Here is a 57,671-nt window from a genome sequence, read left to right on the forward strand (position 1 = left end):
ACCAGCCTCGGCCTCCTTCAGGATGCCGATGATCTGCTCTTCCGAAAACTGCTTCCGCTTCATCTGTCCGTCCCTTTCCGGGGTCGGACTCTAGCTCCAACTGGAGGAAAAAACGGGGGTCACGTCACGATCGCCGGTTCGAAAACGGCTACGTCATCGAGCCGCACCATCTTAAGCGTGCGAAAGTCCTGTGGGCTGAGCGACGCGAGGCGTCCGGCACCGGCACGCGGATGACCAACGATCTCTTCGAAGCTTATCGTGCAAGTCCGAATCGGGACGTTTGGGAGCGGGTCCGCTTGGCGATATGGAGCGAAGACATCGACGAGAAAGGTCAGACTGAAGCAGAGGCGCAGGTGACACTTCAGCCCGCGCTCTCGAATTACGATTATTATCAGGGCTGGAAGGGGCAGCTTCAGGCGTCCGAATGGCTGATCGATCTCGATCTTTCTGGAAAGATACCCGCGCTGACCGGATACTGGTACCTTGGCGACCCGAAGATCGAGAGCGCGACTCTAACCTATGTGCGCAAACATCCTCGGATGCTGCTGCCGGCGATGCCGCCTCTTGCGCTCGCTCCGACCGATAAGAAGCGCTTGGAAACAATGGCGCGGGTTCTGCTTCAAAAATTCGGCAAGGGTGCAGCGAATACGCTGGTCCCGATTGGCGAGGTCATACAGATGCTCGACGCGGCGGCACCGCTGGGGACTCTGCCGGATCCTAAAGCATTCAACCAAGCGATGCGATCGATTTACGATCAGGCGACGACGCTCGGCTATCGCCCTATTCGTTTCCTCGAAATGCTGCAGAAGGATGGAGGGTTGGCGACAGCGCGTGAGCTACTCCGGCCTGGTCCACCATCGAAGGGACTGACAAAGTTGTTCGCGCTGGGTAGGCCTGACCTGTCAGTCGAGGCACTTGTGTTGGATCCACAGTGGCAGCCTCTGTTCACGCCTTCAGAGATCAAGGAAGCGCGCCGCAAGCTCGGCCGATAAAGCGGACCTGAGCAGTCATCTGATCGAATAATTCCCGTCAGCAAATTTTCAAACCTGCCCGCCCCGAAATGTACTTGGGATATGAACGAGCGACAGAGGTTGGGAAGCGCAAAAGAAATCGCGAGCGTCCGCTATTGAGCCATTCGCCGCATTTAAATCAATTATGGAACGGCGCATGCGGTTCGAAACCACTGGAACTAAACTGGAACAGATAGCGAATGTCGGGCTAGGCTGGTGCGGCTCCCCGCAACCAACCCACAACGATAATCGCCGCCCTCACGGGCGGCGTCGTCGTTTCTGGCCCGGGCCAGCAGCTCCGATACCTTCGCGACCACCTCCGCCGCCGGGTTCGTCGTCAGTGACGCTCCACACGATACAGGCCGCATCAAAGGCCCTTGGCCAGGAGATCGTGGCAGGCGCGACATGCGCCACAAATGCGGCAGCTTGAAACGAAACGGGTGCGGATCTTCGCTGCATACGCTTAGGCGTGGCGCGAACGGGCACTTGGCGTTTGCACGGGCCCGGCGTGGACGCCGCTGCGCGAGACATAAGGCCCCCGCAAGACCACGCTCTCGCCCGGCCTTTGCCGCCGCCTTCACCGCTCAGGCTTGAACGCTCTACGCTCCCCGCAACCCGGCTCGGCGGCGGACCTCCCCTCAATACTCGAAGCGGAGCGTGGCGATGACGCTGCGCGGCGCGGCATAGAATCCCGATGCGTATTTCAGCGTGCCGAGATACCTGGTGTTGGTGACGTTGCGGACGTTCAGGCTTGCGCGCAGCCGGTCGACGACGCGGATGCTGCCCAGCAGGTCGAGCGTCGCATAGCCGTTCTGGCGGATCGCAATATCGTCGCCCGCCGCGTCGAGGATCCCGCTCGGCGCGCTGATCCGGCTTTGGTAACGGAACTGACCGCCCAGCTTCAGGTCGCGCAGATCCTCGATCGTGTAGGTCGCCGCCAGCTTGAAGGTGTCGCGCGGGACGAACAGCCGTGCCGCCTTGCCGTCGTCGCTCTCGAGCGTCAGATGCGTGAAGCCGCTCGATACCAGCCAACGCTCCGACACGTGGCCCGCGACCTCGACCTCGAAGCCCTTCGAGATGGTGTCGCGACCGACATAGTAGCTGGTGCCGATCTGGCCCGCGGGATTGTTCGCGTCGAATTGCCCGGCAAACTCGGCAAGGCCCTTCTGCTTGGCCTGGAAGATCGACGCGGCGCCATAGAGGCGCCCGCCAAGCCATTCGCCCTTCACGCCGCCTTCGATGCTCGTGCCCTTGGCGGGATCGAGTCGACGGTTGGTGGCATCGACCTCGCTCTGCGGGTTGAAGATGTCGGTGTAGCTTGCGTACAGCGTCAGGTTCGAGGTCAGGTCGAACAACAGGCCGGCATAGGGGCTGAGCTTCTTGTTGTTCCGTGCCTGGTCGACGCCGTAAGAATAGCCCGAGCTCTTGAGCCAGATCGCGGTCCCGCCGACCACCGCCTTCAGGCGATCGGCCAGATTGACCTGCATCGATCCATAAGCGCGCGTAAGCCGGTCGCGGGTATCTGCCTGGATCTGGACGTCCGGATAGCCTGGCTCGGCCGCACGAAGGCCGGCGAGCTGGCGGATGTCACCGTAATCGACAAAGCTGGCCGACAACGCCCCATATTGCCTGCCGTTCGAGATGCCGTTGGAAAAGCCGAACGCGAGCTGGTGGCGACGGCCGAACAGGTCGACGCTGCCGGACGCATAACTATCCGCCATGTATTGCTTGTTTTGCGACGGATAGATCCCGGTCTGGCCGAGAATGCCCTGCCCGGTGGTCGGGTCGGGCGTGCCGAAGGCGTAGAGGATCTTGGCCCGTTCCTGCCAGTTGCGGTAGGTATACACGCCGCGCACCGACCAGTCGCCGCCGAGCTTCAGCGCCAGTTCGCCGAATACGGTCTGGTCGAGCACGTTCCAATAGGTCCAGTCGGCCGAGGTCGAGGCCGAACGCGCGTAATCGATCCGGCTGCCGTCGCTGTAGACCAGCGGGAGCGCGCCCCAGAGCACGCCGTCGGACCTGTTGTCCTGCCGCATATAGCCCGCGGTTGCGGTTAACGACGGCAGCACGTCCCACGAAACGAGCCCTGCATAGACGTCGCGGTTGACGCGATTATAGTCGAGATAGCTGTCACGCTCTTCATGCGCGGCGATCGCACGTACGCGCAACGTGCCGTCCTGCGTGATCGGGCCGGACACGTCGGCTTCGAGCCGGCGCTGGTCGAACGATCCGAGGAACGCCGATGCGTTCGCGTGGAATTCGGCGGTCGGGCGCTTGCGCAGATAGTTGATCGTCGCGGAGGGATTGCCGACGCCGGTCATGATCGCGTTGGCGCCGCGCACCGCCTCGACCCGCTCGAACAGCACGGTGTCGAGGTCGCCGGTCTGGATGTTGAAGAACAGCGGCAGGCCGATGCCGTCGATCTGGAAATTGGTGATGTCGAAGCCGCGCGAATTATATTCGGTACGGTCGGTCTCGGTACGTTCGACGTTGATACCCACCGTCTGCGTCAGCAAGTCGTTCGCGTTGGTGATCGCGAAGTCGTCGATCCGCTCGCGGTCGATGATGGTGATCGATTGGGGCGTCTCGCGCAGGGACAGCGCCAAGCCGGTGGGGGACGCGCTCTGCTTGTCGTCGGCCTTGCTGCTCTTAGATCCGGTGACGATGATGTCGTCGGAGCGTTGTGGATCGAGCGTGTCGCCGGGTGCGTCATCGACCAGGCCGATCGGCCTTGCCGCGTGAGCGTTGGCGACAAGCGCCGGCGAAGCGACGCCAACCATCAGTCCCGCGAACAGGTTCAGTCTCATAACTACCTCCGAGATCATCACGCCCCCCGGCGTGTCTCAGGAGCTCTAGCGATAGGGCTACTGCGAAGCAATCGCAAAAACTAGGTTTGGGTGGGCCGTTCGGTCGATACACATCGGTTCCCTCCGCCATGAAGCAACCGCGTGACCGAGCCGTGATGCGCTGCAAGGCATCGTCGAGATCGCGATCGTGCCTGTTCCCGAGCTGCGTGCGTCGTGAGTTTTCGCGTCGCTGCCATCCGCTGAAAGCGGGGAGAGCAGAGGGGGACCGTGATTACCCCGTTGGCATGGCCGAGTGAAAGACGCCCACGACCAGCAGCACGAGGACAAGGGATACGGCGCTCGACAGCGCGACAAGGATCGCCGCCGCTTTGCGGTTCGTGTCGAGGAGGGTCGCGAACAGGGTCACGTTGCTGGCGATCGGGAACAGGGCGACGAGCCCGACGATCACGCGGTCGCGTGGGCTCAATACACCGACGAAGGCGGCTTCGAGTGCGAGCGCGGCGCCGAGCAGTATCACCCCGGCGACCTGCCTGACCGCGAGGATGCGCGTCATCAGCGTCGGCCGCCAGTCGTCGCGGCCGGTTTCGGCAAGGTTGAGGCCGATCACCGCCATGCCGAGGACCGACACCAGAGTGCCGGCGATCGAGACGATAGGCGCTGCCGCTTCAGGCATCGTGACGCCGCCCCACTTTGCCAAGAGCGAGCCGATGACCACATACACGAGTGGCACCCGCAACGCCTTGGTAGCGGCCTTGCGCGTACCTTCCTTGGTACGCGCGATGAGGAAATACCCGATCGTGTTGCCGTACAGCGCACTGCCGATATACGCGCAGATCACCGTCGATACGCCGATCTCGCCGAACAAGGCCTGGCTGACGGGCACCCCGAAGAACGCAACGTTGAAGAACGAGAAGGACGCCGACAGCAGTTTGGGATCGAAGTCGTCGCCGAGACGCTTGGCCAACCGGTATGCAGGGATGCTCATCAGTGCCGAGACCACGAACATCAGCGGTGGGATCACCAACAGCTGCTGCACGTCCGCGCCGAGCACCTTGTCGATGACCAGCAACGGGATGAGGCCGAAGACGAGTGCCCTCGAACACAGCCTCGCTGCCCAGGGAACGCGGGAACCGACAGCCCATGCTAACAGGATCACGCCGTAAAGCGGCAGGAGTGCCGCCGCGATGTTGCCGATCGCGCTCATTACTGGCGCAGGATATCGTCGACCGCACGACCGGCGCACTCGACATTGAACCAGACCGCGTTGGTGTCGCGCAACTCGCCGTTCAGCAATTGGCCTAGCGCGTAGAGCCGTGGTGCATCGCGCGTGGCGGATATGATCCGACACGTCGCCCGGTGCGCGATGGCCCCACCGACCGGATGCGGCTGCAGCCAGTCCTTCGCGAGCAGATCCTTGACCAGCGTCTCCTTCATCTCGTCCAGTGCGGTGGCTTGTCCGGTGGCGTTGACGACGATCGGTACGTCGAGCTTATCGCCATTCTCGAACCGGACCGTGAAGCCCGTACCGGTCTCGCTGGCAACGGTTTCATGGATCCGACCGCGTACGCTGAGCAGTCCCCGCGTCATCGCATCGGCCAAGCGCCGCGCGTTCACCATCGGCGTGACGAAGCGCGCCGCAGCGAAATGCGGTGCCAGCCATTGCCCGAACCGTTTCTGGTCGGCGGGGCGCAACAGGTTCCATATCGCCGTCGAGTCATGACGCGTGGCGGTGAGGATGCGCTGGAACGGTTCGTCTCCGGACTCCGCCGCGGCGATATCGCGCAGCAAGGCGGCCTCGGCGTCCCCGTCGTAGCGATCCTCCGCCTGCCAATCGATCGCACGTCCCGCGGCGGTTTCGGCCTCCAGACGAAAGAGGCGGAACAGATCCACTACCGAGAATGCGCTGCCCCGCTCGCGAATGAGGCGATGGACGTTTTCCAGCGTGAGGTGCTGGCGGTCATAGCCTGTTTCGGGGGCGGGAATTTCGACGCGTGGCAGCATCCCCTCTTTCGATACGAGGTGGATGTGGCCGCGGTGCCCATCGTCGAGCAGTGTCATGACAGCGTCGATGGCACTGAGGCCGCTGCCGAGGACGACGACGGACTGATCCCGGTCGATTTCCTCGGTCATGCGGTGGGCGGGGTAGGGGGAGTCGAAATAGCCGGGCGTACCGTTCAGATTGCCGAACCGATCAGGATCGGGCGTGCCGATCGTCAGAAGGACGACGTCGGTGGCGATCGTCGACCCGTTCGCGAACCGAACCGTCGCCGCAGCGTGATCGCCCTCGATGGCGATTGCTTCCTCGCGGTGGACTTGGACATCGATGCCGGCGGTGCGCGCCTGCTGGAGCGCATTGTCGAGAACCTCCTGCATGTAGACGCGGTATTCGCGGCGTTGCGGGTATTCGACGCCACCGGGATCGAGCGGCGTGCCCGAGGCCGCGCGTCGCGCCTCCAGCCAGATTCTGAAATGACCGGGCTCGCGGTCGTAGAGCCCCATGAGACGGGATTCCGTGTTCAGAAGATGGCCGGGCTGCTCCGTGCCGAACGCCAGTCCGCGCGCAAGTTCATCGTCGCGCTCGACCAGATGGATTCTCCACCCGTCGCCTGGATCATAGCATAACCGGGTGACAGCTTCGGCGAATGCAGCGACGCCACAAGCGCCCATGCCGATAATAGTCAATGTTTTCGGCATGATATCCCGTTCGCTGAGGAACGGCGACAACGCGCGGGCGCTGCTTCGTGCCACGGCAAACGTGAAAATTATGTCATTTTGATTCTCCGTCCAGTTCGACAGCTTTGGCAGGTTGCAGAGGCGCAATCGCTGAAAACCAGGAATACGTCGATCTCGAGCGGCTCGGTCGCCTGGGCAGGCCGGGGGGGCTTGCCGACGCCGTGCTCCAGATGGGCGCAGACCTCGGCGCACAGCCCCGCCATGCGGTAGCGTGGTGGTGATGGACGCGTACTTGGTCTTCGAGCTGGCTTCTATTAGGCCGAAGCGGATGAACCTCGGCACCCTCAGCATCAGGCTCCTCGCGGGCATTTTGATCGTCGTCACCGGCCTCAGCATCGTCGAGTCGAACGCGTGGTGGATCCGTATATGGGACTTTCCGCGGGCGCAGATCCTGGTGGCGCTTTTACTGGCTGGGGCCGTCGCTTTATGGCGTGACCGACAGGCCGGCCGGTGGATCGCGCTGGCATGCGCCATCGCCGCCGCCTGGCAGCTCTATCGGATTTTCCCGTACACGCCGTTCGCCGAGCAGGAGATCGCGTTCGCTGACAAAACCCGCGTATCGCAAGGCCGGTGCTTCAGCGTGCTGTCGTTGAATGTACTCGAATCCAACCGCGATTATGCGCGGACGGCGCGTCTGATCGATCGCGTCCGGCCCGATATATTGCTGCTCATGGAGACCGACCGACGATGGGCGCAAGCGCTGGCGAAGCAGCTTGCAAGCTATCCCCACAGGCTCGAGAGGCCGATCGGCAATACCTATGGCATTATCTTTGCCACCCGCCTGCCGATGCGCGACGGACGGATCGAGACGATCGCCGAGAAGGATACGCCCTCGGTCCATGCCGAACTGACCGCTCGGGATCCCTTTCGGGTGATTGCGCTTCACCCGAGGCCGCCTTTGCCGGGGCAGGACACCGAGGCGCGTGACGCCGAGATCGCGATCGCCGCACGGCGCGCCGCAGCCGCTAGGCAGCCGGTCCTGGCGATCGGCGACTTCAACGACGTGGCCTGGTCGCACACGTCGCAATTGTTCAAGCGCGTCGGCGGCTATCTCGACGCGCGGATCGGCCGCGGCACCTTTGCGACGTTTCCGGCCCAGATGCCGCTGCTGGGCTGGCCGCTCGATCACATGTTCGTCACGCCGCAGTTCGAAGTTCGCTCTCTCGAGGTGCTCGAGGATGTCGGCTCCGACCATCTTCCGGTTCGCTCCGAACTCTGCCTGGCAGGTGCCGCATCCATGAACACGCGGCCCGAGCCCGTCTCGCGCGAAGACCGGCGCGACGTGAAAGAGACGCTGCAGGAGTATCGCGAAGAACGAGGCAAACGCTAGCGCCGTCGCTAAGCTCCTCGGCACCGTCCCCCCGACCATCGCCCCGGCAATCACACCGCCCTGCACTTCGCCACGTCGAGCGGAATAGCGGTTCGGGCGCACCCAGCCGACCCGAGCGAATACTGCCGCGACACCTCGCTTGGGAGCGAGTGCCGACGCGCTGACCCCACGGACCTTTGCGACGATCGCCTTGGCGCACCGCGCCCCAAAACCACGCTCGGCATCAATCTTGTCCGAGTATTGACATTCCCGCGAAAATTGATGACCGTCCAATGGTAACGTTACCGGTTTTAGAAAATCGGGACCAGGGAGAGGACGATGGATATGATTACGTCGAACATGCGCAGGATTGCAGGCTTCCGATCTGGGACAGCAAGCATGGCCATCATCGCGGCCTGTGCAGTGACATCGCCCGCCATCGCCCAAGTGGCACCCGCCCAAACTCAGACCCAGACTGAAACTGCGCCGGTCGCCCAGACCAGGCCCGCCGAGGCCGGGCCCGCTCAAGCCATGCCCGCGCAAACGGCACCGGCCGAAGCGCCCGTCGCCCAGCCCTCAACGGCGGATCAGACCACCGCCGCCCCGGCACCTGCACCCACCGCCAGCGAGCCCGAGGTCGCAACGGCGCAGGACATCGTCGTCACCGGGTCGCGCATCACGGCCAGCGGTTTCACCGCACCGACGCCGACCACCGTCATCGATGCAGGATCGATCGCCGCCAATGCGCAGCCGAACGTCTTCGCGACGATCGCGCAATTGCCGTCGCTGCAGGGCTCGACCGGAACCAGCACCGGCACGTTCAGCACCTCGAGCGGCCAGCAGGGGTTGAGCTCGTTCTCGTTGCGCGGCGTCGGCGCGATCCGCACGCTGACCCTGCTCGACGGCCAGCGCGTGGTAGGGGCCAACGTCACCGGCGTCCCCGACATCAGCCTGTTCCCCCAATTGCTGATCAAGCGCGTCGACGTCGTCAACGGCGGTGCCTCCGCATCCTATGGCTCCGACGCGGTCGGCGGCGTCGTCAACTTCATCACCGATACGCGGTTCAAGGGCGTGAAGGGCAATATCCAGGGCGGCATCACCACCTACGGCGACAACGAGCAGGTGCTGCTCCAGCTGGCGGCCGGCACGAACTATCTCGAGGATCGCCTGCATATCGTCGCCAGCACGGAATATTCGCATGACGCCGGCATCGGCGGCGGCGATTTCGGCACCGAGTTGGCCAATGGTCGCGACTGGTTCCGGCAGTCGACCCTGATCAACCGCAACGTGCTGAACGACGGGTCGCCGCAATATCTGTTCCTGGATAACGCGCAGCCGTATAATTATACGAAGTACGGGCTGATCACTGCGGGGCCGCTGCAGGGCACCGCGTTCGACCAGTCCGGCCAGCCGTTTCAGTTCCAATATGGCTCGAACGGCACGCCGGCCCGCGACGCGGCCGGCAACGTCAACGGCTGTTACCCCGGCTTCTGCATCGGCGGCGATCTGTCCGGCAATGTCGATGCCGGGCGCTCGCTCCAGTCGCGGATCCAGCGCGTCAACAGCTATGGCCGGATTGGGTTCGACTGGGCGCCCGATAACGAGATCTACGTCAGCGCGAACATCGGCCAGGTGAAAACCAGCAACCAGCCGGTCGGCGGGCAGAATCGCCCGAACCTGACCATCCAGTGCGCCAACCCGTTCGTCCCCACCTTGGTCCAGGCCGCCTGCGCCACGGCGGGTATCACCAATTTCCAGTACGGCACCAGCAACGCGGCGCTCGGCAATACGCAGGTCTACACTGATCGGCGCCAGTATCGCTTCGTCGCGGGCGCGAAGGGGCGCCAGCTGGTCGCGGGGTCGAACTGGACCTACGACATGTATTACGAGCACGGGACGAACTATTCGAACATCGACGTCAACAACGTCCTGCTGTCCAACCGCTTCAACCAGGCGATCAATGCGACCACGCTGAACGGGGCGATCGTCTGCGCCAACCCGGTCGCGCGCGCCAACGGGTGCCAGCCCCTCAACATCTTCGGCGGCAACCCGTCGCAGGGTGCGCTGAGCTACATCATGCCCGACAACGGCCCGCGCCAGCGGACGCGGCAGACGCAGGACGTCATCAGCGTGAACTTCTCGGGCTCGCCGTTCAGCCTGTGGGCCGGGCCGGTGTCGTTCGCCTTCGGTGGCGAATTCCGTCACGAATTCTACGAAGTGACCGCCGACGCCTATGGTGCAGGCATCGACAATACGCCGAACAACGCGGCGTATCCGTTCGATCCGACGCTGCTGACCGGCGGCAACAACTGGTACGCCGGCAACTACAAGAACGGCCGCGGCGCCTACAGCGTCAAGGAAGCGTTCGTCGAGACCAACGTGCCCATCCTGGACTCCGACGGGCTGGGCCGCGCGAACGTCAACGGTGCGGTCCGCGTCACCGATTACAGCACCTCCGGCACCGTCTGGACCTGGAAGATCGGCGGCACCTGGGATTTGCCGATCGATGGTTTCCGCCTCCGCGGCGTAACGTCGCGCGACGTCCGCGCACCGAATTTGTCCGAGCTGTTCGCCGCGCCGGTCACGACGACGCTGCCGGGGTTCTTCGACCCGTTCCGCAACGTCAACGTGCTCGCCATCCAGAACACGATCGGGAACACCAGCCTGACGCCGGAAATCGCGCGTAACTCGACCGTCGGCATCGCGTTTTCCGGATCGTCGCTGGTTCCCGGCCTCAGCCTGTCGGTCGATTATTACCAACTCAAGATCAAGGACCTGGTCTCGAGCCTCGGCGCCGCCGATATCGTCAACCTGTGCTTCCAGAACATCCTTCCGGACAGCTGCGGCGCGTTCAACCTGAACAACACCAACGGGCCGAACTTCATCAATGTCCAGGCGTTCAACCTGGCGTCGATCGACACCAACGGCTTCGATTTCGAGGCGAGCTATCGCTGGCAGCGGCCGCTCGGCCTGCCGGGCAGCTTCACGCTTCGCGGGCTCGCCACCCACATCCGAAAGTTCGTCACCGACACCGGCCTGCCGGGAACGATCCCCAACGATACGGCGGGCGTCAACATCGGCAACACGCCCGACTGGAAATGGCTGGCGGTGCAGACCTATGCCAATGACGACTTCTCGCTGCTGCTCCAGGAACGCTGGTTCAGCGACGGCGTGCTCGGCCATCAATATGTCCAGTGCGCCCCCGGCAACTGCCCGGTATCGACCAACAATCGCCCGACTATCGACAAGAACTCCATTCCCGGCGCATTCTACATGGACGTCGGCGGTACGTATAATGTGACCGATCAGGTGACCGGCTATTTCAAGGTCGACAACCTGTTCGACCGCGATCCTTCGCGGTCGCCGTTCTTCGTCAACCCGGCGCTGTACGACGTCTATGGCCGGACCTACCGCGTCGGCGTCCGGTACCAGTTCTGATGCGGCCAGCTCCGATGCACCGCTGGAGATACGATATGACCAACTTCCGAATGCCCGGTTTCCGAATGGCGATGGCCCTGCTGGTCGTCGGCGCTCCGGTCGTCGCGGCACCGGCTGAAAAGCCGGTGCCGCGGGCTGGCGCTAACCCGATCATCCGCGACAAATTCACCGCCGATCCGGCGCCGCTGGTCGTGGGCGATCGGTTGTACCTCTATGTCGGGCACGACGAGGCGCAGCGCGACGAGATGTTCAACATGCGTGAATGGCTGGTCTATTCGACCACCGACATGAAGACGTGGACCGATCACGGCCCGATCATGAAGTTCAGCGATTTCAAATGGGCCAAGAAGGATGCCTGGGCGTCGCAGGCGATCAGGAAGAACGGCAAATACTGGTTCTACGCCGCGGTCGAGCATGACGATACGCATCCCGGCAAGGCGATCGCGGTCGCCGTGTCGGATACGCCGACCGGCCCGTTCGTCGATGCGAAGGGATCGGCGCTGATCACCAACCAGATGACGCCGAAGGGAACGCACAGCTGGGAGGATATCGATCCCACCGTGCTGACCGACGAGGACGGCACGACCTGGATCGCGTGGGGCAACCGGCAATGCTATATCGCCAAGCTGAAGCCCAACATGATCGAGATCGACGGGCCGATCCGCGAGATCACCCCGCCGCATTTCGAGGAAGGGCCGTGGCTGCACAAGCGGGGCAAGCTCTATTACCTGACCTATGCCTCGCTTGACCGGCGCACGCAGCGTGACGAGCATGTGTCCTATTCCACTGCGCCGTCGCTGGCCGGGCCGTGGACCTATCGCGGCGAACTGACGGGATCGGGGAAGTACAGCTTCACGATCCATCCGGGAATCGTCGAGTTCAAGAAGAACTGGTACCTGTTCCTGCACAACGCGACGCTGGCGATCGGCGACATGAACGGAGCGATCGGTCGTCGCGCGGTTACCGTCGAGCATCTGCGCTATAACGCCGATGGTACGATGGTGCCGGTGGCGCAGACCGACGCCGGCGTCTCCGTTCCTCTCCGCTGATGGCCCCTATGCTCGTGATCTACACGCCTGGGGCCGGTCGGCGCGGGCCTGCGGTCGACTCGCGTTCGATCAGCCGGTGATCGAGAATATGCGACTGCGGTGTCCGCACACCCGAGCGCATCGCCTGTATCAGCCGTTGCAGCGCCTCGGCGGCGAGCGCGCGGACCGGCTGGTGGATCGTCGTCAGCGGCGGCCAGAGCGTGACTGCAGCGGTGCTGTCGTCGAACCCGGTCACCGTCAGGTCGCCGGGTACGTCGAGATGCCGGCGATGTGCCACCGATACGACCGCAGCGGCCATGTCGTCGTTGCTGGCGAACACCGCGGTCGGGGGTGTCGGCTGGTCGAGCAGTTCCTCACCCGCGACCAAGCCGGAGGCGTAGCTGAAATCGCCGCGCACGACCTGCGTCTCCAGCGCGCCATCCTCCTCCACCGCCATCTCGAAGCCCGCGAGCCGCTCGCGGCTTGCCGACTGATCGGGGTTGCCGAGGATGAAGCCCAGCTTCCGGTGGCCCAAGCCGATCAGGTGACGGGTCATGTCATAGGCGGCGCGGCGATTGTCGATGCTGACGCAGATCGCATCCGGCGCGACCGCCCCGACGACCGCGATCGGCAGGTTGGCCGCTGCCAATATGGTGCGGACGACATCGGATTCGCCCAGCGGCGGCGCCAGGATGATCCCGCCCACGCCGGACGCGATCAGCCCTTCGATCGCCGCCTGCGTCGGTGGCTTTCCGTTATCGCCCCTGAGCAGGATCAGCTGCGCGGCGCGCGCCGACGCTTCCTCGAATACGCCCGCCAGCAGGTCGCTCATGAAGGCGGCGCTGGGGTTGGAATAGATCACGCCGATCCGGACCTCGCGCGAGGTGACCAGGCTGCGCGCGACGAGGTTCGGCGTGTAGTTCAGCGTACGGATCGCATCGGTGACCCGCACGCGGGTGCTGTCGCGGACGCCGGGGTCGGCATTGATGACGCGCGACACGGTCATCGGCGACACGCCGGCGTATTTCGCGACATCGATGACGGTCACGCCGCGGGGGCGCCGGGTATTGGGGCTCACGTGTCTCTCTACGTTCCCGCCGGCAAGCACCCCGCGGCCTTCACCGCCCGACGTGCCTCGGCATGCAGGGGATCGTCAATGGCGGATATCGGCGGTGCGGCCGTGGTCGGCGCGGGCATGACGTCCGGAGCGGACCGTTGACGGGCGGCGGATTGGCGAAGTTTATCGCCGCGGCGACTTGCCCGACCCTACGCGGTCCGCCTACGGACACCATGATAACGTTACCGGGGGAGGGGGCAGAATGAAGCGGTTTCCCTATATTCGCTGGACGATCATCGCCCTGTTCGTCGGCGCGATGGTCATCAACTATCTGACGCGAAGCATCCTGGGCGTGGCCGCACCGGCGATCATGGCCGAACAGCATATCTCGTCGGCGCAATATTCGTGGATCACCGGTGCGTTTCAGTTCGGCATCATGTTCCAGCCGGTCGCTGGGTATCTGCTCGACGTGATCGGCCTGAAGATCGGGTTCACGCTGTTCGTCGCGGTCTGGTCGGTCATCACGCTCGGCCACGGCCTGGCGAGCGGCTGGGTCGGCTTTGCCGGCTTGCGCGGCGCGCTGGGGCTGGTCGAGGGATCGGCGCAGCCGGCCGGGATGAAGCTGGTCGCGGAGTGGTTCCCAGCGCGCGAGCGCGGGGTCGCGGGCGGTATCTATCAGATTGGGGCGTCGTTCGGTGCTGTCTTCGCGCCGCCGCTGGTCGCCTGGGCGGTGTTCAACCACAGCTGGCGGGCGGCGTTCTTCGTCGCGGGCGGGCTCGGGCTGGCATGGGTCGTCGCGTGGCTGCTCTGGTACGCCCCGCCGTCGCGGCACCGTGCGCTGTCGGACGGCGAGCGCGCGCTGATCATCGAGGGGCAGGAGGCGTCGCTGGTCAAGCAGCGTCGCCGGCCGCCGCTCGGCGAGCTGTTGCGGCGGCGCAATCTTTGGGCGATCGCGGCGGCGCGGTTCCTCGCGGACCCGGTGTGGGGCATGCTGTCGTTGTGGATGCCGCTGTACCTGGTGCAGGCGCGCCACTTCGATCTCGGCCAGATCGCGCTGTTCGCGTGGCTGCCGTTTCTTGCGGCGGATCTCGGTTGTCTGTTCGGCCCGGCGGTGGTGGCGTTCCTCCAGCGCCGCGGGATCCATCTGATCGACGCGCGTCGTTGCGCCTTCACGCTGGGCGCGGTGCTGATGATGGGGATGATGTTCGTCGGCAGCGTCACCAGCCCGGTCGCGGCGATCGCGCTGTTGTGCCTGGGCGGTTTCGCGCACCAGACGCTGTCGGTCACCGTCATCACCCTGTGCTCCGATCTGTTCCCGCAGGATCAGGTCGCGACCGCTACCGGGATATCGGGCACCGCCGCCAATCTCGGCGTGCTGATCTTCACGCTGACGCTCGGCATGCTGGTCGATCAGGTCGGCTATCAGCCATTCTTCATCCTGCTCGGCCTGCTCGACCTCGTCGGAGCCGCGCTCCTCTGGACCCTGATACGAAAGCCGGCATGACCGTTTCCAATCCTATCCTGCGCGGCTTCCATCCCGATCCCTCGATCGTGCGGGTCGGCGAGGATTATTATATCGCCACGTCGACCTTCGAATGGTTTCCCGGCGTGCGGATCCATCACAGCCGCGATCTGGTGAACTGGACGCTGGTCGCGTGCCCGCTACGCCGGCCGAGCCAGCTCGACATGCGCGGCAACCCCGATTCCTGCGGCGTATGGGCACCGGATCTCAGTTATAGCGACGGCCGGTTCCACCTGATCTTCACCGACGTGAAGCGCTATGGCCGCACGACCGTCGACGGCGCGCGCGGCGCGTCGCTGCGTGATTTCCACAATTACATCGTGTCCTGCGACAGGATCGACGGCGACTGGACCGATCCGATCCACCTGAACAGCAGCGGGTTCGATCCGGCGCTGTTCCATGACGATGACGGCCGCAGCTGGCTGCTCAACATGCTGTGGGATCACCGGCCGGACCGCCGTCGCTTCGCCGGGATCGTCGTACAGGAGATCGACCTGGCGGGTGGTCGCCTGCTCGGAGACCGTCGCATGATCTTCGAAGGAACGTCGCTCGGCTTTACCGAGGGGCCTCACCTCTACAAGCGCGATGGATGGTATCACCTGCTGGTCGCCGAGGGCGGGACCGGGCGCGAGCATGCGGTGGTGATGGCGCGCTCGCGGTCGCTGTTCGGCCCGTACGAGGCATCGCCGCATGGCCCGGTGCTGACGGCGCGGCACACGCCGTCGGCGCCGCTGCAACGGACCGGTCACGGCGACCTCGTCGATACGCCGGACGGCAAGACGTGGCTGGCGTTTCTCTGCGGCAGGCCGCTGCCCGGGAGCGACCGGTGCGTGCTGGGACGCGAAACCGCGTTGCGGCCGATGCAGTGGGGCGAAGACAATTGGCTCCATACGCTCGACGACGACGCGGCGTTTGCGGACGATGCACCCGAGGCGCCGATGGACGTGCGCGACACGTTCGACGGCGCCGTGCTGCCGGCGGCGTTGCAGTGGTTGCGGACGCCGTATCCCGAGCGGTTGTTCAGCCTGACCGACCGCGCCGGCTATCTTCGCCTGTTCGGGCGGGAAACGATCGGCAGTCTGTTCGAACAGGCCCTGGTCGCGCGTCGCCAGCAGGCGTTTCGATACCGCGCCGAGACGTCGCTCGATTTCGAACCGCGCCATTTCCAGCAGGCGGCCGGCCTCGTCTGCTATTACAACAGCACCAAGTTCCATTACTTGCATGTCACCGCGGGCGATCAGGGCGAGCGCCAGATCCAGGTCTTGTCGATGCTGCCCGAGGGGGAAGGGCGCAGCATCGTGACGCGCCCCATCGATATCGCGCCTGGGCCGATCGAGCTGTGCGCCGATGTCGATCACGAGCGCCTGCGCTTCGGGTATCGATCGGTCGGTTCGGCCGACTGGTGCTGGCTGGAGGACATTTTCGATGCCAGCGTCCTCTCGGACGAAGCGACGCTGTCCGGATTGCCGAATTTCACCGGCGGGTTCGTCGGAATGGCGTGCCAGGACATGGCCGGATCCGGTCATCCCGCCGATTTCGGGTATTTCCGCTATACCGAGCACGCCGACTGACGCTCTTGCCTGGACAAGCGACGGGACGCGATCCGTCAGCGCGTGGACGTCATATCGAGACGTTCGTTGAACCGTCCTGCCTTGTCCCACGCAATGTCGAAGCTTGCGGTAGAGGTGCCTCTGGTCAGCGCCGCCAGTATCGGACGTAATCGACGGCCATGCGCTGGGGGAACGCCGCGTCGTCGATCCCCTTCTGCCCACCCCAGTCGCCGCCCACCGCTAGGTTGAGGATCAGGTCGTAGGGGCGCGTGAAGGGCCACGCCGCCTTGCCGCCGGGCTGGTCGTTGGCGACGCGCATGATCGCGCGGCCATCGACACCGATCGTGATCGCATCTGCGCGCCAGTCGAGCTGATAGCGGTGATATGCCGTGCAGGCGGTGGCGATCCGGGTCTGCGCGCCGCGTTGCGTGCCCTTGGTGTGATTGAATGCCGCCGTGTGGAGCGTGGCATGGACGACGTTTGCATCCCAGCCGACCATCTCCATGATGTCGATCTCGCCTTCATCTGGCCATTTTCCGCCCGACGGCAGCAGCCAGATCGCCGGCCAGCTGCCACGCCCGCACGGCAGTTTCGCGCGGACCTCGTAAAAGCCATACCCGCGCGGGGTGCGCGAGACGAGCTTGGCCGAGGTATATGCCTGACCGCCCCAATCGGCGAAGCGCGCCTTCGACAGCGTCTCGCGCCGCGCCTCGATCACCAGCGCGCCCTTTTCGATCCGCGCATTCTCGGCACGGTCCTTGGCGTAATATTGGCGTTCGTTATTGTACCAGCCCTCAGCATTGCGCGACACGTCGAAGCGCCATTTCGTCTGGTCGATCGCCTTGCCGTCGAACTCGTCGGCAAAGCTCGGGCGGCCTTTGGGCACGGGCATCGGTGCACTGACGCTGTAATTGGTCGCGCCCAGCGTGGCGGCTTGCGCGGCAAGTATCAGCAGGATCATCGGATCGCCCTCGCCATCATGATGCGCCCGATCGACCCGTCCGGCACAAACCGGTGCGTTGGTTGCTGGTCCATGCGGCACCTCTCCCAATTCGCCCCGGAGCCGTCACCGCATGATGCAGATGCGTTCGGGTAGCGCGCCAGACTTAGGTCAATCGGCACGCGAGCTCAACTCCGGCCCTACCAAGGCGCGGTGTACCTGGCCGAGCGTCGGTGGTATCGGCGGCGGTCGGCAGGCGTGATCACTGCGGCCGGCCGGGAAACGTCGGCAGGCCTTCGTCGCGTGCGAGAAAATGCGAGAAGTGTGTGGCGGACAAGATCGTAAAGACCTGGGACGGGGCGGTGGCCCGCAAATGGCTGGAAAGCCGGGTCGTTGCGGCACGCGCGGATCAGGTCGTCGCGGAGCGCGGCGGGCGGGAGCTTCAGGACGATTGCGACAAGGCAAGCGCCGAGGAGATGGTCTGCTCGCTTATACTGAAGGCCAAGGTATCGTTGGATACGCAGGAGGCGGTATCCAACATCCTCCGCACGCTGCTGGAGCGGGACGACTATATCTGGCGCGGCGTCTATAACGACACGCGCTTCGACCGCCATGTCCGCAGCTATGTGAAGAAGGTGATGCGGATGGTGAAGGTCAATGACGGCTTCGAGAAGGTCACGCACTACCAGTGAACCGGATCGGTCAACCGGGCGTCGTTCGTTCGCTGGCCCGCTGCCCTAACGACGACGTGTCCTGCACGGTCGCTTCACGGACGCGAGCGTGCCATACCGCGGAGCGATCACCATATCGGCGATCCAGACCGGCGATGACCGCCGGACGGTCGTGAAGAAAGATGCCGCTGCCCCTATGATGCCGACCGACGAGACATTGGAAGATCTTGGCTGGGATGACCATTTCAGCGCCCAGCTGTCGGACGAGGACCTACGCGACCGTCATCCCGTCCGGGTGATGTCGGTCCATCGTGGTCAGATCGCCGTTGCGGGAGCCGGCGGCCGGCAGCTCGTGACGCCCTATATCGCGGGGGCGCAGCCGACCGACGATCATCCGACAGTCGGCGACTGGGTGCTGATCGAGACGTCGACCGGGTTGCCGATCCGCGTGCTTCACCGCAAGAACCTGTTCAAGCGTCGCGCGCCGGGCGATCCGCGTCGCGAGCAGATGATTGCCGCGAACGTCGATACGGTATTCCTCGTCGCCTCGTGCAACGAAGACTTCAGCGTCGCGCGGCTCGAGCGCTATCTAGTGCTGGCGCACGACGTGGGGGTTACCCCGGTGGTCGTGCTGACCAAGGCGGACCTGACCGACACACCGGACGTTTACGTCGCGGCGGCGCGAGCGATCGAGCCCGGCCTGCGGGTCGAGATCGTCAATGGGCGTGATCCACACGCCGTCACCGGCCTCGCGGACTGGTGCGGCCCCGGCCAGACCGTCGCGTTCCTCGGCTCGTCCGGGGTCGGCAAGTCGACGCTGGTCAACTCACTACGCGGCTCGGACAGCATCGCGACCCAGGCCATTCGTGCGAACGACTCCACCGGTCGCCACACCACGACGGTGCGCGAGATGCACCGGCTGGCGCAGGGAGGGTGGCTGCTCGATACGCCGGGCATGCGCGAATTGCAGTTGGCCGACGCGGCCACCGGGATCGCGGAGATCTTCGACGATTTTGTCGCGGCTGCGGAGGAGTGTCGTTTTTCCAACTGTTCGCATAGCGTCGAACCCGGGTGCGCGGTTCAGGCCGGGATCGCAGCGGGACATCTCACGCGTGCCCGATTCGATCGTTGGCAGCGGCTGGGCGCCGAAGAGCGCGCGAACACCGCCAAGCAGACCAAGCGAAGGTCTCCTAAAGGGGCGTAACAGCCACCGGCGCGCGCCCCAAAACTGGCCCCAAAGCTGATTGTGTCCGCGTCTGTCTTTCCATCCTCCTGCTATCGGCCTGACAATGTTGAAATCCCGTATCAAGCGACGCATGATCGAGCATGACCGGGCGGTCCTGTGCCTGGCGGAAATCGAGGCGTCGATCACCGCCTTGAACGACGAGGACCTGCTCGATCTGGCGGATATCTTCGCTCGAGCAACGCGCGCGCCGCTGACCGCGATGGCCGCAGCCGAAATGACGAAACGGAATTTGAGCCTGTGATGACGACGACACGGTGCCTGGGCGCATGAAGCCGCGCCCGTCCCGACTCCGTCGTCTCGACGATGCGCTGGCTGACCTGCCGCTCGAAGAGCCGATGCTGCTGACCGAGCTCGACGGGTTTCTCACCGGGCTGCTGGTCGGACCCGAGCGTATCGAGCAAGGCGAATGGCTACAGAGCATATGGGGGCTCGATGAGGACGGCATCGCGCCGTTCGAGGATCCGCTCGACGTGCAATGGTTCGTCGATGCCGTCATGGCACGATACACCGAGATCGCCCGCGACCTGGAGCGGGGAAAGCTGCGTCCGATCTTCGACGTGGACGAGCGGACCGGCGACATCCTTTGGGAATTGTGGATCGACGGGTTCGCCGAAGCGATGGCCTTGCGGCCCGAAAGCTGGGACGCGGTGGCGGCTGGCGACGACGCCGAGGCGGTCGACGGTCTCGCGCGTCTGTCGGTGTTGATCGCGATCGCGCGCAACGAAAGCGCGCTGGACAGCGTGGAGATCAACGAACGCGAGGACCAGGCACCGGCCGATCTCGCGACGAGTGTCCTCCAGCTCCATGCGTCCCGATTGCGGGCAGCTGCCGCCGCTCCGTTGCCAACGGCCGGCGCAGCGCCGGTCAAGGCAGGACGGAACGATCCCTGTCCATGCGGATCGGGGAAGAAGTCCAAACGCTGCTGCGGGTGACGGGCGTCATTTGCGTGCCGCGCGGACCCTTCGCCACGCCAGCGATTGCCGATTGAGTACGGCCAGATCCAGTTCGCCCGCCAAGCTCGCTTCGGCGAGCGCGATAGCGCGATCGAGCACCACGCGGTCGGCGCGCGCATAGGCGGGGCGATCGGGTATGAAGTCGTACCAGACGCCGCCGCAGGCGTTGTCGAGGAAGATACGCTGGAAGCAATGATCGGCGCGGACCGGCCAGCCACGCGTCGGCGCCGCTGTCGGCAGGATGTCGCGGGTCAGCGTCAGCCAGCGAGCCTCGGCTGAAGACCGGTCATTCGGGGCCATCGGATCGCACCGGTACCGCGCCGTCGGCCTCAATTGCCGGCGCGGCGGCAATCAGGGTCGGCGCGTCGCTGACGAAGGCGTCGAGCACGCCGTCCGCGATTTTGATCGGACCATCGAACCGGGTCGCGCCGGGGATCGTCGTGATCGCAGCCGCCTCGCGCGCCAGTGTTCGCGCCTCGGCGAAATAGCGTGCGGCGGCAGTGCTGCCGCTATCGGCGGCGCCGAGCCCGGCGGCCGTCAATTGGAGCGCGCGGCCCCAGCGCTGCATCGCGTCGAGCCAAGGCCGCGCCTGCGCCGCGAAGCCGGGGTCGATCGTCCCGGAGCGGATGATGTCGGGCGCGTTGGCGATTGCGTCGGCACGCGCGGTCAGGTCCGCGATCGCCCGCTGCCGCGCTGCCGCATCGCCATCCGCTAGTGCTTCCCGCACCGCATCGAGCGTCGCCTTGAGCCGCGGTGCCTGCTCCTGCCAGGGCTGGCTGCCAAAGGTCGGCGCCATGTGTTGCGTATCGAAGAAGGTGAGCAAAGCCGCGGTCGCGCGTTCATCGCCGCCCGCCAGTTCCCGCGCGGAGAAATGCCAGGTCCGCTCGGCATCATAGGCCGTGTCGTTCCAGCCGAACGCGGCGACGCCGGTCACCGCCGGGCGGCTCGGGGCCTCCTGATTCATCGGGTTCGACAGGATGCCGGTCAGCTCGCCCGACAGCCCGGCCTCGCGCCGCGCATAGGGCGCCATCAGCAGCCGGCCGGTGGTCTGTGCGTAATCGTTGACCGGATAATTGTCCCATAACAGCGTCTTGCGGCCGAACGCCTTGGTCGCCGCCTTGGCGTCGGGGATCGAGATGGCGGGGGGGACGACGTCGGTGCCGGTCCACTGGACGACAATCCGCGGATCGAGATGCTTGCGCAGCGCCGCCTTGTACGGGGTTTCCTTCGCGTCGTAATATTCGGTCGGCACCATGATCAGCGCGCGCGCGCCCGGATCCTTGGCGCTCAGGCTGGCCTGCACCGCGTTGAGCAATTGCGCCTGTGCGACGCCGGCGGCTTCTGCGCCCGACGGGCCGAAGGTCGTCTTGTCGAGCTCGCAATTCCATTTGGTGTATTCGATGTCGTCGAGCGCGACGTAGAAGCTGCCGACGCCGATCGCCCGCAACGCGTCGAACTTGCGTTCCAGCGCCTGCACGTCGGCGGGGTCGGAGAAGCAGACCGACGGCCCGGGCGAGACCGCGTAGACGAAGTCGACATGGTTGCGCCGCGCGGTCTTGGCCAGCGTGCCGAGCGCCGACAGCGTCGCGGCGGGATAGGCCTCGCGCCACCGATCGCGCGCGTACGGATCGTCCTTCGGGCTGTAGACATACGTGTTCGCCTTCACCGTGGCGAGGAAGTCGAGATGCTTGGTGCGATCCGCCATCGACCAGGGCGCGCCGTAAAAGCCCTCGATCGTGCCGCGGATCGGCATTGCGGGGTAATCCTGGATCACCAGCGCGGGCAGGGTGGGGCGCCGGGCGAGCTGGCGGAACGTCTGGACCGCGTGGAACAGGCCGTCGGCGTCGTGCCCCGCGAGCGTGACGATACCCGCGCCGGTCGCGCCGGCTGCTACCGTGGCGATGGTGTAGCCCTCGGCATGTGTGTCGAGCGTGGTTTTGCTGCGGTCGAGCGCGTGGCGGACGATGTCGTCGCTACCAAGGCCCAGAACGATGTGAACGCGGTCGGGGACAGCGGGCAGGCGCCGTGCGGATGCGATCGTCTCCACCCCCGCCGATTTCAGGATGGTGCGAACGAGCGCAACGGTATCGGGGTCGGCGCCCGGTGCAGTGACGAGTACGACCGACGTGCCCAAGGCTATCGTGCCCGTCGTCAGCGTCATCGTGGCGGGCGTCGGGAAGATCGCAGGGCGTATCGCAGGATAGCTGGCGGCTTGGCTCGGTTGCGCCGTCGCCAGCGCTGCGAGTAGTGCCACCAGCGACACGGCGGCGCCGATTTCTCCGGTACGTCGCGCCATCTCTTGCTCCCGGTATCAGATTGGTCTTGTCATCGGGTCGTAGGACGATCGGACGGTCCCGGCAAGCGAGCAGGCGTGTGCCGATAGGATTTGAAAAGGTGGTGCCGAAAAGGTGGTGCCGGTTGCAGGAATCGAACCCGCGACATCCAGTTTACAAAACTGGCGCTCTACCAACTGAGCTAAACCGGCCCGGTGCGTGTCAGGCGTAACCGCCCAATGCTTCAAGACACGCCGAAGGTCCAGCCCTCGGTTTGCGCTATATGCGGTGTCATCGCGGCTGGTGTCCAGAGGTCCGGGCGATGCGCTGCCGTACGGAGCCAAGCGGCGGTCAGGATCGCGTCGGTGGCGTGATCGTCATAGCGGGCCAGAGGATCATGGGGCGCGCTGCCGAGCACCTCCAGCGCGGTATCGAGCGCGCCCGCATCGCGCATCTTGCTGAGGCCCTTGCGGATACCCGCGGCGCGCGCGGCGATCGTAGTATAGATTTCGACGATCGCTGGTCCTTCCGAGGGCCGCGGATCGAACGGCCAGACGGGGACGCGGCCGGCGAGGCGGTGCAACACGCGCATGCCGGTGAGGCTAGACTTGCCGACCTGCGCCGCACCGACGAGGTTGAAGCAGCTTGTCGGCGAGAAACCCATCGCGCGCTGGCCGTGCTCGCAGACGCGCATCCGGCCTGCGCCGCCGGGGAACAGGTCTCCGCAATCGCGGTGCTGGCGGAAGTGGCGGCGGAGTTCGGGATCGGTGAGCAGGCTCGAGACGGCGAGGTGCGGGTCGGCGGCGGAGGCTTCGTCGACCATCGCCCAGAGCGCGCGGGCGTCTGGGGGGCTTTCGGGGGCGCCGGGGAAGTAGCCGTCCAGATCGACGAACGGGAAGGCGGGGGAAAGGTCGAGGCCGATCAGCATCGGCGTGGCTTGGTCGAGCAACCAGTCGAGGACATCGTCGCGCGACCAAGCCGACGCTCCCGGTGGCGCGACCAGTTTCGGCGCGGCGTCGCCGTTTTCGCAGATCGCGACGGCGATGCCCTTGTGGCGATGCCCCTGCGCGCCGGACCAGTCGATCGCTGCAAACCGCGTGAAGCGCGTCTCAGCCATTCTTCTCTGCGCGCAGGCCGTCCCAATACGCAAGCCGCTCCGACAGCCGCTTCTCGAAGCCGCGTTCGGTCGGCGTGTAGAAGCTCTGTGGGCTCATCTCGTCGGGCCAGTAATCCGAGCCGGAGAACGCATCCTCGGTATCGTGATCGTACGCGTAGCCTTTGCCGTAACCGATATCGCGCATGAGCTTGGTCGGCGCGTTGCGGATCGACGCGGGCGGCATCAGCGATCCGGTCTCGCGCGCCGATTTCCAGGCCGCCTTCTGCGCCTTGTAGACCGCGTTCGATTTGGGCGCGGTGGCGAGATAGACGCAGGCCTGCGCGATCGCGAGTTCGCCTTCGGGGCTGCCGAGGAAATCATAGGTGTCCTTGGCGGCGATGCACTGGACCAGCGCCTGCGGGTCGGCGAGGCCGATATCCTCGACCGCGGCACGCGTCAGGCGGCGGAGCAGGAACAGCGGTTCCTCGCCCGCGGTCAGCATCCGCGCCAAGTAATAGAGCGCGGCCTGCGGATCCGACCCTCGGATCGATTTGTGGAGCGCGGAGATGAGGTTGTAATGCCCCTCGCGATCCTTGTCGTACACCGCGACGCGACGTTGCAGGAAGTTCGACAGCCCCGCCGGATCGAGCGGCTCAGGCAGGTTGACCGAGAACAAAGTCTCCGCCTGGTTGAGCAGGAAGCGGCCGTCGCCATCGGCGCTGGCGATCAGCGCATCCTTGGCGGGCGGGGTGAGGGGGAGGGGGCGCTCCATCTCCGTCTCCGCGCGGTCGAGCAGCTGTTCGAGCGCGCCGCGGCCGAGGCGTTCGAGGATCAGCACCTGCGCGCGGCTGAGCAACGCGGCGTTGAGTTCGAACGAGGGGTTCTCGGTGGTCGCGCCGACGAGCGTGACGGTGCCGTCCTCGACATAGGGGAGGAAGCCGTCCTGTTGCGCGCGGTTGAAGCGGTGAATCTCGTCCACGAACAACAAGGTGCGCTTGCCGATCTTGGCGTGCTCGCGTGCTTCGGCGAAGGATTTCTTGAGGTCGGCGACGCCGGAGAACACCGCCGAGATCGCGACGAACCGCAGGTCGACGGCGTCGGCTAGCAACCGTGCGATGGTGGTCTTGCCGGTGCCTGGGGGCCCCCAGAGGATGATCGATGACAGCCGTCCGGCCGACACCATCCTACCGATCGCGCCTTCGGGGCCGGTGATGTGATCCTGCCCGACCACCTCGCTGAGCGTACGCGGACGCAGGCGGTCGGCGAGCGGTGCGTTTTCGGGATGCGTTTCGGTAGGAGCGGCGGGTTCGAAGCCCGCGAAGAGATCAGCCATGCGCGGAAGATAGGGGCGGGGGCCGGGTTTGCCCATCCGTTGCCACCCACACTCCGTCATGCCGGGCTCGTTCCGGCATCCATCTCCCGCACGATCATCGATGGCGAGTTTGCTGGACGGTGGACCTCGGAACTGGTCCGGGGTGACGAATCTTTGACGGGCATCTTGAACCAGAAACAGTCTGCGATATATCGTCGATCATTGATGAAGATATATCGGAGAACACTCAAATGCGTTTTGGTATGGGATATGGAGCTTGGACTGGCAGCCCTCGTGGTGACGGTGAAGGCCGTGGTCGGCCTGGGCACGAAGGTCACGGGCGCCACGGCCATCGCGGCGGCCCGGGTGGTCGGCGACGGCTGTTCGACGGCGGCGAGCTGAAGCTCGTCATGCTGAAGCTGATCGCGGACGCACCGCGTCACGGCTACGACCTGATCCGCGAGATCGAGGGGCTGACCGGGGGTGGCTATGCGCCGAGCCCAGGCGTCGTCTACCCGACGCTCAGCATGCTCGACGAAATGGGGCTGATCGAGGAGCAGCAGTCGGAAGGCGCGAAGAAGCGCTTTGCGGCGAGCGACGAGGGCCGCGCGCATCTGGCCGAGAATGCGGCCGTGGTCGACGGCTTGTTCGCGCGGCTGGCCGCGGTCGGGGCGGAGTCCGAGCGGACCGATGGCGCGCCGATCCGGCGGGCGATGGGCAATCTTCGGCAGGTGCTCCAGCATCGGCTGATGCGCGAAGACGTCAACGAGGACACGCTGCACGACGTCGCGGCGCTGCTCGACGAGGCCGCCCAGAAGATCGAGCGCCTCAAGTGAGCGTCTCGGTCGCACGCGTGCCGACGCATTCGGCGAGCAAGTATCTCCAGCAACTGGCCAAGCATTGGAGCCACAAGATGGAGGTCACCTTCTCGGAAGAAGAGGGCCGCATCGCCTTCCCGAACGGCGCGGTGCTGGAGATGCGCGCGGACATCGAGACGCTCGACGTTGCGCTGACCGTGCCGGAGAGCGAGGACGTCGAGCGGATGCGCGGCGTGGTGTCTAGCCACCTCGACCGCTTCGCGTTCCGCGAGGCGCCGCTGACGTTTGATTGGGTGACTGTTTAGGGCCTCTTTTCTAACCCGCGCTCCCGCCCCCCCCCGACGTCATCCCAGCGAAAGCTGGGTTCTCCCCATTCGGGTCGCGGCGCCCGCCAACAGGGATACCCCAGCTTTCGCTGGGGTGACGGGGAGGGGGCGGGGGGAAGGTGAATTCGAAAGGTACACGTGGCAGACAACTTAGCCGCCCCGCCGCGCCATCACCTCGAGATACGTATCGAGCACCGTCTGGTTGATCGTATCCCACAGATACCCGGCCGCCTTGTCATGCCCGGCCCAGCCCATCCTCTCCCGCAGCCCCGGCTCGGAAACGATCCGCCCGATCGCGTCGGCGTACCCGCCGATGTCGGTCGGCAGCACGAGGAACCCGGTCACCCCATCGTCGACCAAACCGACCGCCCCCGACGCGCGTGCGGCGACCACCGGCACACCCGCCGCCATCGCCTCCAGCGTCACGTTGCCGAACGTCTCGGTCACGCTCGGGTTGAAGAACACGTCCATCGACGCGACCGCGCGACCGAGATCGTCGCCCGACTGGAACCCCGCGAACACCGCGCCCGGCACGCGGGCGGCAAACCAGTCGCGCGCGGGTCCCTCGCCGATCACCAGCACCTTGTGCGGCACGCCGCGCTGCTCCAGCGTCCGGATCACGTCGGCGAAGACGTCGAGCCCCTTCTCCTTCACTAGCCGCCCGAGAAACCCGACCGCTACCTCGCCGTCCGCAATCCCGCGCGCGCGCCGCCAGTCGAGATCGCGGCGCGTCGGCGTGAAGCGGTCGTGGTTTACGCCGCGCGACCAGATTGCGGTCGGCGTCGTCACGCCCCAGCTGCGGACGATTTCGGCCATGCCGCGCCCCGGCACCAGCACTTCGTCGACGCGGTTGTAGAATCGCGTCAGGATCTTCACCATGATCGGCTCGAAGAACGCCATCCGGTAATAGCGGAAATACGTCTCGAACCGCGTGTGCAGCGACGCCACCGTGGCGATGCCGTTGCGGCGCCCATAGCTGATCGCGCGATGCCCCAGGAAATCGGGCGCTGACACGTGGACGATGTTCGGCGCAAACGCATCGAGGTCGCGACGGATCGCGGCGGGCAACCCGCGCGCCATCTTGTATTCGCCGCGCCCCGCCGGCAACGGCAGCGATGGCACCGCGACCAGATCGCCGGTCGGCGGGAAGGCAGGCTTGGCGTTGGTCGGCGAATAGACACGCACCGTCGCGCCCTTCGACAACAGATGGCCGACGAGCAAGTTCAGCGCCTGGTTTGCGCCATCGCGAACGTAATTATAGTTGCCGCTGAACAGGGCGATGCGCAGGTCGGTGGCGTGCATCGTCGCGCGGATAACGCGGTGCGCCGTCAAGCGCCACTAAATCCGCAACATAGGTCGTATGCCGGCCATTGATGTTCCCGTATCGTTCTCGTACACCGGCGACATGGCGAAACCCCAGAAGCGTTATGTGTGTCAGTCCTGCGGATCGGTGTCGCACCGCTGGGCGGGGCAATGCGCCGACTGCAACGAGTGGAATACGCTGGTCGAGGAGGCGAACACCGCCGCCACGCCGTTCCATTCGAAGCATAATCTCCAGACCGGCGGCCGCGCGATCCAGCTGGTCGGGCTCGATGCGGAGATCAAGCTGCCCGACCGGATGGCGACCGGGATCGCCGAACTCGACCGTGCGCTGGGGGGCGGCTTCGTCGAGGGTTCGGCGACGCTGATCGGCGGCGATCCCGGGATCGGCAAGTCGACGCTGTTGTTGCAGGCGGCGGCGAAGATGGCGCTGGCGGGGCAGTCGGTCGCGTACGTCTCGGGCGAGGAGGCCGCGGATCAGGTCCGGTTGCGTGCGCGAAGGCTGGGCCTTGGCAACGCGCCGGTGCAGTTGGCGGCGGCAACGTCGACGCGCGACATCCTGACGACGTTGCAGACCAAGCCACCCGCGATGCTGGTGATCGATTCGATCCAGACGATGCACTCCGACCTGATCGAGGGCGCTCCGGGGACGGTCAGCCAGGTGCGGGCGTCGGCGCAGGAGCTGATCCGGTTCGCCAAGGAGCGCGGCACCGCGGTGGTGCTGGTCGGGCACGTGACGAAGGACGGCTCGATCGCGGGACCGCGCGTGCTGGAGCACATGGTCGACACGGTGCTCTCGTTCGAGGGCGAACGCAGCCACCAATACCGCATCCTCCGCGCGATCAAGAACCGCTTCGGCGGCACCGACGAGATCGGCGTGTTCTCGATGCAGACCGAGGGACTGGCGGAGGTCGGCAACCCGTCGTCGCTGTTCCTGACGCACCGCGACGATGCGATGACCGGTGCGACGGTGTTCCCAGCGCTCGAAGGCACGCGGCCGGTGTTGGTCGAGATTCAGGCGCTTACCGTTCGGCTGGCGTCCGGTGCGACACCGAGGCGCGCAGTGGTCGGCTGGGATTCTGGTAGGCTCGCGATGATCCTCGCGGTGCTGGAAGCGCGGTGCGGGCTGAGCTTCTCCAATGCCGAAGTGTATCTCAACATCGCGGGCGGCTACCGCGTCCAGGACCCTGCGGCGGACCTCGCGGTGGCGGCGGCGCTGATCTCGGCGATGTCGGAGCGGCCGGTGCCGGTCGATGCGGTGGCATTCGGCGAGGTCGCGCTGTCGGGCGAGATCCGGCCGGTCGCGCATGGTCCGCTGCGGTTGAAGGAGGCGAGCAAGCTCGGCTTCGAACGTGCACTCGTGCCCGCGTCGATGACGGGAGAGAAGAGCGGGATGAAACTCTCGGGGTTCAAGACGCTGGCGTCGTTCGTCGATCACATGATGGGGCGGGGATAACGAACACTAGAAGGTAGCTTGTTTCCCCGCGAAGGCGGGGATCCAGACTGGGCTCCCGCCTTCGCGGGAGAACAAGGCAACGGTGGTGATTGTGCTGGACCGTGCGGGTAGGTCCGATCGGGGGGGCTGCGTTCCCATCAGCGTACCGCGTCATCGTGGACAAGTTTGGCACTGATACCCACTAGATGAAGCCCCACCCCGGCGGAGGCCGGGGCCCAGTTGGGGGACGTTGCTGGCGACCGCTGCGCTTAATACCACGACCTTTCCAACTGGGCCCCGGCCTTCGCCGGGGTGGGGTGGTGATGGCCGTTGTCGGTCATCAGTCGATCGAACCGCACACAGCAACATCATCGTCGCGGCAGGTACGGTCACGCGGCGAGCGCATGGCCTCTCGCGACAGCTATGCTATGGCCACCCTTATGGCGAACACGCGAAGCAACACCGGTACCGTCGAGGTCGACGGCACCCGATACGACTGGCACCTCCAGCGCGAGCCGCAGCACACGGATGCCGAGGGCTGGAAGGGCATGACGATCTCGCTGTTGCAGGACGATGCCAAACGCGAAGCCCTGCTCGAGTTCCCCGCGCCGAAACGCCTGTTGAAGGGCTTGCCGCGCGGGCGGCTCCAGATCGACGACGCGACGATCGCTCGCGGCGTGCGGGCGGCGTTGGCCGCGGGGTGGGAGCCGATGTCGCGCGGCAAGCCGATGGTCTTCACGGTGGATTCCGAAGGGAATTGAACCGTGGATCGGCGTGACACCCCGACCCCGACGGACCCGCGCGCGCAGATGCAGCCCCAAGCCGATCTGGAAACCACGCTGCTGGGGCCGATCCTGCCCGATCGGAGCTGCGGCGATTGCACCGCGTGCTGCACCGAACTGACCGTCGATACGCCCGAGTTCGCTAAACCCGCTGGCACGCCGTGTATCCACCTCTGCGAACAGGGCTGCGGCATCCATGCCGTCCGCCCGCGCATCTGCCGAACCTGGTTCTGCGCCTGGCGACGGGTCGCGAGCTTGCCCGACGAAGCACGGCCCGACCGGTCCGGGCTTCTCGTCTCGCTCAATTTCGTCAACAAACCGCAGAATTGCCTGGAAGGCGTATCGATCAACGTCCGCGTGCTCGCCGGCAGCGACGCGATCGCGAACGGCATGGCGGCGACCGTGCTCGACAGCGTGTGCGACCAGCTGGTCCCGGTCTGGTTCAGCGACGGGTCGAAGAAAATGCTGATGCATCCCGACACCGACGTCGCCCGCTTCGTCCTCTCCGGAGAGGCTGCACCTCCGCATTTGCAGGACGAAGTCGCTGCATGGCGCGAACGCTACGGCGTGTTCGGCTTGAACCGCTAGGACGCGTCGGTCGCAGCATGCACTAGCGGTTCGGCCCCTGCGTCCCTATTCCAGAGCGCATGAACCTCACTGCCCTAGACATCGTCGTCCTGATCGCCGTCGCCGGGTCCGCGGTGCTGGGGCTGGTCCGCGGGTTCGTGACCGAAGTGCTGTCGATGTTCGCCTGGGTGGCGATGGTGGCGATGTTGAAGCTGTTCCACATCCCGCTCGCCGCCGCGCTATCGCCGGTTGTCGGCACGGTCGGCGGTGCTGCGGTGCTCGCGTTCGCGATCATCACCGGCGTCACCTATATCGGTGGGCGGCTGGTCGCCAACGCGATCGGCGCGCGGACGCGGACCTCGATCCTCGGCCCGGTCGACCGTGCGCTTGGCTTCGGGTTCGGCGCGCTGAAGGGCCTGATTCTCGCCAGCCTCGTCTTCCTGCTCGCGACGCTGGTCATCGACACGATGGGCGGCGGAGCCTCGCGCCGGCCCGGCTGGATGACGACGTCGCGCACCTATCCGCTGCTCAACGCGACCAGCGCGAGCATCGCCGATTTCGTCGACCGCCGCCGTCGTGGCAAACCCGTCTTCGGCGCAACCACCCCGCCTTCCAGATCCGATAACGCAAGCGAGCCGAAGTCATGAGCGCTCCCCTCTACAATGCCGAGATCCTGCGCCTCGCAGCCACGATCCCGCATCACGAACGCCTTCCCGAGCCGATGGCGACCGCCGAGAAACGCTCGCCGATCTGCGGGAGCCGGGTGACGATCGACGTCGCGGTGGACGATGCTGGGCGGGTCAGCGAGGTCGGCCTGCTGGTCCGCGCCTGCGCGCTCGGCCAGGCATCGTCGTCGTTGCTCGCGGCGAATATCCTCGGCCGCACCCCCGCCGAACTCGCCGCGACCCGCGATGCGTTGACCGCATGGCTTGCGCGCGAGGGCGATGCGCCCGATTGGCCGGGAATGGATATATTCACCCCCGCGCTCGACTACACCGCGCGTCACCCCTCGATCCGGCTCGCATTCGAAGCCGCGGCCGAGGCCGCCGATACCGCTGCAAAGGCGAAAGTCTGATGGCCGAGGCGTCGCCGTCGCTGTTGCGGGACGGTGTCGTACTGCTCGGGTTCGGCCTCATGTTCGTGCTGCTGTTCCGGCGGCTCGGGCTGGGTGCCACGCTGGGCTATCTCGTCGCGGGCGCGGTCGTCGGGCCGCATGTCCTCGGGCTGGTCGGCGATGCGGAGTCGAAGCTCGGGTTCGCCGAACTCGGCATCACGCTGCTGTTGTTCATCGTCGGGCTCGAACTCAATCCGTCGCGGCTGTGGCGGATGAAAGAGGAAATCTTCGGGCTGGGGCTGTTGCAGGTCGTGGTCTGCGGGCTGGCGATCACCGCGATCGTGTGGATCGGCGCGAAGTTCTCGCTGCCCGCCGCACTCGCGCTCGGCCTCCCGCTCGCCTTGTCGTCGACCGCGCAGGTGCTGCCGATGCTGCGCTCGTCGGGCCGGATGCGGACGCCGTTCGGTGAACGCGCCTTCTCGATCCTGCTGTTCCAAGACCTCTCGATCGTGCCCTTGATCACGATCGTCGCAGCGATGAGCCGCAATCCGGCCGACGCCAACGCGCCGCCGGGGTGGCTGCTGGCGATCTACACGGTGCTCGCGGTCGGTGGCTTGATCATCGCCGGGCGCTTCCTGCTCCGCCCGTTCTTCCGCCTGATCGGCAATCTCGGCGAGCGCGAGATGTTCGTCTTCGCCGGGCTGTTCACCGTCATCGCCAGCGCCGCCATCATGGAATGGCTCGGGCTTTCGACCGCGCTCGGCGCGTTCATCGCCGGCGTAATGCTCGCGGACAGCCCGTATCGGCACGAACTGGAGGCTGATGTCGAGCCGTTCCGTTCGATCCTGCTCGGGCTGTTCTTCCTCGCGGTCGGCATGGTGCTCGACCTGAACGCGATCGCCGAGCGCCCGGTCTTCGTGATGGCGATGGCCGCGGCGCTGATCCTGACCAAGACGAGCGTGATCATGCTGATCGGCATGGCGTTCAAGATGACCTGGCGGCAGGCGTTCGCGCTTGGCCTGCTGCTGAGCCAGGGCGGCGAGTTCGGCTTCGTGCTGTTCGCGCAGGCGCAGGCGGGGCTGCTGATCGAACCACAGGCGGCGAGCCTGTTCGGCGCGATCATCACGCTATCGATGGCGACCACGCCGTTCCTGATGGGGATCACCAAGCGCTTCCGGACCGAGCCGCTCGCCAAGGACCAGGAGCGCGACGGGCCCAAGACCGACGGCTCGAACGCGATCATCGTCGGCTATGGCCGGTTCGGGCAGACCGTCGGCCAGATGCTATTGACGCAGGATATTCCGGTGACGCTGATCGATACGGATATCGAGATGATCGACATCGCCGGCGAGTTCGGCGCCAAGGTCTATTACGGCGACGGCACGCGGCTCGACCTGTTGCGACAGGCGGGCGCGGCGGAGGCCGAGCTGATCTGTTTCTGCATGGACGGTGATCAACTCGAGCCCGACACGATCGAGGGCGTGCACGAGGCGTTCCCGAATGCCGCGATCTATGTCCGTGCGTTCGACCGCCGCGCACTGGTCAAGCTGAAGAACACGTCGGCCTCGTATGTCGTCCGCGAAGTGCTGGAATCGGCGGTGAAGATGGCGCGGCTGGCGATGGACGGGTTGGGCGTCGCCAGCGCGGACATCGATCGTGCCGAGGACATGTACCGCGCGCGAGACAAGGAGCGGTTGCAGCTCCAGATCGATTCTGGCGACATGCGCGCGGCGCGGGCCGAGACCGCCGAACGCTTTCCATGGGGGAACGACGCGACATGATCCCGTCATGATTATCGCTATACTTGCCGCCTTGTCGGGCGCGATCGCGGTCGCGGCGGGGGCGTTCGGAGCACACGGCGCGAGCGGGCCGGCGGCTGATTGGCTGAAAACCGGTGCGCAATACCAGCTGGTGCACGTCGTCGCGGCGCTGGTCGCGATCCGGATGGAGGCGCGCGGACCAGCGTGGCTGTTCGTCGTCGGCGGGGCGCTGTTCGCGGGATCGCTCTACGGCTTGGCGATGGGCGGCGGGCGCTGGCTCGGCCCGATCACGCCGATCGGTGGCGCGCTGCTGATCGGCGGATGGTTGTGGCTCGCATGGAGCGCGAGGACCTAGCGGTAGCCGGCCTTCAGCGTAGTTCCTGCTGCCACAACCGGATCTGCTCGATCGGGTCCGTTTCCGCAATCGCGGTTGCGATCGCCGACCGATAGCCACCGGGACGCAGCCCGTATCGGGCCAGAAACGCACGGCTGGCATGGCTTTCCGTGACGAAACCCGCATCGAGCGCGATCTCCGCGAATGACCGTCGTTCGGCGGGCTTCGAGAGCGCACGTCGAACCTGTTCCAGCCGACGTGCGAGAATGAAGGCTGCAATCCCCTGTTGTGGTCGCAGCAATCGGTAGAGCGTTGCGCGCGAGACGCCGCTTTCCGCAATCGCCGTCTCGGCATCGAAACCAGGATCGCCCAGCCGCCCATCGATCAACATGCGAAGCTGGCCGAGCCGCCGCCCGTCGCGGCCCGCTTCGACGACCGCGTCGTGCAGGCCATGCGCTTCGAGAGCGACCTTCAACAGCGTGCACAGGGCGGACGTCGCCGCCGGTAACGACGAGGTCTTCATCATCGGCAGGTTCGACAACAGCGACCGGACGAAATCGGCGTAAAGGCGGCAGTGGTCGGCTGCGAGCACCAGGCCATGAAGACCGCCGATCGGCCCTACGGTTTCCTCGATCCGGTCCTCGGCGATCGCAAGCGTCGCGATCCGCGCATCGCGCATCATGTTGCGCGTCGCTCGGCTGACATCGATCAGGACGATCTCGCCGGCGTTGATATTGCGGACGCCATCGCCGAGGTCGATCTGCAACAGACCTTCGAACACCAGAGTGACCGTCCAGTGCGTGAACCCATCGCGGCCCACGCGCTGTTCGCCCCGACTATGGCTGATATCGTTGAGCCGTCGGTTGTAGAGCAGTGCTCGATCCAGCCGCCATGCCTCGAATGCCGCACGCGGATTCGGGCCGACCTGCGTAACATCGGCGCCGATTGCATACAGCGCGCGGTAGCGATCCATTCGCTGGTCCTGCGGCAACGCTTCGCTGTCGAACGCGACCCGTTCGGGCGTTTCGTGACTCGTCATGCCGCGTACTGCTGGCGATAGCGGTGCCGCACCGCCACCGCCGCGAGGCCGCAGACGCCGCTGGCGATGACGCCGGTCGCGAACAATGCGGTTCCGAGCGCCCCGCCGGTGGCACCGGTAGCGATACTGGTACCGGCCGTGCCAGTGCCGGCGATCGTGGCCAATACGCCTGTCAGCAGCGGTCCGACCCCGACACCGAAGAGCGTGACGAGGGCAAGGAAAATGCCGTTGACGGTAACGCGCGTCGCGGCCGGACTTAGCAACTGGACGCCGAACAGTCCGCAGAACGACGCGATCCCCAAGATGAGGTTTGTCAGCGCGACGCCGATAACCGCGCCAGTCAGCCCGGGAGCCCAGATCAGCCCCGCCAGCGGCAACAACGCCGTGGCTAGCCCGGCCAGGATGATCGCCGGGATGTGACCATGCCACGACGCATAACGGGTCATGAGCCAGCCGGCCGCAAGCTGACCCGCGGGTGCAGCAAACAATGTGATCGCGCCCAGAAGGATTGCCGCCTGAGCGGGCTGCAGGCCGCGATCGCGCACAAACAGGGTCGGCAGCCAGGCGCCCATCGCCTGGATCAAAAGAATGGGCATGATCGCCGCTGCCAAAAACAGCGCAAATGTCCACCAATGGACCTCGGTAGACACTGAAGCGTCCCGCGGACCGCGCGGCGGATCTGGATCAGGGCGATCGGCGGCACGGGCGGCCAGCGCGTCGCGTGTCGGCGTTCGAATACTGACGAGCAGTGGAAGCATGATGATATTAGGCAGAGCCGTGATCACGAAGAGCCATCGCCACTGTGCGACATCGCCAAGCAGGCTTCCGGGGGCGTCGCGCGCCATGACCGCCAATGCCGACAGCAAGGCGCCGACCGTCAACAATGCCGTGCTTCGCCCGATCGTCGATCCGCTGGTAAAGAGGGAAAGTGCACGCGCTCGATCGTTAGTGCCGGCTGTGTCGACGAGCCAGGCGATCGCGACTGGCACGAACATGGCCTGACCGATCCCGAGCCCGGCGCGCGCCACCGTCAGTGTGGCGCTCGACTGTGCAGTGCCGGTCACGAGCGTCGCTGTGGTCCAGACGACCACGCCGCCTATCAACCAGCCGATCGATGCCTGTCGCCCACGGAGGACTGCCGCCAGCGTGAGCGCGGTAATTCCATACGGTATCGCGAATGCGGTCCCGACTATCCAACCCGCCTGGGCGTCGCTCATCGCAACATCCAGACGCATCAACGGCAGCGCTCCCGCGATCATGGTGCGATCGATGAAGGCCAGACAGTGAAGTGTCGCAAATACGGTGACGATACGCTTGATGAGTCGCGCCCCCGAGGCGTTCAATTTTTCCAATATTGTGAAGGATCTGGCCCCGGTAGCGCCAGCGGTCAAGCCGTTCGGTGGTGGCGCAAAGCGACCATCGGCGGATCACGTGCGCTCATAATAATGCGCCCCAAGTGATGGCAAAATCCTCGCAGCCACCTGTTCAATGGCAGGATGCCCGACCGGGTCTTCATCAAGACATCGAAACGTCCAATTTGAACCAAACTCGCTCATGCCAATATCCGATCGGGACTGTCGCTCCACTGGATTATAGCCGGCGCCGGATTTCCTATCTTACGAGGCCGCCACATCGAGTCCTTATGGTTAATTCATGGCGTGCCCTGTCTGCAGGGTTGACCGATACTGACGGAACGCACGAAGAGGATGCGGGAAGGTGGAGGGCCGGATGACCGACGGAATGACGCGACGGACGATGCTAGGCACGATGGGGCTCGGTGCGATGGGCACGACCCTCGCCTTGCCGATCGCAGCGGGAGCGGCGGCGGCAAAAGCCGGGACCGCAGGCCGCATGCCGGCGTTGCTGGCGGGCACCTATGCGCGCGAAGGTGGCAAGGGGCTGTATCCGATCACCGGTGCGGCCGATCGGTGGCAGATCGGTACGCCGGTCGGCGACATCGTCGACGCGTCGTTCGGGATCGGCGGTGGTCCCGGCGGCAGCTGGTATCTGGTCCGCGAACAGGCGCAGGGCGAACTGTCGGTCTATGCGGCCGGCTGGGCTCGCCGCGCGACGGTGTCGACCGGCGGCGCCGACCCGTGCCATCTCGCGCTCGATCAAGGATCCGCCTGTCTCGCGGTGGCGAATTATTCGAGCGGCAGCGTCGCGTTCTACCAGCTCGACCGCCGCACGGGCCTGCCCACACCCGCCGGGGTGTTCCGCCATGCCGATGTCGAGATCGGCGCGCAAACCGACAGCGGTCGCGGCCGGAATCATGACCGGCAGGAGGCACCGCACGCGCATTGGGTCGGGTTCAGTCCCGACCGGCGCTGGCTGCACGCAGTCGATCTAGGTGCCGACGCGATCTTCGCCTATCGGTTCGATCCACGGGCGCGGACCGTGGCGGCACCGCTGGTCGCATGGCAGGCGCCGGCGGGGGCAGGACCGCGACACATGGCGCGGCATCCACGACTGGCGCTGGCCTATGTCGTCTGCGAACTGTCGAACGCGCTGTATACGCTCGACGCGCGCACGGACGGGCGTTTCGTGACGCGGTACAGCATCTCGACCTTGCCCAAGGGCCATGCCGGCGCGTCGCAGGCCGCGCACATCGCGATCGATCGCGCGGGTCGGCGGATGTACGTCTCGAACCGCGGACACGACAGCATCGCGGTGTTCGCGCTCGATGCCGCGGGCACCCCGACCTTGCTCCAGCATAGTCCCAGCGGTGGGCACTGGCCGCGCGTCTTCGTGCTGCTCGACGACGAGCGGCGGCTGGTCGTGGGCAACGAGCGGTCTGGGACGCTGGCGGTATTCCGGGTGGCCGGCGATGGCCGTCTGACGCCGACCGGCGAGACCCGGTCCGTGCCGGGCATCGTGTTCCTGGGTCGGCCGGCCTAGACGCGCGGGGCATATCAGGATCGGCCGCGTCGCAAATGTCGTACGCCTTTGCGAATACGGCGGAATATCCTATGTGAATCCGGTCTTGGCGCCCGATACTGGCGCGCCGGGCGATAGGAAGGAGTGCCAATTGGCACAAGACGACGACCTGCCGACATTGGCACGGACAGGGATCGAAGGGCTCGACGATATTCTCAACGGGGGGCTTACCCCGGACCGGATGTATCTGGTGGAGGGCACGCCCGGCACCGGCAAGACCACGCTGGGACTGGGTTTCCTGCTTGCCGGATTGGCGGGCGGCGAGATCGGCCTGTACATCACGCTCGCCGAAACCGAGGTGGAACTGCGCGCGGTAGCCAAGACGCATGGCTGGTCGCTCGATCCGCTGGTCCTGTTCGAGATGGTCCCCGCTGACGGCTTCAGCGAAGATCACGAACAGACGTTACTGCACCCGAGCGAGGTCGAACTCGGCGAGACGATCCGCGCCGTGATGGCGAAGGTCGACGAGATCCGGCCATCCCGCGTCGTCATCGACAGCCTGTCCGAACTTCGCCTGCTCGCGCAGAGCCCGATCCGCTATCGTCGCCAGATCCTAGCGCTGAAGCACTTTTTCTCGACACGCGATTGCACCGTGCTGTTTCTCGACGACAAGAGCGGCAGCGGCAGCGATCTCCAGTTGCACAGCATCGCCCACGGCGTGGTGTCGCTCGAGCAGACGCTGTCCGGGTTCGGTGCGCAACGGCGTCGGCTGCACGTCGTCAAGATGCGCGGCGTGCGGTACCGCGGCGGCTATCACGACTTCGAGATCGAGCGTGGCGGGCTGTGCGTCTATCCCCGGCTGGTCGCGTCGGAGCATGGCGATCCCTATTCCGACGAGGCGATGTCGACCGGGTCGAACGAACTCGACGCTTTGCTCGGCGGCGGGCTCATTCCCGGCACGGCCACGCTGCTGACCGGCCCGGCGGGCGTCGGCAAGACCACCGCATCAGTGCAGAGCATGATCGCAGCGCTGAAGCGCGGCGAGCGCGCGGCCTATTTCCTGTTCGACGAGCGGCTGCCGACGTTGCTCAAGCGAAGTGCCGCGCTGGGCATGGACATGGCGCCGTTCGTCGACAGCGGGCAATTGCTGTTGCGCGCGATCGACCCTGCCGAAATGTCGCCGGGGGAATTCTCGAACGCGGTGCGCGCGGCGGTCGAGGTGCACGGTGCCAAGGTCGTCGTGATCGACAGCCTGAACGCATACCTGCAAGCGATGCCGAACGAGCAGTTCCTGATCCTGCAGATGCACGAGATGCTGACCTATCTCGGCCAGAAGGGCATCGTCAGCCTGCTGATCCTCGGGCTGCACGGGATCACCGGGGACGTCCGGTCCGATGTCGACCTGAGCTATCTGTCCGATACGATCGTCCAGCTGCGCTATTTCGAAGCACATGGCGAAGTGCGGCAGGCGATTTCGGTGATCAAGACGCGTACCGCACGGCACGAAAGGACGATCCGGGAGTTTCAGATCGGTGGTAGCGGGCTGCACGTTGGTGAACCGCTGCGGCATTTCCAGGGCGTCCTGACCGGCGTGCCGACATTCTCCGGTGAAGGAACGACACTCATGGCCAGCCGGAACGGGACCGAGAGCACCACTCTCTGACATGGAGGACCGCGTCCTCATTCTCGCGCCACGCGGGCGCGATGCGGCGATCGCGGCGGACCTGCTCGACAGGAATTCGATCGTTTCGAAGATCTGCGAGGATCAGGCGGTGCTGCTCCGGGAGCTGAAGGTTGCGGCCGGCGCGGTGCTGCTCACCGAGGAGGCGCTGACGGCCGAGGATTCGACCGCGCTGACCGAGTGGATCGCCGCGCAACCGAGCTGGGCGGACATCCCGTTCGTCGTGCTGACGAACGGCACCAAGACACCGCGGACGTTGCACGCGACGCAACGGCTCAGCGATCTCGGCAACGTCGTGCTGCTCGAACGGCCCCTGCATGCGGAGGCGATGCTCGGTGCGATCCGGTCGGCGTTGACGGCGCGAGGCCGGCAATACGAACTACGCGATGTCGCGGTGACGCTGGAGCGCGCGGTCGAGGATCGCACCGCCGAATTGCGGTCGGCGCGCGAGAGCCTGGAGATCGCGCTCGAGGCGGCCGGGATGGGCAGCTGGGACTTCGACCTGAAGACCGGCGAGACGCGCCGGACGCAGCGTCATGACGACATCTTCGGCTATCCGAACGGGGTGGCGGTGTGGAACCTCGAAGCGTTTCTGAACCAGGTCGATCCGAAGCAGCGCGCAGCGGTGAAACGTACGCTGGAAGAGTCGTGGCAGACCGGGACGCTCGATCTCGAATGCAGCATCGCCGCGGCGGATGGCGTCAAGCGCTGGATCGTCCTCAAGGGGCGCGTGCTCCACGATGCGGAGGGCGCAGCCGTGCGGATGTCCGGCGTGGTTTCCGACGTGACCGATCGCAAGGAAGCCGATGCGCAACTCGCCCAGGCGCAGAAGATGGATGCGATCGGCCAGCTGACCGGCGGCGTCGCGCACGACTTCAACAATCTGCTGACCCCGATCGTCGGCAGCCTCGACCTGATGCGGCGGCGACACAAGGACGACGAGCGGACGCAGCGGATGATCGGGGGCGCGTTGCAGGCCGCCGAGCGTGCCGCGACGCTGACGCAGCGCTTGCTGGCGTTCGCGCGGCGGCAGGCATTGCAGCCGCGTGCGGTCGATATCGGCGCGCTGATCGACGGGTTGGTCGACCTGATCCGGCGCTCGCTGGGGCCATCGATCACCGTCGTGCTCGAAGTGCCACGCCATCTGTCGTCGGCGCGGGTCGATCCGAACCAGCTCGAACTCGCGTTGCTCAACCTGGCGATCAACGCGCGCGACGCGATGCCGGGCGGCGGGCGCCTGACGCTGTCGGTCAGCCAGTCGGTGGTCGACGATCGCAACCTGATCGGTCTGGCCGCGGGAAGCTATATCCGTCTGACCGCGGCGGACACCGGGACCGGGATGGATCGTGCGACGCTGGCGCGTGCGACCGAACCGTTCTTCTCGACCAAGGGTGTCGGCAAGGGCACCGGACTTGGGCTGTCGATGGTCCATGGCCTGGCCGCGCAATCGGGCGGCACGCTTCGCCTGACGAGCGAGCCGGGCGCGGGAACCGCCGTGGAGTTATGGCTTCCCGCGACCGAGGAGGCGCCGGTCGACACGATCGAGAGTTCACCGGAACCGGTCCAGGCCCGGCGCGGCGCAAAAGTGCTGCTGGTCGACGACGAGGATCTCGTTCGTGCGGCAACTGCCGACATGCTGCGTGACATCGGCTATGTCGTCGTCGAGATGGCATCGGCCAGCCAGGCGCTATCGGCGATCCGATCGGGCGTCGACGCCGACATTCTGGTCAGCGATTACCTGATGCCGGGAATGACCGGCGGCCAGTTGATCGGCGAGCTGCGATCGTCGGGTATCCGCATGCCGGCTCTGCTCGTGACCGGGTATGCGGCGGCGGGAGAAGACGTGCCCGACGACATCCCCCGGCTCGCCAAGCCGTTTCGCCAGGTCGATCTGGCCGCGCGGGTCGACGAATTGTTGCGGCAGTCGCCGGCGGGGCGGCCGAAACTGCGCGCGGTCGACTAGGCCTTCAGCGGATCATGCGGGCGATCGTCTTGGCCGCCGCCGCGCCGTACGGGGGTTTGAGCCCGGCGAGCTTGGCGACATCGAGCTTCGATTGCTTGAAGACGGCACGCGCGTGGCTGAACGTGCGGAAGCCGTCGATGCCGTGATACGCGCCCATGCCGGACGGTCCGCTCCCGCCGAAGGGGAGGTCCTCCATCGAGACGTGGAAGATCACGTCGTCGAGCGTCACGCCGCCCGAGATCGTGCGGTCGAGCACGCGGCGGCGCTCGGCCTCGTCACTGCCGAAATAATAGAGTCCGAGCGGGCGGTCGCGGCGATTCACCTGCGCGATCGCGTCGTCGATGCCGTCGTAGCGGCGGATCGGCAGGACCGGGCCGAAGATCTCTTCCTGCATGACGATCATGTCGTCGGTCGCGTCGCGGACGATGTGCAGCGGCATTTTCCGCGAATTGGCGGCGCCGAAATCCTCGTCGGCGGGGTTCACGACCTCGACCGTGGCGCCCTTCGCGCGGGCGTCGGCGATCCAGTCGGTGAGGCGCTGGTGGTGGCGATCGTTGACCACCGAGGTGTAGTCGGCGTTGGCGAGCAGGGTGGGGTACATCGCGCTGGCCGCGGCCTTGATGCCATCGACCACCTTGGCTTCGTCCGCCGAGGGCACGAGCATATAGTCGGGCGCGAGACAGATCTGCCCCGCGTTCATCATCTTGCCCAGCGTGACGCGTTCGGTCGCGCGCGCGATATCCGCCGACGCGCCAAGGATGACCGGCGACTTGCCGCCGAGTTCGAGCGTGACCGGCGTCAGGTTGTCGGCGGCGGCGTGGAGGATGTGGCGGCCGATCGCAGTCGCGCCGGTGAAGATGAGGTGATCAAACGGGAGCGCGGAGAACGCCTTGCCGACCTCCGCATCGCCGGAGACGATCGCGAGTTCGTCCTGCGCGAAATAGCGGGCGGCGAGTTCCTCGAACAGCGCGGCGGTGGCGGGGGTGTATTCGCTCGTCTTCGCCATCGCGCGGTTGCCCGCGGCGAACACCCCCGCAAGCGGCGCGATCAGCAGGTTCACGGGGAAATTCCACGGCGCGATGATGCCGATCACGCCCTTGGGCTGATACTCGACCCACGCCTTCGCGCCGAGCAGGCCGAGCGGAAACTGGACCGGGCGGCGGTCGCGCTTCATCCAGCGGTCGAGATGTTTTGCGGCATGGGCGATCGGCGCGAGCGACGCACCGATATCGGTCATCATCGTCTGCTCACGGCTGCGGTGCCCGAAATCCTCCGACACGGCGTCGCAGAACCGCGCCGCGTTATCCCGCACCATCGCCGCGGTACGCTTGAGGCGGTCTAGGCGGACGGCCTTGGTAACCGGCATCTCCGCCATGAACGCTTCGCGTTGGGCGGTTAGGATCGTTTGCAGACTGCTCATCGGGCATCCTTGTGAGTCGTTAGGATTGGATTGGCCATTCCGGCCGCTTGAGTTCCTTCCCTGTGATGATCGCCTCGACCATTTTAAGCTGATCATAAACCAACGTTCTGATGATCTCCTGGTCTTCAACAGTTCCATCTCGATCAAGTAGATCAGTGGCTATGGGCTCGATTGCCAGATTCACTAATTTGAGTAATCCACCTACCGCTACCAGATGCCGAGCTATCGACCTTGGCCCCTGGTCGGTCAGTTCAAAAATTGGAAAGCGGTCTATCTCACTGGCGACGCTTGTCATGGTCAGGCCTGCCGCGCGTATTGATATCGTTGTGGGCAAGAAATTGGCGGATGTTCGGTGATAGCTTTCAAGAACCTCGTATCCATTTTGCAAAAGCCGGCCAGCCGAATTTTTGAGCTGCCGTCGCCTTTGCCAATGCGGCGCGAACGCTGTGAAATAGGTTATCACGAGCGCCAGTGTAGCGCCGGCGAATTGTGCCCACCCTGATAAGCCCTGGTGAGTTTCCAACCATGCCAAGATATTAGCCATCTCGCCTCCACCCCAGCTGAAACGGGCTTACAAAGCCATAATTTACGTGCTTCACAGGCTACACGTTTGAATATCTGTCTGCTTCAGGATGTCGGCAGCAATTATCACGCCCCAACCGGCAGATCCCGGAACGCCTGATCCTTGTCCACCCGGATTTCGCCGGGGAGGCCGAGGACGCGTTCGGCGATGATGTTCTTGAGGATTTCGTCGGTGCCGCCGGCGATGCGCAGGCCGGGGGCCCACATCGTCGCGGCGTGGAAGGCGCCCTTCAGCGGGGTCAGCGCGGGGTCGGCGATGATGCCGTATTGATCGCCTGCCTCGACCGCGGTGTTGCCGATCGCCTGCAACTGGTTGGCGGCGACGATCTTGCCGATCGAGCTTTCGGGGCCGGGCACTTGACCTTTCGACAGTGCGGTGATCGTCCGCATCCGGGTGTTGCGCAGGCCCTCAGATTGCACCCACCAGTCGGCGAGCGTCTGGCGAAACGCGGCGTCTTTCAGCAGCGGGCCGTCTGCGCCGTTGGCCTGGGCGGCGAAGGCGAGGATATCCTCGGGGCCGACGCCGCCGCTCGTGCCGATCGCGAGACGCTCGTTCATCAGCGTGAACAGCGCGACTTTCCAGCCGCCGTCGACCGGCCCGAGGCGTTGCGCGTCGGAGATGCGGACGTCCTCGAACCACACTTCGTTGAAACTCGAACCGCCGGACATCTGGTGGATCGGGCGGATCTCGATCCCGGGCGCCTTCAGGTCGAGCCAGAACATCGTCAGGCCCTGATGCTTGGGGACGTCGGGGTTGGTGCGGACGAGGACGATGCCATAGTCGCTGTAATGCGCGCCCGAGGTCCAGACCTTCTGGCCGTTGATCACCCAGTCGTCGCCGTCTCGCACCGCGCGCGTGCGGATCGCGGCGACGTCGGAGCCGCCGGCGGGTTCGGAGAAGAGCTGCGACCAGATCTCGTCGCCGCGCACCGCGGGGCTGACGAAGCGGTGCTTGGTCGCGTCGTCGGCATAGGCCATCACGGTCGGCACGCACATCCCGAGCCCGATCGTGAAATAGCTGCCATCGACCGCGTGTTTCGCCTCTTCCTGGCCGAAGATCACGCTTTCGATCGGCGTGCCACCGCCGCCGCCCCATTCCTGCGGCCAGGTGATGCAGGCGTATCCGCCCGCCGCCTTACGCGCCTGCCAAGCCTTCGCCTTGGCCATGTCGTCGGGGTAGTGGCCGGCGTCGTGCTCGGCGATGTTCGCGTCGAGCCACGCGCGCGCGGCGGCGCGATAGGTGGCTTCGGCGTCGCTGTCCTTGAAGTCCATGATCGTCCTTTCAGGCGGCCCAGCTAGGCGGCGTTGCGCATTTCGAGTTGGCCGACGAGGCGTTCGCGCCACGCGGCGGGGCTGCCGGCGACGAGCGCGAGCTGGCGCGAGCGGCGGTAATGGAGGTGGCAGTCGGACTCCCAGGTGAAGCCCATTCCGCCATGCGTCTGGATGTTCTCCTTCGACGCGAACCAATAGGCGTCGGACGCGGCAACGCGCGCGGTGGCGGCGGCGAGCGGCAGTTCGGCGGCGCCTGCATTGAGCGCCCACGCGCCGTAATAGGCGTTCGAGCGCGCGAGTTCGTTCTTGACGTACATGTCGGCGAGCTTGTGCTTGATCGCCTGGTACCCGCCGATCTGGCGGCCGAACGCGTAGCGATCGAGCGCATAGCCCTTTGCCATATCGAGACAGCAATCCGCGCCGCCCAGTTGTTCGAATGCGAGGAGGACGGCCGCGCGATCGAACACCGCCTGCATCGCGGCGATGCCGTCGTCGGTGCCGAGCCTTTCGCAAGGCGCGTCGGTGAAGGTGAGGCGAGCGGCGCTGCGGGTCGGGTCGAGGGTTTCGAGGACTTCTGTGGTAACGCCCGCGCCCTGCTCGACTAGGTAGAGGCCGTCGCGCGCGAGGACGACGATCAGGTCGGCGACGTCGCCGTCGGTGACGGGGATCTTCTCGCCGGTAAGTGTGCCGCCGGAGACGGTGGTGCGGACCGAGCGTGCGGTGACCGGGCCGGCACCTTCCGACGTCGCGAACGCGCCAATGACGTCGCCCGCCGCGATCCTCGGCAACCATCGGACTTTCTGGGTGTCGCTGCCGTAGAGCATCAGCGCTTCGGCGACGAAATAGACGGTCGAGGCGAACGGGATCGGCGCGCAGGCTCGCCCCAGTTCCTCGGCAATCGCGCAAAGTTCGATATGGCCGAGGCCTAGCCCGCCGAACTCCTCGGGGATCGCCGCGCCGAGCCAGCCTTGCGCGGCCACCGCTTTCCAGAGCGTCGCGTCATAGGCTTTGGCGGGATCGTCGAGAACTGCGCGGACGCGGTCGCTGCCGCAATGCGCGCCGAGGAACTTGCGTGCTTCGTCCTTGAGGAATTTCTGGTCGTCGGAATAATCGAAGTTCATGCGGACTCCTTCGAATGCGCCCAATATTCGTCGCGGAGCAGGCGCTTGTAGAGTTTCCCCGTCTCGTGCCGCGGCAGCGTCTCGCGGAAGTCGATCCGGCGCGGCGCTTTCACATGGCTGAGGTTCGCGCGGGCGAAAGCGCTGAGCTCGGCCGCCAGTTGCGTGCGGTCTTCGGTTGGGTCGGCGGGGCAGATTATCGCCACCACCTGCTCACCCATCTCGTCGTCCGGCGCGCCGATCACCGCGACGTCGGCGACCTTCGGGTGCGTGACGAGCAAATTCTCGATCTCGGCGGGATAGATGTTCACGCCGCCCGAGATGATCATGAAGCTCTTGCGGTCGGTGAGGTAGAGATAGCCCTCCTCGTCGAGCCACCCGACGTCGCCGAGCGTCGTCCAGCCATGTGCGTTGGCGGCTTCCGCGGTCTTGGCGGGATCGTTGTGATATTCGAACCCGCCGCCGCCCGCGAAATAGACGTCGCCTTCCGCACGCGGTGGCAACGCGTTGCCATCCTCGTCGCAGATCATCGTCTGCGCGGTCAGGTTGCGGCCGACCGAGCCCTTGTGCGTCAGCCACTCCGTGCTGGAGATTGCGCAGAACCCGTTGCCTTCGGTGCCGGCGTAATATTCGCCGATGATCGGGCCCCACCAGTCGATCATCGCCTGCTTGACCGGGAGCGGGCAGGGGGCTGCGGCGTGCCACACCGCTTTCAGCGACGATACGTCGTAGCGGGCGCGGACTTCGGTCGGCAGTTTGAGCAGGCGGATGAAGTGCGTCGGCACCCATTGCGCATGCGTGACGTGGAACCGTTCGATGGCGGCGAGCGCGGCTTCGGGGTCGAAATGCTCCATCACGACGACGGTGCCGCCGACCTGGTGCACCGCCATCGACCAGCGCAACGGCGCGGCGTGATAGAGCGGCGCGGGCGAGAGATAGACCATCTCGGGCGTGAACCCGTACAGTCCCTTGCCGAGCATCACGAGCGGCGAGACGTTGGTCCCGAACGGCTCTTCCGACAGTGCGTGCTTGACGCCCTTGGGCTTGCCGGTGGTGCCCGACGAATAGAGCAGGATGCCGCCGGGTGAAGGGTCGGCAATCGGCGTGGCCGGCTTCGCGTCGCGCGCGGCTTCGTAAGACGCGTACCCGTCGATCGCGCCGTCGACGACGTACCGCCGGACGTCGTCGAGCATCGGTACCAGCGCCGCTGCGACCTCCGCGCATCCCTTGCTCACGATCAGCACACGGCAATCGCCGTCGCGGATGATGTACGCCGCCTCGCTCGCGGTCAGTTTCGAGGAGAGGCAGGTGCAATAGACGCCGGTCCGCTCGGCCGCCCACATCACCTCCAGATAGCGCGGCGAATTGTCCATCAGCACCGCAATGCCGTCGCCGCGCTTCAGGCCGAGCGAGCGGAGCAGATGCGCGCCCTCGTTCGCGCGGACGTCGAGTTCGCGATACGTCACCGTCTCACCCGTCGCCGCCATGATGTAGGCGGGTTTGTCGGGCGTCGTCAGCGCGTGCGCGACGGGGTGCATCAGACGCGCTCGATGATGATCGCCGGCGCCATCCCGCCGCCCGCGCACATCGTCACGAGCCCGCGCTTCAGGTCGCGGCGTTCGAGCTCGTCCAGGATCGTGCCGATCAGGATCGCGCCGGTCGCGCCGATCGGATGGCCCAGCGCGATCGAGCCGCCATTGACGTTCACCTTGTCGCGGTCGAGCTTCAGGTCGCGGATGAACTTCTCGGCGACCACGGCGAACGCCTCGTTGATCTCCCACAGGTCGATGTCGTCGACCGTCAGCCCGGCCTTCGCCAGCACCTTCCGCGCCGCGGGGACGGGGGCGTTGAGCATCAGCGTCGGATCGTCGCCCATGTTCGCCATCGCGACGATCCGCGCACGGGGTTTCAGCCCGTGCTTGGCGGCGTACTCAGCGCTGGCGAGCAGGATCGCGGCGGCGCCATCGACTACACCGGAGGAATTGCCGGCGTGATGGACGTGCTTGATATCGACGTCGGGATAGCGGCGGTTGATCTGCTTCCGATACGTGGTGCCCTTGTCGTCGAGCGGCACGTCGGCGATCCCGGCGAACGAGGGGCGCAGTGCGGCGAGGCCCTCGGCGGTGGTGTCGGGGCGCGGATATTCGTCTTTCTCCAGCACCAATGCGCCGGTGGCATCGGTGACGGGGACGAGGCTGCGATCGAACCGCCCTTCGGCGATCGCCACCGCGGCGCGGCGCTGGCTTTCGAGCCCGAGCGCTTCGAGCGTTTCGCGGTCGATCCCCTCGATGCTGGCGATCGCATCGGCGCAGATGCCCTGGTTCGACTGCGGATGCGCGGCGTCGAGCCTGGCGTTGCCCGAGCCGATCCCGAGCGGCCGCTTGCCCGCCGCCATGTCGTCCTGCATCATCGTCGTGGTGAGCGACATCATCTCGGTCCCGCCGGCGATGACGAGGTCTTCCATCCCGCTCATGATCTGCGCCGCCGCGAAGTTCACCGCGGTGATCCCGCCGCCGCAGAACCGGTCGAGCGTCGTCCCGCTCGCCTTGACGTCATAGCCCGCATCGAGCGCGGCCATCCGCCCGAGATCGCCGCTTTGCTCGCCACGCTGCGTCGAGGTCGACCAGATGATGTCGTCGACATCGGCGGTATCGAGCTTGTTTCGCTCGGCAATTGCCTTGAGAACGGTCGCGGCGAGATGTTGCGGGTGCATGTGCGCGAGCGCGCCCTTGCCCGTCTTGCCGATCCCGCGCGGGGTACGGACGGCGTCGATGATCAATGCCTCGGCCACACTCTCTCTCCTGTTACACCCGCCGCTTTGGTGCGGTCGTGGTGCCTGATGCCGGATTGCGTCCGGCTTCGTTCCGACGTAACATTCGTTATGGAGAGTGGCTTGTCAAGCACGGTATCGATTGAACACGCCGTTGCACCCCGCGCGGATCTGGCGCCGCGCGACTGGCTGGAGATCGGGCAGGCGTTGCTAAAGAGCGGTGGTCTTCGCGCGCTGAAACTCCGCAGCCTCGCGCAGGCGGCGGGGGCGTCGACCGGCAGTTTCTATCACCATTTCAAGGATTTCGACGGCTATCACGCGGCGCTCGCATCGTATTTTGCGGAGGCGCAGATCGATCCGTTGCTGGCGTCGCTGACCGCATCGGACCTCGCGCCGGTCGAGCGGATCCGCGCGTTCGCCGAGCATGTCCGCGATCACGACATGTCGCAGCTCGCGCTGGCGATGCGCGCCTGGGCGAAGAGCGATGCGCGCGCGGCGGCGGCGATCCGCGAGCATGACGACAAAGTGATGGCGTTCCTGGTCGAGCAACTAACCGCGCACGGATTCGATTCCGTCGAGGCGGGGATCCGCGGCTATGCGCTGCTGGCAGTGGGCTTGAGCGAGGTGCATCCGGTCGAAGGGCTCGATCGCGGCGTGCTGCGGAACGGGTTGCTTACGCTGCTGTGCGAGCGCTAGCGTATCGAGATAAGGCGACTCCGTAAAAAAGCGGAGCGTTATGAGGAGGATGCGGGCATGCAGACGTATGACTACGTAATTATCGGCGCGGGCTCGGCCGGCTGCGTGCTCGCCGCGCGCCTGACCGAGGATCCGGACGTGTCGGTGCTGCTGCTCGAGGCGGGTGGACGCAACGACGGCGTGCTGGTGCGGATGCCCGCGGGGGTCGGCGAACTCATCAAGAGCAAGAATGCGAGCAACTGGGGCTTTTCGACCGAGCCCGAGCCGCATCTCGACAACCGTCGCCTGTGGTGGCCGCGCGGCAAGGGGCTGGGCGGGAGCTCGTCGATCAACGGCATGATCTACACGCGGGGTCATCCGCAGGATTACGACGAGTGGCGGCAGATGGGGCTGCCGGGCTGGTCGTTCGATGACGTGCTGCCGTATTTCAAGCGGCTCGAAGGGCATCATCGCGGCGAGTGCCCCTTGCACGGTGGCGCGGGCCCGCTGACGATCTCGGGCGGGGAGTCGGACAGCCCGTTCTACGACGCGCTGGTCGAGGCGGGGCGGCAGGCGGGCTATCCGGTCACCGAGGATTTCAACGGCGCGAGTCAGGAGGGCTTTGGCCGGTACGACCTGACGGTGGCCGATGGGAAGCGCTGGAGCACTGCGGCAGCGTATCTTCGGCCGGTGTTGTCGCGGCGTAACCTGACCTGCGTGACGGGCGCGCGGACGACGCGGATTCGGATCGACAAGGGGCGGGCGGTTGGTGTCGACTATGTGCTCGACAAGGGCGCGCGGGTGGAATCGGTGACGGCGACGCGCGAGGTGCTGTTGTGCGCGGGAGCGGTGCAATCGCCGCACATCCTCCAGTTGTCGGGGATCGGCGATCCGGATCGACTGACCGCGGCCGGTGTGGGCGTGGTGCATGCGCTGCCCGGCGTCGGCGAGAATTTACAGGATCATCTCGACGTCGTGATGAACTGGAAATCGCGCGGGCTGCGCACCGGATACGCGATGACCAAGGGCGTCGGCATGATCGGCGTCGGGCTGAATTACCTGTTGCGCGGCAAGGGCGCGGGGCGGCAGCAGTTCCTCGAGGCGGGCGCGTTCGTGTCATCGCGCGAAGGTCTGTCGCGACCGGACGTGCAGATCCACGCGGTGCTGGCGATCATGCAGGATCACGGCAAGGTGAAGGCGACCGAGGACGGCTTCACGCTGCACCTCTGCCAGTTGCGGCCGGAAAGCCGGGGGCGGATCGGACTACGCTCAGCCGATCCGTTCGCCGATCCGGTGATCGTCGCGAACTACCTCGCGACCGCGGAGGATCGCCGCGTCATGCGCGCATGCGTCGGCATAGGCCGCCACGTCGCGCGGCAGGCGGCGCTCGATCCGTACCGCGCCGGGGAATTGTCGCCGGGTGAGGATGTGCGGACTGACGACGAGATCGACGCCTGGGTCCGACGGACCGCGGAGACGATCTACCACCCGGTCGGCACCTGCAAGATGGGCACGGCTGACGACACCATGGCGGTGGTCGACGCGACGCTCGCGGTGCGCGGGTTGGAGGGCCTGCGGGTGGTGGACGCCTCGGTGATGCCGACGCTGATCGGCTCGAACACCAACGCGCCGACGATCATGATCGCGGAGAAGGCGGCGGACATGATCAAGGGGCGGCAATTGGCGCGCGCGGCCTAGCACGGTCGGTATTTGTATCCTCCCCCGCCAGGGGGAGGTGGCACCGCAGGTGACGGAGGGGGAGGACACGGAACAGGCGTTTCCTTTTCCTCCCCCTCCGTCTGGCAAGGGCCAGCCACCTCCCCCTGGCGGGGGAGGACAAGAACTTGACCGCCTAGCCGGCCCCATCCTCACTCATCGCCGTGGGAAAGGTGAGGGCGGATTAGATCACCGAGGCGCCATCCGGATCGCGCCATCGAGCCGCACGTCCTCGCCGTTGAAATACCCGCATTCGATCATCGTCAGCGCGAGTGCCGCAAACTCCTCCGGCCGCCCCAAGCGCTTGGGAAACGGCACCGACGCCGCCAGCGCATCGCGGACCTGCTGCGGCGCGGCGGCGAGCAGCGGCGTGTCGAAGATACCCGGCAGGATCGTGTTCACCCGTATCCCCTCGCTCATCAAATCCCGCGCGATCGGCAGGGTCATCCCGACTACCCCCGCCTTCGACGCAGAATACGCGGCTTGCCCCATCTGGCCATCCTCGGCCGCAGCACTCGCCGTGTTGACGATCGCGCCGCGCTCGCCGTCCTCGCCGGGTTCCAGCGTCAGCATCCCCGCCGCCGACTTGGCGAGACAGCGGAACGTGCCGACCAGGTTGATCTGGATGATCCGGTCGAACGCATCGAGCGGGAAGTGCTTGATCGAACCGTCCTGCTTCGATCGCCCTGCCGTCTTCGCCGCATTGCCGGTCCCTGCGCAATTGACCAGGATCCGCTCTTGCCCATGCGCCGCGCGTGCCGCCGCGAACCCCGCATCGACGCTGTCGTCGGATGTCACATCGACCTTGCAGAACACCCCGCCGATCTCCGCCGCCAGCGCTTCGCCCTTGTCCGCCTGAAGGTCGAAGATCGCCACCTTCACCCCCTTGGCGGCCAGCGCGCGCGCGGTCGCCGCGCCCAATCCCGACGCGCCGCCGGTCACCACGGCAGCACTGTTTGCGAGGTCCATGCATCTCTCCTGTCAAAGCCCCGGGATCCGCGCCCCGGTTGCAGAACATTAGTTATGCTCGTATTCGCAGCTTGCCAAGCCGGCATGTCGCACGGGGATCCGACGATGACTGAAGCGCTGTTGCAGAACGCCAGCCCGCATTGGTTGCCACGCCAGCCCAAGGGCGCGCTCGATCATATTCCCGGCGACGACGGCCTTCCGCTGTTCGGCAACACCTTCAAGATGCTCGCCGATCCGATCGGGTTTTCGCGCGGCATGGTGGCGCGGTTCGGGCCGGTCTATCGCAACACCGCGCTCGGCGGGACCGGCCTGATGCTGCTCGGCCCCGACGCGAACGAGCTGATCCTGTTCGACCGCGATAAGATCTTTTCGTCCGAACAGGGCTGGGGACCGATCCTCAATTTGCTGTTCCCGCGCGGCCTGATGCTGATGGATTTCGACAAGCATCGCGCCGACCGCAAAGCCTTGTCGGTGGCGTTCAAGCCCGAGCCGATGCGGCATTATGCGGCGGAACTCGATGCAGGGATAGTGGCGGCTGTCGGGGCCTGGGGTAGCCAGACGCTACGATTCTACGACGCGGTCAAGAAACTCACGCTCGATCTCGCCGCGACCAGCTTCCTCGGCGTGCCGCTGGGTGCGGAGGCGGACCGGATCAACCAGGCGTTCGTCGACGAGGTGCAGGCTAGCGTCGCGCCGATCCGCCGTCCGCTGCCCGGCACGCAGATGCGTAAGGGCGTCAAGGCACGCGCCTATCTGATCGACTTCTTCGAGCGCGAGATCCCCGCGCGACGCACCGGCAACGGCCAGGATTTCTTCTCGCAATTCTGCCGCGCGACCGATGACGACGGCGCGCCGCTGACCGCGCTGGCGATCGCCGACCATATGAATTTCCTCATGATGGCGGCGCACGATACGATCACCTCGTCAGCGACCAGCTTGGTCATGCTGCTCGCGCGCAACCCGGACTGGCAGGAGCGGTTGCGCGAAGAAGTTGCCGCGCTCGACCCCGCCGTGCCGCTGACCGAGCAACTCGATCGCCTGATCCTCACCGAATATGCGTTCAAGGAATCGCTGCGGATGATGCCACCCGTCCCGTCAATCCCGCGTCGAGCACTGAAGGCTTTCAGTTTCGGCGGGTATGACATTCCGGCGGGGACCAGCGTCGGCGTCGGCATCACCTTTACGCATCACATGGCCGAATATTGGCCCGATCCCGAGCGGTTCGATCCGCTCCGTTTCACGCCCGAAGCATCGAAGGGCCGCCACCGGTTCGCGTGGGTGCCGTTCGGCGGCGGCGCGCACATGTGCATCGGGCTGCATTTCGCGACGATGCAGATGCGGCTGCTGATAGCGCACCTGCTCACGCGCTACCGGATCGAGGCGGCGGCGGGCAGCGGCGATGCGTGGCAGGTCTTCCCGATCCCGCGCCCGAAGGACGGTTTGCCGGTGACGTTCGTACCGCTTGCCTCCACGTAATAATGTGTCATCGTAACGCGGTTCATTCGAAGGAGCCGCCCGTTGCGCTTGACCCTAGCTATACTCCTGCTCGCGGCGACGCCGGCCTCTGCCCAGCAACAGCCGGCCGCGCCGACACCCGCGCCGATGACCGATGGCCCGACGCGCAGCTTCACCGGGAGCGACCTGTTCGGCCTGACGATCGCCGCCGATCCGCAGATCAGCCCGGACGGCAAGACGATCGTCTATGTCCGCCGCACCGGCGACGTGATGACCGACAGGATGCAATCGTCGCTCTGGCTGATCGACGTCGCGAGTGGTCGCCAGACCCCGTTCGCGACCGACGGCAGCAGCCCGCGCTGGTCGCCGGACGGGGCAAGGATCGCCTATGCCGCGCGCGACGGCGAAGGATCGCAGCTGTTCGTCCGCTGGATCGGCGGTGCGCAGAGCGCGCGCGTGACGAGCTTCCCCGGCGATCCGCAGGCGCTCGCCTGGTCGCCGGACGGGACGAAGCTCGCCTATATCGCGACGGTAGCGGGCGAGGGGACCAAGCTCGGCACGCAGCCGCCCAAGCCCGAGGGCGCGAAATGGGCCGAGCCGCTGACGATCATCGACCGGGTCAACTACCGCAACGACGGGCCGGGCTATGTGAAGCCGGGCTACGACCATCTGTTCGTAGTGGGCGCGGACGGCGGCGCGGCTCGGCAGCTTACCTACGGCAAGTTCGACGATGGCGGCCCGCTTTCATGGACGCCCGACGGCCGCAGCATCGTGTTCGCGGCGATCCGTGGGCCCGCCGCCGATCGGCAGGTGATGAACTCCGACGTGATCGCGGTCGATGCCACCAGCGGCACGCTGCGGACGCTGACGACGCGTGACGGTCCCGATGCGCAGCCGCGCGTGTCGCCAGATGGCTCGAAGATCGCGTGGCTCGGCTTCGACGACAAGCGCCGCAGCTATGAGAACACGCAACTCTATGTCGGCGACCGCGATGCCGCCTCGCCCCGCTCGCTGACCGCCACACTCGACCGCGGAATCGAGGACGCGGTGTGGTCCGCCGATGGCCGTAGCCTGTATGCGAGCTATGACGACCACGGCCAGCGCCGCGTCGCGCGCATTGGCGTCGACGGTCGCGTCACGCCGCTGATCGACAATGTCGCGGGCGGCGGGCTCGACCGGCCCTATACCGGCGGCGAGTTCTCCGTCTCGAAGGGCGGGACGATCGCCTATACCGGCGGCGATGCGAGCGCGCCTGCCGACGTCTGGGTGCTGGCCGGCGGTAAGCCGCGGCGGCTGACGACGCTCAACGCCGTGCTGACCGGATCGAAGGCGCTCGCGCAGGTCCGGAAGATCGCGGTGACCGCGCCCGATGGTCGCCCGATCGACGCATGGCTCGCCACCCCGCCGGGCCGTGTCGCAGGGCAGCGCGTGCCGCTGATCCTCGAGATCCACGGCGGTCCGAACGCCGCTTACGGCCCCGGTTTCGCGACCGACATGCAGCTCTACGCCGCGGCTGGCTATGCGGTGCTGTGGACCAACCCGCGCGGTTCGACCTCCTACGGGGCCGAGTTCGCGAACCTGATCGACAAGACCTATCCGGCGGCCGATTACGACGACCTGATCGCCTCGGTCGACGCGGCGATCGCGGAGGGCACGGCCGATCCCGACAATCTGTTCGTGACCGGCGGATCGGGCGGCGGGCTGTTGACCGCGTGGATCGTCGGCAAGACCGACCGGTTCAAGGCCGCCGCGACGCAGAAGCCGGTGATCAACTGGATCAGCGAGGCGCTGACGATGGACAACACGCTGTTCACCTCGCGCTACTGGTTCACCAAGCTGCCGTGGGAGGATCCGATGAGCTATTGGAACCGCTCGCCCCTGAGCATCGTCGGCAACGTCAAGACACCGACATTGGTCGTGGTCGGGGGCGACGACTACCGAACGCCGGTCAGCGAATCCGAGCAATATTATGCGGCGCTCCAGATCCGCGGCGTCCCTACAGCGCTGGTGAAGGTGCCGGGCGCGAGCCACGGTGGCCTCGCCGCCCGCCCGTCACAATCCGCGGCCAAGGCATCGGCGATCATTGCCTGGTTCGATCGATATCGGAAGCCGGCAGCAGCAACGGCGCAGGGAGCAGCACAATGACGATACGGTACATGATGCTTGCCGGCGTGGCGCTGGTCTCGACCGCGGCGGTCGCGCAGGTCCAGCCTCCGCGCGTTGCGAAGAAGCCGTTCCAGGTGACGTCGCCCAACGGCGCGCGTGAGGACGATTATTACTGGCTGCGCGACGACACGCGGAAGAACCCCGAGATGCTCGCCTATCTCGCCGCGGAGAACGCCTATGCCGATGCGCAACTCGCGTCGCTGAAGCCGCTTCAGGCCAAGCTGTATGAAGAGACCGTTTCGCATATCAAGCAGGACGACAGTTCGGTGCCGTATGCGAAGAACGGCTATTATTACGGTTCGCGGTTCCAGACCGGCGCGGATTACCCGATCCTCGAGCGCCGCAAGGGAAGCCGCACCACGCCCGCCGAAACGCTGTTCGACGAGCCGGCGATGGCGAAGGGCCACAGCTTCTTCGCGCTGAGCGACTGGGCGGTAAGCCCCGACAACGCCCGCGTCGCCTGGGCCGAGGACACCGTCGGGCGACGGCAATATGTGCTCAAGGTGAAGGACCTTACGACCGGCGCGACGATCGCCGACACGCTCTCGAACATCGAGCCGAACGTCGTCTGGGCGGACGACAACAAGACGTTGCTGTACGTCGAGAAGGACCCGGTCACGCTCCGCGGCTACCGCGTGAAGGCACACGTCCTCGGCACGCCCGTCGCCAGCGACCGGTTGCTGTACGAAGAAAAGGACGACACCTATTCGATGGAGGTCTCGCGCACGTCCGACGACAAGTTCGTCTGCATTGGCGTCGGCAGCACGGTCAGCGACGAGCAACGCTGCGCACCGGCCGCTGCACCGACGAATTTCACGATCGTCGCACCGCGGGCACGCGAGTTTCGCTATAGCGCGGATCATATCGGTAATCGCTGGATCGTCCGCACCAACAAGGACGCGAAGAACTACAAGCTCGTCACCGTTGCCGACGCCGATCTGGCCAAGGGCACGGCGGCTTGGCGCGACCTCACGCCCGCCAGTGACACCGTCTTCATCGAGGGGTTCAAGCCGTTCGACGGGTTCGTCGCGATCGACCAGCGCGAGGGCGGCAACCGGATGATCCGGGTGCTGAGCGATGCGGGCAAGTCGACAGCGGTGACCGCCGACGAACCTGCCTATCGGATGTCGCTGGACGTCAATGAGGAGACGGCGACGCCTTGGGTTCGCTACACCTATGGATCGCTCGTCACGCCGACGACGACCTACGAGGTCAACGCGAAGACCGGCGAGCGGCGCGTGCTGAAGGTCGCGCCGGTGCCGGGCTACGACCCCGCAAAATACGTCACCGAACGCGTCTGGGCACCCGCGCGAGACGGCACGCGGATTCCCGTGTCGCTGGTCTACGCCAAGGGCACCAAGCGCGACGGCACCGCGCCGCTCTTCCAATACGCCTATGGCAGCTATGGGATATCGAGCGACCCCGCCGTCGACCCGGGCCGGATCGGCCTGCTCGACCGCGGCGTCGTCTACGCGATCGCGCATATCCGCGGCGGGCAGGAGATGGGCCGCGGCTGGTATGACGACGGGCATCTGCTCAACAAGAAGAACAGCTTCACCGACTTCATCGACGTCACCCGCTATCTCGTCGCGCAGAAATACGCCGCCAAGGACCGCGTCGCGGCGATGGGCGGCAGCGCGGGCGGGCTGCTGATGGGCGGCGTCGCGAACATGGCGCCGACGGATTACAAGCTGATCATCGCGCAGGTGCCGTTCGTCGATGTCGTCACGACGATGCTCGACGCGTCCATCCCGCTGACGACGTTCGAATATGACGAATGGGGCAACCCCGCGCAGAAGGCGTCGTACGATTACATGCTGAGCTATTCGCCGTACGACAACGTCAAGGCGAAGGCGTATCCGGCGCTGTATGTCGGCACCGGGCTATGGGACAGCCAGGTCCAATATTACGAGCCGACCAAATGGGTCGCCAAGCTCCGCGAACTGAAGACCGACACGAACCCGCTGCTGTTCCGGGTGAACATGGAGGCGGGGCATGGCGGCAAGTCCGGCCGGTTCGAGCGCTATCGCCAGAATTCCGAGTGGCAGGCGTTCATGCTGCAACAACTTGGGCTGGCTAAATAACGAACCGGCACTCCGAGCGGTGCCGGATCTAAACGAGAAGGTACGCGGATGCTGGTTCGGATTTTCATGGGCGCGAGCTGGGCTGCGGCAGATCGGCAGGAGGATTACGCGTTCGATGCGCTGCCGGCGGTCGGTCACAAGATCGCAATCGCGTATGACGATGGTTGGGAGGTGGCGACGGTGCGCGATGTCGTCCACCGGCTGACCGATCCGGAGACGGCGGCGGATATCGCGATATTGGTGTCGGTGCCGGTCGCGAGCGGGAATGTGGCGGATGCGTTGCCGCTGGCCGGGCTGGATGGCGTTTCCGCGAAGACGCCGGGTGTGTCGGTGCCGAAGACGGCGAGCCCTTGGGGGTCGTAATAGGATCCGCCGCCCGGTCCTAATCCTCCCCCGCAAGGGGGAGGTGGCACCGAAGGTGACGGAGGGGGAGGATACGGGCCAGACGTTTCGCCTGCCTCCCCCTCCGTCTGGCAAGTGCCAGCCACCTCCCCCTTGCGGGGGAGGATCGTGGGGTCAGGCGCCGGCTTCGGTGAGGGCGTC

The 57,671-nt window shown here is 65.8% G+C and carries 49 protein-coding genes and 1 tRNA gene (1 of these 50 running past the window's edge); 29 read left to right on the top strand and 21 right to left on the bottom strand.

Annotated elements, in window-relative coordinates:
• Nucleotides 1-230 precede the first annotated feature (230 nt).
• Nucleotides 231-992 (top strand): hypothetical protein, encoded by a 762-nt coding sequence (locus SPHN_RS09875; protein ID WP_248522989.1) that lies wholly within the window; start codon nucleotides 231-233, stop codon nucleotides 990-992.
• A gap of 656 nt (nucleotides 993-1,648) precedes the next feature.
• On the opposite strand, the gene SPHN_RS09880 is transcribed toward SPHN_RS09875, so the two are convergent.
• The 3 genes from SPHN_RS09880 to SPHN_RS09890 form a co-directional block, all read right to left on the bottom strand.
• Nucleotides 1,649-3,817: a TonB-dependent siderophore receptor gene (locus SPHN_RS09880; protein WP_248522990.1), complete on the bottom strand. Its 2,169-nt coding sequence runs from the start codon at nucleotides 3,815-3,817 to the stop codon at nucleotides 1,649-1,651.
• A gap of 271 nt (nucleotides 3,818-4,088) precedes the next feature.
• Complete coding sequence (locus tag SPHN_RS09885) at nucleotides 4,089-5,021, bottom strand: AEC family transporter (protein WP_248522991.1); 933 nt, start codon at nucleotides 5,019-5,021, stop codon at nucleotides 4,089-4,091.
• Nucleotides 5,021-6,511, bottom strand: coding sequence for an FAD/NAD(P)-binding protein (locus SPHN_RS09890; protein ID WP_248522992.1), 1,491 nt, complete (start codon nucleotides 6,509-6,511; stop codon nucleotides 5,021-5,023). The genes SPHN_RS09885 and SPHN_RS09890 overlap by 1 nt, the downstream gene beginning before the upstream one ends.
• 307 nt (nucleotides 6,512-6,818) lie before the next feature.
• Here SPHN_RS09890 and SPHN_RS09895 point away from each other — a divergent pair, with 307 nt between their 5' ends.
• The 3 genes from SPHN_RS09895 to SPHN_RS09905 all read left to right on the top strand — a co-directional run bounded on the left by SPHN_RS09895 (nucleotide 6,819) and on the right by SPHN_RS09905 (nucleotide 12,346).
• Nucleotides 6,819-7,880, top strand: coding sequence for an endonuclease/exonuclease/phosphatase family protein (locus tag SPHN_RS09895; protein ID WP_248522993.1), 1,062 nt, complete (start codon nucleotides 6,819-6,821; stop codon nucleotides 7,878-7,880).
• A gap of 510 nt (nucleotides 7,881-8,390) precedes the next feature.
• Entirely contained in the window at nucleotides 8,391-11,297 is a 2,907-nt protein-coding gene (locus SPHN_RS09900; protein WP_248523288.1) for a TonB-dependent receptor domain-containing protein, read from the top strand.
• A 35-nt stretch (nucleotides 11,298-11,332) separates the two neighbouring features.
• A complete protein-coding gene (locus SPHN_RS09905; RefSeq protein WP_248522994.1) occupies nucleotides 11,333-12,346 on the top strand; it encodes a glycoside hydrolase family 43 protein in 1,014 nt (337 codons plus the stop codon).
• Between the two features lie 19 nt (nucleotides 12,347-12,365).
• Here SPHN_RS09905 and SPHN_RS09910 read toward each other — a convergent pair whose 3' ends face one another.
• On the bottom strand, nucleotides 12,366-13,403 hold the full coding sequence (locus SPHN_RS09910; RefSeq protein WP_248522995.1) for a LacI family DNA-binding transcriptional regulator: 1,038 nt from the start codon (nucleotides 13,401-13,403) through the stop codon (nucleotides 12,366-12,368).
• Between the two features lie 241 nt (nucleotides 13,404-13,644).
• On the opposite strand from SPHN_RS09910, the gene SPHN_RS09915 reads away from it, so the two are divergent.
• Nucleotides 13,645-14,886 carry an MFS transporter gene (locus SPHN_RS09915; RefSeq protein ID WP_248522996.1) on the top strand — a complete coding sequence of 414 codons (1,242 nt, stop codon included), beginning with the start codon at nucleotides 13,645-13,647 and terminating at the stop codon, nucleotides 14,884-14,886.
• A complete protein-coding gene (locus tag SPHN_RS09920) occupies nucleotides 14,883-16,475 on the top strand; it encodes a glycoside hydrolase family 43 protein (protein ID WP_248522997.1) in 1,593 nt (530 codons plus the stop codon). The genes SPHN_RS09915 and SPHN_RS09920 overlap by 4 nt, the downstream gene beginning before the upstream one ends.
• Nucleotides 16,476-16,599: 124 nt before the next feature.
• Here SPHN_RS09920 and SPHN_RS09925 read toward each other — a convergent pair whose 3' ends face one another.
• Nucleotides 16,600-17,415 (bottom strand): glycoside hydrolase family 16 protein, encoded by an 816-nt coding sequence (locus SPHN_RS09925; protein ID WP_248522998.1) that lies wholly within the window; start codon nucleotides 17,413-17,415, stop codon nucleotides 16,600-16,602.
• A 305-nt stretch (nucleotides 17,416-17,720) separates the two neighbouring features.
• Between SPHN_RS09925 and SPHN_RS09930 the strand changes: the two genes are divergently transcribed.
• From SPHN_RS09930 to SPHN_RS09945, 4 genes are all read left to right on the top strand, one after another.
• Nucleotides 17,721-18,086, top strand: coding sequence for a hypothetical protein (locus SPHN_RS09930; RefSeq protein ID WP_248522999.1), 366 nt, complete (start codon nucleotides 17,721-17,723; stop codon nucleotides 18,084-18,086).
• 88 nt (nucleotides 18,087-18,174) lie between these two features.
• A complete protein-coding gene (gene rsgA / locus SPHN_RS09935; protein ID WP_248523000.1) occupies nucleotides 18,175-19,269 on the top strand; it encodes a ribosome small subunit-dependent GTPase A in 1,095 nt (364 codons plus the stop codon).
• Nucleotides 19,270-19,381: 112 nt separating this feature from the next.
• Nucleotides 19,382-19,552 (top strand): hypothetical protein, encoded by a 171-nt coding sequence (locus SPHN_RS09940; protein WP_248523001.1) that lies wholly within the window; start codon nucleotides 19,382-19,384, stop codon nucleotides 19,550-19,552.
• A 25-nt stretch (nucleotides 19,553-19,577) separates the two neighbouring features.
• Nucleotides 19,578-20,243 carry a UPF0149 family protein gene (locus tag SPHN_RS09945; protein ID WP_248523002.1) on the top strand — a complete coding sequence of 222 codons (666 nt, stop codon included), beginning with the start codon at nucleotides 19,578-19,580 and terminating at the stop codon, nucleotides 20,241-20,243.
• Between the two features lie 6 nt (nucleotides 20,244-20,249).
• Here SPHN_RS09945 and SPHN_RS09950 read toward each other — a convergent pair whose 3' ends face one another.
• From SPHN_RS09950 to SPHN_RS09970, 5 genes are all read right to left on the bottom strand, one after another.
• Complete coding sequence (locus SPHN_RS09950; protein WP_248523003.1) at nucleotides 20,250-20,564, bottom strand: GCN5-related N-acetyltransferase; 315 nt, start codon at nucleotides 20,562-20,564, stop codon at nucleotides 20,250-20,252.
• The gene (locus tag SPHN_RS09955) at nucleotides 20,551-22,560 is read right to left on the bottom strand and encodes a beta-N-acetylhexosaminidase family protein (RefSeq protein WP_248523004.1); all 2,010 of its coding nucleotides are present in this window, start codon (nucleotides 22,558-22,560) and stop codon (nucleotides 20,551-20,553) included. The genes SPHN_RS09950 and SPHN_RS09955 overlap by 14 nt, the downstream gene beginning before the upstream one ends.
• Before the next feature lie 113 nt (nucleotides 22,561-22,673).
• Nucleotides 22,674-22,749, bottom strand: a tRNA-Thr gene (locus SPHN_RS09960).
• A gap of 32 nt (nucleotides 22,750-22,781) precedes the next feature.
• The gene (locus SPHN_RS09965; protein WP_248523005.1) at nucleotides 22,782-23,654 is read right to left on the bottom strand and encodes a hypothetical protein; all 873 of its coding nucleotides are present in this window, start codon (nucleotides 23,652-23,654) and stop codon (nucleotides 22,782-22,784) included.
• A complete protein-coding gene (locus SPHN_RS09970) occupies nucleotides 23,647-24,966 on the bottom strand; it encodes a replication-associated recombination protein A (RefSeq protein WP_248523006.1) in 1,320 nt (439 codons plus the stop codon). Before SPHN_RS09970 ends, SPHN_RS09965 begins: the two co-directional genes overlap by 8 nt.
• 249 nt (nucleotides 24,967-25,215) lie before the next feature.
• On the opposite strand from SPHN_RS09970, the gene SPHN_RS18595 reads away from it, so the two are divergent.
• Genes SPHN_RS18595 through SPHN_RS09980 form a run of 3 tightly spaced genes read left to right on the top strand, consistent with a single transcriptional unit; the run spans nucleotide 25,216 to nucleotide 26,068 of the window.
• On the top strand, nucleotides 25,216-25,347 hold the full coding sequence (locus SPHN_RS18595; protein ID WP_432715075.1) for a hypothetical protein: 132 nt from the start codon (nucleotides 25,216-25,218) through the stop codon (nucleotides 25,345-25,347).
• 8 nt (nucleotides 25,348-25,355) lie between these two features.
• The gene (locus SPHN_RS09975) at nucleotides 25,356-25,781 is read left to right on the top strand and encodes a PadR family transcriptional regulator (RefSeq protein ID WP_368077266.1); all 426 of its coding nucleotides are present in this window, start codon (nucleotides 25,356-25,358) and stop codon (nucleotides 25,779-25,781) included.
• The gene (locus SPHN_RS09980) at nucleotides 25,778-26,068 is read left to right on the top strand and encodes a DUF2218 domain-containing protein (protein ID WP_248523008.1); all 291 of its coding nucleotides are present in this window, start codon (nucleotides 25,778-25,780) and stop codon (nucleotides 26,066-26,068) included. Before SPHN_RS09975 ends, SPHN_RS09980 begins: the two co-directional genes overlap by 4 nt.
• Before the next feature lie 171 nt (nucleotides 26,069-26,239).
• Here the strand turns inward: SPHN_RS09980 and SPHN_RS09985 are convergent, their stop codons facing one another.
• The gene (locus SPHN_RS09985) at nucleotides 26,240-27,391 is read right to left on the bottom strand and encodes a glycosyltransferase family 4 protein (protein WP_248523289.1); all 1,152 of its coding nucleotides are present in this window, start codon (nucleotides 27,389-27,391) and stop codon (nucleotides 26,240-26,242) included.
• Nucleotides 27,392-27,494: 103 nt separating this feature from the next.
• Between SPHN_RS09985 and radA the strand changes: the two genes are divergently transcribed.
• From radA to SPHN_RS10020, 7 genes are all read left to right on the top strand, one after another.
• The gene (gene radA, locus SPHN_RS09990) at nucleotides 27,495-28,865 is read left to right on the top strand and encodes a DNA repair protein RadA (RefSeq protein WP_132897587.1); all 1,371 of its coding nucleotides are present in this window, start codon (nucleotides 27,495-27,497) and stop codon (nucleotides 28,863-28,865) included.
• 407 nt (nucleotides 28,866-29,272) lie between these two features.
• The gene (locus SPHN_RS09995; protein WP_432715076.1) at nucleotides 29,273-29,605 is read left to right on the top strand and encodes a hypothetical protein; all 333 of its coding nucleotides are present in this window, start codon (nucleotides 29,273-29,275) and stop codon (nucleotides 29,603-29,605) included.
• Nucleotides 29,606-29,653: 48 nt separating this feature from the next.
• Nucleotides 29,654-30,214, top strand: a complete 561-nt coding sequence (locus tag SPHN_RS10000) for a YkgJ family cysteine cluster protein (protein ID WP_248523291.1) — start codon at nucleotides 29,654-29,656, stop codon at nucleotides 30,212-30,214.
• Nucleotides 30,215-30,273: 59 nt separating this feature from the next.
• Nucleotides 30,274-30,840 carry a CvpA family protein gene (locus SPHN_RS10005; protein ID WP_248523010.1) on the top strand — a complete coding sequence of 189 codons (567 nt, stop codon included), beginning with the start codon at nucleotides 30,274-30,276 and terminating at the stop codon, nucleotides 30,838-30,840.
• Entirely contained in the window at nucleotides 30,837-31,268 is a 432-nt protein-coding gene (locus SPHN_RS10010) for an iron-sulfur cluster assembly scaffold protein (protein WP_248523011.1), read from the top strand. The genes SPHN_RS10005 and SPHN_RS10010 overlap by 4 nt, the downstream gene beginning before the upstream one ends.
• Nucleotides 31,268-33,028, top strand: a complete 1,761-nt coding sequence (locus tag SPHN_RS10015) for a cation:proton antiporter (protein ID WP_248523012.1) — start codon at nucleotides 31,268-31,270, stop codon at nucleotides 33,026-33,028. Before SPHN_RS10010 ends, SPHN_RS10015 begins: the two co-directional genes overlap by 1 nt.
• A 7-nt stretch (nucleotides 33,029-33,035) precedes the next feature.
• The gene (locus SPHN_RS10020; RefSeq protein WP_248523013.1) at nucleotides 33,036-33,362 is read left to right on the top strand and encodes a DUF423 domain-containing protein; all 327 of its coding nucleotides are present in this window, start codon (nucleotides 33,036-33,038) and stop codon (nucleotides 33,360-33,362) included.
• A 13-nt stretch (nucleotides 33,363-33,375) separates the two neighbouring features.
• Here the strand turns inward: SPHN_RS10020 and SPHN_RS10025 are convergent, their stop codons facing one another.
• Nucleotides 33,376-34,380 (bottom strand): helix-turn-helix domain-containing protein, encoded by a 1,005-nt coding sequence (locus SPHN_RS10025; RefSeq protein WP_248523014.1) that lies wholly within the window; start codon nucleotides 34,378-34,380, stop codon nucleotides 33,376-33,378.
• Entirely contained in the window at nucleotides 34,377-35,771 is a 1,395-nt protein-coding gene (locus SPHN_RS10030; RefSeq protein ID WP_248523015.1) for an MFS transporter, read from the bottom strand. Before SPHN_RS10030 ends, SPHN_RS10025 begins: the two co-directional genes overlap by 4 nt.
• A 337-nt stretch (nucleotides 35,772-36,108) precedes the next feature.
• Between SPHN_RS10030 and SPHN_RS10035 the strand changes: the two genes are divergently transcribed.
• The 3 genes from SPHN_RS10035 (at nucleotide 36,109) to SPHN_RS10045 (ending at nucleotide 40,901) form a co-directional block, all read left to right on the top strand.
• Entirely contained in the window at nucleotides 36,109-37,278 is a 1,170-nt protein-coding gene (locus SPHN_RS10035) for a lactonase family protein (protein WP_248523016.1), read from the top strand.
• A gap of 130 nt (nucleotides 37,279-37,408) precedes the next feature.
• Nucleotides 37,409-38,920, top strand: a complete 1,512-nt coding sequence (locus SPHN_RS10040) for an ATPase domain-containing protein (RefSeq protein ID WP_282580527.1) — start codon at nucleotides 37,409-37,411, stop codon at nucleotides 38,918-38,920.
• Between the two features lies 1 nt (nucleotide 38,921).
• Nucleotides 38,922-40,901: an ATP-binding protein gene (locus SPHN_RS10045; RefSeq protein WP_248523017.1), complete on the top strand. Its 1,980-nt coding sequence runs from the start codon at nucleotides 38,922-38,924 to the stop codon at nucleotides 40,899-40,901.
• 4 nt (nucleotides 40,902-40,905) lie between these two features.
• Here SPHN_RS10045 and SPHN_RS10050 read toward each other — a convergent pair whose 3' ends face one another.
• From SPHN_RS10050 to SPHN_RS10075, 6 genes are all read right to left on the bottom strand, one after another.
• A complete protein-coding gene (locus tag SPHN_RS10050) occupies nucleotides 40,906-42,321 on the bottom strand; it encodes a coniferyl aldehyde dehydrogenase (RefSeq protein ID WP_248523018.1) in 1,416 nt (471 codons plus the stop codon).
• Nucleotides 42,322-42,340: 19 nt separating this feature from the next.
• Entirely contained in the window at nucleotides 42,341-42,865 is a 525-nt protein-coding gene (locus tag SPHN_RS10055) for a hypothetical protein (protein WP_248523019.1), read from the bottom strand.
• Nucleotides 42,866-42,969: 104 nt separating this feature from the next.
• Nucleotides 42,970-44,175: an acyl-CoA dehydrogenase family protein gene (locus SPHN_RS10060; protein ID WP_248523020.1), complete on the bottom strand. Its 1,206-nt coding sequence runs from the start codon at nucleotides 44,173-44,175 to the stop codon at nucleotides 42,970-42,972.
• Between the two features lie 23 nt (nucleotides 44,176-44,198).
• Nucleotides 44,199-45,296, bottom strand: a complete 1,098-nt coding sequence (locus SPHN_RS10065; protein ID WP_248523021.1) for an acyl-CoA dehydrogenase family protein — start codon at nucleotides 45,294-45,296, stop codon at nucleotides 44,199-44,201.
• Complete coding sequence (locus tag SPHN_RS10070; RefSeq protein ID WP_248523022.1) at nucleotides 45,293-46,831, bottom strand: acyl-CoA synthetase; 1,539 nt, start codon at nucleotides 46,829-46,831, stop codon at nucleotides 45,293-45,295. The genes SPHN_RS10065 and SPHN_RS10070 overlap by 4 nt, the downstream gene beginning before the upstream one ends.
• Entirely contained in the window at nucleotides 46,831-48,084 is a 1,254-nt protein-coding gene (locus SPHN_RS10075) for an acetyl-CoA C-acetyltransferase (protein WP_248523023.1), read from the bottom strand. Before SPHN_RS10075 ends, SPHN_RS10070 begins: the two co-directional genes overlap by 1 nt.
• Before the next feature lie 102 nt (nucleotides 48,085-48,186).
• Between SPHN_RS10075 and SPHN_RS10080 the strand changes: the two genes are divergently transcribed.
• Nucleotides 48,187-48,759: a TetR/AcrR family transcriptional regulator gene (locus SPHN_RS10080; protein ID WP_248523024.1), complete on the top strand. Its 573-nt coding sequence runs from the start codon at nucleotides 48,187-48,189 to the stop codon at nucleotides 48,757-48,759.
• Between the two features lie 57 nt (nucleotides 48,760-48,816).
• Entirely contained in the window at nucleotides 48,817-50,436 is a 1,620-nt protein-coding gene (locus SPHN_RS10085; RefSeq protein ID WP_248523025.1) for a choline dehydrogenase, read from the top strand.
• A gap of 207 nt (nucleotides 50,437-50,643) precedes the next feature.
• On the opposite strand, the gene SPHN_RS10090 is transcribed toward SPHN_RS10085, so the two are convergent.
• Nucleotides 50,644-51,423: an SDR family NAD(P)-dependent oxidoreductase gene (locus SPHN_RS10090; protein WP_248523026.1), complete on the bottom strand. Its 780-nt coding sequence runs from the start codon at nucleotides 51,421-51,423 to the stop codon at nucleotides 50,644-50,646.
• A gap of 105 nt (nucleotides 51,424-51,528) precedes the next feature.
• Between SPHN_RS10090 and SPHN_RS10095 the strand changes: the two genes are divergently transcribed.
• From SPHN_RS10095 to SPHN_RS10110, 4 genes are read left to right on the top strand one after another with little or no spacing between them, the layout of a single operon-like run.
• A complete protein-coding gene (locus SPHN_RS10095) occupies nucleotides 51,529-52,899 on the top strand; it encodes a cytochrome P450 (RefSeq protein ID WP_248523027.1) in 1,371 nt (456 codons plus the stop codon).
• A 42-nt stretch (nucleotides 52,900-52,941) separates the two neighbouring features.
• Entirely contained in the window at nucleotides 52,942-55,023 is a 2,082-nt protein-coding gene (locus tag SPHN_RS10100; RefSeq protein WP_432715077.1) for a prolyl oligopeptidase family serine peptidase, read from the top strand.
• On the top strand, nucleotides 55,020-57,128 hold the full coding sequence (locus SPHN_RS10105) for a S9 family peptidase (RefSeq protein ID WP_248523028.1): 2,109 nt from the start codon (nucleotides 55,020-55,022) through the stop codon (nucleotides 57,126-57,128). Before SPHN_RS10100 ends, SPHN_RS10105 begins: the two co-directional genes overlap by 4 nt.
• A 48-nt stretch (nucleotides 57,129-57,176) precedes the next feature.
• Entirely contained in the window at nucleotides 57,177-57,491 is a 315-nt protein-coding gene (locus SPHN_RS10110) for a hypothetical protein (protein WP_248523029.1), read from the top strand.
• A gap of 153 nt (nucleotides 57,492-57,644) precedes the next feature.
• On the opposite strand, the gene SPHN_RS10115 is transcribed toward SPHN_RS10110, so the two are convergent.
• Nucleotides 57,645-57,671, bottom strand: partial view of an aldo/keto reductase gene (locus SPHN_RS10115; RefSeq protein ID WP_248523030.1) — the 3' end only. The gene runs 921 nt beyond the window's last position; only the last 27 of its 948 coding nucleotides appear in the window; its start codon lies off the right edge, out of view — the gene reads right to left on this strand; it ends in the stop codon at nucleotides 57,645-57,647.

Origin of the sequence: Sphingomonas faeni, from assembly GCF_023195535.1 — a bacterium.
Classification (GTDB): domain Bacteria; phylum Pseudomonadota; class Alphaproteobacteria; order Sphingomonadales; family Sphingomonadaceae; genus Sphingomonas; species Sphingomonas faeni_B.

Excerpts from the sequence above, each read along its gene's own strand:
- SPHN_RS09900 (WP_248523288.1), top strand. The coding sequence starts at position 8,391 with ATGCCCGCGCAAACGGCACCGGCCGAAGCGCCCGTCGCCCAGCCCTCA.
- SPHN_RS18595 (WP_432715075.1), top strand. The coding sequence starts at position 25,216 with ATGGAGCTTGGACTGGCAGCCCTCGTGGTGACGGTGAAGGCCGTGGTC.
- SPHN_RS09915 (WP_248522996.1), top strand. The coding sequence starts at position 13,645 with ATGAAGCGGTTTCCCTATATTCGCTGGACGATCATCGCCCTGTTCGTC.
- SPHN_RS10110 (WP_248523029.1), top strand. The coding sequence starts at position 57,177 with ATGCTGGTTCGGATTTTCATGGGCGCGAGCTGGGCTGCGGCAGATCGG.
- SPHN_RS09895 (WP_248522993.1), top strand. The coding sequence starts at position 6,819 with ATGAACCTCGGCACCCTCAGCATCAGGCTCCTCGCGGGCATTTTGATC.
- SPHN_RS10085 (WP_248523025.1), top strand. The coding sequence starts at position 48,817 with ATGCAGACGTATGACTACGTAATTATCGGCGCGGGCTCGGCCGGCTGC.
- SPHN_RS10070 (WP_248523022.1), bottom strand. The coding sequence starts at position 46,831 with ATGCACCCCGTCGCGCACGCGCTGACGACGCCCGACAAACCCGCCTAC.
- SPHN_RS09975 (WP_368077266.1), top strand. The coding sequence starts at position 25,356 with ATGCTGAAGCTGATCGCGGACGCACCGCGTCACGGCTACGACCTGATC.
- SPHN_RS09925 (WP_248522998.1), bottom strand. The coding sequence starts at position 17,415 with ATGATCCTGCTGATACTTGCCGCGCAAGCCGCCACGCTGGGCGCGACC.
- SPHN_RS09955 (WP_248523004.1), bottom strand. The coding sequence starts at position 22,560 with ATGGCGCGACGTACCGGAGAAATCGGCGCCGCCGTGTCGCTGGTGGCA.
- SPHN_RS09950 (WP_248523003.1), bottom strand. The coding sequence starts at position 20,564 with ATGGCCCCGAATGACCGGTCTTCAGCCGAGGCTCGCTGGCTGACGCTG.
- SPHN_RS10105 (WP_248523028.1), top strand. The coding sequence starts at position 55,020 with ATGACGATACGGTACATGATGCTTGCCGGCGTGGCGCTGGTCTCGACC.
- SPHN_RS09875 (WP_248522989.1), top strand. The coding sequence starts at position 231 with ATGACCAACGATCTCTTCGAAGCTTATCGTGCAAGTCCGAATCGGGAC.
- SPHN_RS09965 (WP_248523005.1), bottom strand. The coding sequence starts at position 23,654 with ATGGCTGAGACGCGCTTCACGCGGTTTGCAGCGATCGACTGGTCCGGC.
- SPHN_RS09885 (WP_248522991.1), bottom strand. The coding sequence starts at position 5,021 with ATGAGCGCGATCGGCAACATCGCGGCGGCACTCCTGCCGCTTTACGGC.
- radA (WP_132897587.1), top strand. The coding sequence starts at position 27,495 with ATGGCGAAACCCCAGAAGCGTTATGTGTGTCAGTCCTGCGGATCGGTG.
- SPHN_RS09905 (WP_248522994.1), top strand. The coding sequence starts at position 11,333 with ATGACCAACTTCCGAATGCCCGGTTTCCGAATGGCGATGGCCCTGCTG.
- SPHN_RS10005 (WP_248523010.1), top strand. The coding sequence starts at position 30,274 with ATGAACCTCACTGCCCTAGACATCGTCGTCCTGATCGCCGTCGCCGGG.
- SPHN_RS09970 (WP_248523006.1), bottom strand. The coding sequence starts at position 24,966 with ATGGCTGATCTCTTCGCGGGCTTCGAACCCGCCGCTCCTACCGAAACG.
- SPHN_RS10095 (WP_248523027.1), top strand. The coding sequence starts at position 51,529 with ATGACTGAAGCGCTGTTGCAGAACGCCAGCCCGCATTGGTTGCCACGC.
- SPHN_RS09890 (WP_248522992.1), bottom strand. The coding sequence starts at position 6,511 with ATGCCGAAAACATTGACTATTATCGGCATGGGCGCTTGTGGCGTCGCT.
- SPHN_RS10055 (WP_248523019.1), bottom strand. The coding sequence starts at position 42,865 with ATGGCTAATATCTTGGCATGGTTGGAAACTCACCAGGGCTTATCAGGG.
- SPHN_RS09940 (WP_248523001.1), top strand. The coding sequence starts at position 19,382 with ATGATCGAGCATGACCGGGCGGTCCTGTGCCTGGCGGAAATCGAGGCG.
- SPHN_RS10090 (WP_248523026.1), bottom strand. The coding sequence starts at position 51,423 with ATGGACCTCGCAAACAGTGCTGCCGTGGTGACCGGCGGCGCGTCGGGA.
- SPHN_RS10035 (WP_248523016.1), top strand. The coding sequence starts at position 36,109 with ATGACCGACGGAATGACGCGACGGACGATGCTAGGCACGATGGGGCTC.
- SPHN_RS09920 (WP_248522997.1), top strand. The coding sequence starts at position 14,883 with ATGACCGTTTCCAATCCTATCCTGCGCGGCTTCCATCCCGATCCCTCG.
- SPHN_RS09880 (WP_248522990.1), bottom strand. The coding sequence starts at position 3,817 with ATGAGACTGAACCTGTTCGCGGGACTGATGGTTGGCGTCGCTTCGCCG.
- SPHN_RS10045 (WP_248523017.1), top strand. The coding sequence starts at position 38,922 with ATGGAGGACCGCGTCCTCATTCTCGCGCCACGCGGGCGCGATGCGGCG.
- SPHN_RS09985 (WP_248523289.1), bottom strand. The coding sequence starts at position 27,391 with ATGCACGCCACCGACCTGCGCATCGCCCTGTTCAGCGGCAACTATAAT.
- SPHN_RS10000 (WP_248523291.1), top strand. The coding sequence starts at position 29,654 with ATGCAGCCCCAAGCCGATCTGGAAACCACGCTGCTGGGGCCGATCCTG.
- SPHN_RS10010 (WP_248523011.1), top strand. The coding sequence starts at position 30,837 with ATGAGCGCTCCCCTCTACAATGCCGAGATCCTGCGCCTCGCAGCCACG.
- SPHN_RS10020 (WP_248523013.1), top strand. The coding sequence starts at position 33,036 with ATGATTATCGCTATACTTGCCGCCTTGTCGGGCGCGATCGCGGTCGCG.
- SPHN_RS10015 (WP_248523012.1), top strand. The coding sequence starts at position 31,268 with ATGGCCGAGGCGTCGCCGTCGCTGTTGCGGGACGGTGTCGTACTGCTC.
- SPHN_RS10060 (WP_248523020.1), bottom strand. The coding sequence starts at position 44,175 with ATGGACTTCAAGGACAGCGACGCCGAAGCCACCTATCGCGCCGCCGCG.
- SPHN_RS09945 (WP_248523002.1), top strand. The coding sequence starts at position 19,578 with ATGAAGCCGCGCCCGTCCCGACTCCGTCGTCTCGACGATGCGCTGGCT.
- SPHN_RS10065 (WP_248523021.1), bottom strand. The coding sequence starts at position 45,296 with ATGAACTTCGATTATTCCGACGACCAGAAATTCCTCAAGGACGAAGCA.
- SPHN_RS10050 (WP_248523018.1), bottom strand. The coding sequence starts at position 42,321 with ATGAGCAGTCTGCAAACGATCCTAACCGCCCAACGCGAAGCGTTCATG.
- SPHN_RS09995 (WP_432715076.1), top strand. The coding sequence starts at position 29,273 with ATGGCCACCCTTATGGCGAACACGCGAAGCAACACCGGTACCGTCGAG.
- SPHN_RS10025 (WP_248523014.1), bottom strand. The coding sequence starts at position 34,380 with ATGACGAGTCACGAAACGCCCGAACGGGTCGCGTTCGACAGCGAAGCG.